At 66.2% G+C, this 53818-nt stretch carries 65 protein-coding genes and 1 pseudogene (1 of these 66 cut by a window edge); 48 read left to right on the top strand and 18 right to left on the bottom strand.

What is annotated here, in order from left to right; all coding sequences use genetic code 11:
• From V9L21_RS23775 to V9L21_RS23845, 15 genes and pseudogenes are all read left to right on the top strand, one after another.
• Positions 1–120 (top strand): annotated as a pseudogene (locus tag V9L21_RS23775) (elongation factor Tu); the annotation flags it as partial.
• Positions 121–141: 21 nt separating this feature from the next.
• Positions 142–456: a 30S ribosomal protein S10 gene (gene rpsJ / locus V9L21_RS23780; RefSeq protein WP_007838118.1), complete on the top strand. Its 315-nt coding sequence runs from the start codon at positions 142–144 to the stop codon at positions 454–456.
• 258 nt (positions 457–714) lie between these two features.
• Positions 715–2190 (top strand): carboxypeptidase-like regulatory domain-containing protein, encoded by a 1476-nt coding sequence (locus V9L21_RS23785; RefSeq protein WP_337315291.1) that lies wholly within the window; start codon positions 715–717, stop codon positions 2188–2190.
• 14 nt (positions 2191–2204) lie between these two features.
• Positions 2205–2747, top strand: a complete 543-nt coding sequence (locus V9L21_RS23790) for a hypothetical protein (RefSeq protein WP_337315292.1) — start codon at positions 2205–2207, stop codon at positions 2745–2747.
• A 243-nt stretch (positions 2748–2990) separates the two neighbouring features.
• Positions 2991–3671: a 50S ribosomal protein L3 gene (rplC, locus tag V9L21_RS23795; RefSeq protein WP_157616207.1), complete on the top strand. Its 681-nt coding sequence runs from the start codon at positions 2991–2993 to the stop codon at positions 3669–3671.
• On the top strand, positions 3671–4291 hold the full coding sequence (gene rplD, locus V9L21_RS23800; RefSeq protein WP_028259871.1) for a 50S ribosomal protein L4: 621 nt from the start codon (positions 3671–3673) through the stop codon (positions 4289–4291). Before rplC ends, rplD begins: the two co-directional genes overlap by 1 nt.
• The gene (gene rplW / locus V9L21_RS23805; RefSeq protein WP_007838129.1) at positions 4288–4623 is read left to right on the top strand and encodes a 50S ribosomal protein L23; all 336 of its coding nucleotides are present in this window, start codon (positions 4288–4290) and stop codon (positions 4621–4623) included. Before rplD ends, rplW begins: the two co-directional genes overlap by 4 nt.
• Positions 4624–4625: 2 nt before the next feature.
• Complete coding sequence (rplB, locus tag V9L21_RS23810) at positions 4626–5450, top strand: 50S ribosomal protein L2 (protein WP_015867666.1); 825 nt, start codon at positions 4626–4628, stop codon at positions 5448–5450.
• Positions 5451–5460: 10 nt separating this feature from the next.
• Positions 5461–5739: a 30S ribosomal protein S19 gene (gene rpsS, locus V9L21_RS23815; protein ID WP_007838132.1), complete on the top strand. Its 279-nt coding sequence runs from the start codon at positions 5461–5463 to the stop codon at positions 5737–5739.
• A 9-nt stretch (positions 5740–5748) separates the two neighbouring features.
• Entirely contained in the window at positions 5749–6081 is a 333-nt protein-coding gene (rplV, locus tag V9L21_RS23820) for a 50S ribosomal protein L22 (protein ID WP_007838134.1), read from the top strand.
• A 17-nt stretch (positions 6082–6098) separates the two neighbouring features.
• Positions 6099–7025 carry a 30S ribosomal protein S3 gene (gene rpsC / locus V9L21_RS23825; protein WP_093017295.1) on the top strand — a complete coding sequence of 309 codons (927 nt, stop codon included), beginning with the start codon at positions 6099–6101 and terminating at the stop codon, positions 7023–7025.
• A 28-nt stretch (positions 7026–7053) separates the two neighbouring features.
• Positions 7054–7470 (top strand): 50S ribosomal protein L16, encoded by a 417-nt coding sequence (rplP, locus tag V9L21_RS23830; RefSeq protein ID WP_007838137.1) that lies wholly within the window; start codon positions 7054–7056, stop codon positions 7468–7470.
• 55 nt (positions 7471–7525) lie between these two features.
• Positions 7526–7735 (top strand): 50S ribosomal protein L29, encoded by a 210-nt coding sequence (gene rpmC / locus V9L21_RS23835; RefSeq protein WP_026284221.1) that lies wholly within the window; start codon positions 7526–7528, stop codon positions 7733–7735.
• Positions 7736–7744: 9 nt separating this feature from the next.
• On the top strand, positions 7745–8014 hold the full coding sequence (gene rpsQ / locus V9L21_RS23840; RefSeq protein ID WP_015867662.1) for a 30S ribosomal protein S17: 270 nt from the start codon (positions 7745–7747) through the stop codon (positions 8012–8014).
• 95 nt (positions 8015–8109) lie between these two features.
• Positions 8110–8616, top strand: a complete 507-nt coding sequence (locus V9L21_RS23845; protein WP_337315293.1) for a peroxiredoxin — start codon at positions 8110–8112, stop codon at positions 8614–8616.
• 9 nt (positions 8617–8625) lie between these two features.
• On the opposite strand, the gene V9L21_RS23850 is transcribed toward V9L21_RS23845, so the two are convergent.
• Together V9L21_RS23850 and V9L21_RS23855 are read right to left on the bottom strand one after the other, a co-directional pair.
• Positions 8626–9213: a GNAT family N-acetyltransferase gene (locus tag V9L21_RS23850; RefSeq protein WP_337315294.1), complete on the bottom strand. Its 588-nt coding sequence runs from the start codon at positions 9211–9213 to the stop codon at positions 8626–8628.
• Positions 9210–9923 (bottom strand): cytochrome b/b6 domain-containing protein, encoded by a 714-nt coding sequence (locus V9L21_RS23855; protein WP_337315295.1) that lies wholly within the window; start codon positions 9921–9923, stop codon positions 9210–9212. Before V9L21_RS23855 ends, V9L21_RS23850 begins: the two co-directional genes overlap by 4 nt.
• Positions 9924–10078: 155 nt before the next feature.
• On the opposite strand from V9L21_RS23855, the gene V9L21_RS23860 reads away from it, so the two are divergent.
• The gene (locus tag V9L21_RS23860; RefSeq protein ID WP_337315296.1) at positions 10079–10525 is read left to right on the top strand and encodes a c-type cytochrome; all 447 of its coding nucleotides are present in this window, start codon (positions 10079–10081) and stop codon (positions 10523–10525) included.
• A 3-nt stretch (positions 10526–10528) separates the two neighbouring features.
• Here the strand turns inward: V9L21_RS23860 and V9L21_RS23865 are convergent, their stop codons facing one another.
• Positions 10529–11026 carry a TlpA disulfide reductase family protein gene (locus V9L21_RS23865; RefSeq protein WP_157616203.1) on the bottom strand — a complete coding sequence of 166 codons (498 nt, stop codon included), beginning with the start codon at positions 11024–11026 and terminating at the stop codon, positions 10529–10531.
• An 89-nt stretch (positions 11027–11115) separates the two neighbouring features.
• On the opposite strand from V9L21_RS23865, the gene V9L21_RS23870 reads away from it, so the two are divergent.
• The 11 genes from V9L21_RS23870 (at position 11116) to V9L21_RS23920 (ending at position 20483) form a co-directional block, all read left to right on the top strand.
• Positions 11116–11661, top strand: coding sequence for a hypothetical protein (locus tag V9L21_RS23870; protein ID WP_337315297.1), 546 nt, complete (start codon positions 11116–11118; stop codon positions 11659–11661).
• 14 nt (positions 11662–11675) lie between these two features.
• Entirely contained in the window at positions 11676–12944 is a 1269-nt protein-coding gene (locus V9L21_RS23875; protein WP_337315298.1) for an MFS transporter, read from the top strand.
• Positions 12941–13396, top strand: coding sequence for a PTS sugar transporter subunit IIA (locus V9L21_RS23880; RefSeq protein WP_055807946.1), 456 nt, complete (start codon positions 12941–12943; stop codon positions 13394–13396). Before V9L21_RS23875 ends, V9L21_RS23880 begins: the two co-directional genes overlap by 4 nt.
• Entirely contained in the window at positions 13365–13634 is a 270-nt protein-coding gene (locus tag V9L21_RS23885) for an HPr family phosphocarrier protein (protein ID WP_258502687.1), read from the top strand. The genes V9L21_RS23880 and V9L21_RS23885 overlap by 32 nt, the downstream gene beginning before the upstream one ends.
• Before the next feature lie 103 nt (positions 13635–13737).
• Positions 13738–15531 carry a phosphoenolpyruvate--protein phosphotransferase gene (ptsP, locus tag V9L21_RS23890; protein WP_337315299.1) on the top strand — a complete coding sequence of 598 codons (1794 nt, stop codon included), beginning with the start codon at positions 13738–13740 and terminating at the stop codon, positions 15529–15531.
• 225 nt (positions 15532–15756) lie between these two features.
• The gene (locus V9L21_RS23895; protein ID WP_337315300.1) at positions 15757–16128 is read left to right on the top strand and encodes a DUF4148 domain-containing protein; all 372 of its coding nucleotides are present in this window, start codon (positions 15757–15759) and stop codon (positions 16126–16128) included.
• A 42-nt stretch (positions 16129–16170) separates the two neighbouring features.
• Entirely contained in the window at positions 16171–16638 is a 468-nt protein-coding gene (locus V9L21_RS23900) for a Spy/CpxP family protein refolding chaperone (protein ID WP_337315301.1), read from the top strand.
• Positions 16631–17125 (top strand): DUF4260 domain-containing protein, encoded by a 495-nt coding sequence (locus V9L21_RS23905; protein ID WP_337315302.1) that lies wholly within the window; start codon positions 16631–16633, stop codon positions 17123–17125. Before V9L21_RS23900 ends, V9L21_RS23905 begins: the two co-directional genes overlap by 8 nt.
• A 118-nt stretch (positions 17126–17243) precedes the next feature.
• A complete protein-coding gene (locus V9L21_RS23910; RefSeq protein WP_337315303.1) occupies positions 17244–17945 on the top strand; it encodes a response regulator transcription factor in 702 nt (233 codons plus the stop codon).
• A 38-nt stretch (positions 17946–17983) separates the two neighbouring features.
• On the top strand, positions 17984–19336 hold the full coding sequence (locus V9L21_RS23915; protein WP_337315304.1) for a HAMP domain-containing sensor histidine kinase: 1353 nt from the start codon (positions 17984–17986) through the stop codon (positions 19334–19336).
• A 103-nt stretch (positions 19337–19439) separates the two neighbouring features.
• Entirely contained in the window at positions 19440–20483 is a 1044-nt protein-coding gene (locus V9L21_RS23920) for an NADP-dependent oxidoreductase (protein ID WP_337315305.1), read from the top strand.
• 7 nt (positions 20484–20490) lie between these two features.
• On the opposite strand, the gene V9L21_RS23925 is transcribed toward V9L21_RS23920, so the two are convergent.
• The 9 genes from V9L21_RS23925 to V9L21_RS23965 all read right to left on the bottom strand — a co-directional run bounded on the left by V9L21_RS23925 (position 20491) and on the right by V9L21_RS23965 (position 28255).
• A complete protein-coding gene (locus tag V9L21_RS23925; protein WP_157616194.1) occupies positions 20491–20814 on the bottom strand; it encodes a hypothetical protein in 324 nt (107 codons plus the stop codon).
• A gap of 74 nt (positions 20815–20888) precedes the next feature.
• A complete protein-coding gene (locus V9L21_RS23930; RefSeq protein ID WP_337315306.1) occupies positions 20889–21740 on the bottom strand; it encodes a DMT family transporter in 852 nt (283 codons plus the stop codon).
• Between the two features lie 74 nt (positions 21741–21814).
• Positions 21815–22531, bottom strand: a complete 717-nt coding sequence (locus tag V9L21_RS23935) for a helix-turn-helix transcriptional regulator (RefSeq protein ID WP_337315307.1) — start codon at positions 22529–22531, stop codon at positions 21815–21817.
• Between the two features lie 35 nt (positions 22532–22566).
• On the bottom strand, positions 22567–23697 hold the full coding sequence (locus V9L21_RS23940) for an SLC13 family permease (protein WP_337315308.1): 1131 nt from the start codon (positions 23695–23697) through the stop codon (positions 22567–22569).
• A complete protein-coding gene (locus V9L21_RS23945; protein WP_337315309.1) occupies positions 23678–25210 on the bottom strand; it encodes a class I adenylate-forming enzyme family protein in 1533 nt (510 codons plus the stop codon). The genes V9L21_RS23940 and V9L21_RS23945 overlap by 20 nt, the downstream gene beginning before the upstream one ends.
• Before the next feature lie 131 nt (positions 25211–25341).
• Complete coding sequence (gene lipA, locus V9L21_RS23950; protein WP_157616189.1) at positions 25342–26325, bottom strand: lipoyl synthase; 984 nt, start codon at positions 26323–26325, stop codon at positions 25342–25344.
• A 7-nt stretch (positions 26326–26332) separates the two neighbouring features.
• Positions 26333–27031: a lipoyl(octanoyl) transferase LipB gene (lipB, locus tag V9L21_RS23955; RefSeq protein ID WP_337315330.1), complete on the bottom strand. Its 699-nt coding sequence runs from the start codon at positions 27029–27031 to the stop codon at positions 26333–26335.
• A 16-nt stretch (positions 27032–27047) separates the two neighbouring features.
• Positions 27048–27353 carry a YbeD family protein gene (locus V9L21_RS23960; protein ID WP_258502666.1) on the bottom strand — a complete coding sequence of 102 codons (306 nt, stop codon included), beginning with the start codon at positions 27351–27353 and terminating at the stop codon, positions 27048–27050.
• On the bottom strand, positions 27350–28255 hold the full coding sequence (locus V9L21_RS23965) for a D-amino acid aminotransferase (RefSeq protein WP_337315310.1): 906 nt from the start codon (positions 28253–28255) through the stop codon (positions 27350–27352). The genes V9L21_RS23960 and V9L21_RS23965 overlap by 4 nt, the downstream gene beginning before the upstream one ends.
• A 160-nt stretch (positions 28256–28415) precedes the next feature.
• Here V9L21_RS23965 and V9L21_RS23970 point away from each other — a divergent pair, with 160 nt between their 5' ends.
• From V9L21_RS23970 to V9L21_RS24060, 19 genes are all read left to right on the top strand, one after another.
• The gene (locus tag V9L21_RS23970; protein ID WP_337315311.1) at positions 28416–28889 is read left to right on the top strand and encodes an ATP synthase subunit I; all 474 of its coding nucleotides are present in this window, start codon (positions 28416–28418) and stop codon (positions 28887–28889) included.
• A 24-nt stretch (positions 28890–28913) separates the two neighbouring features.
• Positions 28914–29792 carry a F0F1 ATP synthase subunit A gene (gene atpB / locus V9L21_RS23975; protein ID WP_337315312.1) on the top strand — a complete coding sequence of 293 codons (879 nt, stop codon included), beginning with the start codon at positions 28914–28916 and terminating at the stop codon, positions 29790–29792.
• A 49-nt stretch (positions 29793–29841) separates the two neighbouring features.
• The gene (gene atpE, locus V9L21_RS23980) at positions 29842–30099 is read left to right on the top strand and encodes a F0F1 ATP synthase subunit C (protein ID WP_124958928.1); all 258 of its coding nucleotides are present in this window, start codon (positions 29842–29844) and stop codon (positions 30097–30099) included.
• Between the two features lie 34 nt (positions 30100–30133).
• The gene (locus V9L21_RS23985) at positions 30134–30604 is read left to right on the top strand and encodes a F0F1 ATP synthase subunit B (RefSeq protein ID WP_157616184.1); all 471 of its coding nucleotides are present in this window, start codon (positions 30134–30136) and stop codon (positions 30602–30604) included.
• 7 nt (positions 30605–30611) lie between these two features.
• Positions 30612–31142 (top strand): F0F1 ATP synthase subunit delta, encoded by a 531-nt coding sequence (locus tag V9L21_RS23990; RefSeq protein WP_337315313.1) that lies wholly within the window; start codon positions 30612–30614, stop codon positions 31140–31142.
• A 49-nt stretch (positions 31143–31191) separates the two neighbouring features.
• Positions 31192–32745, top strand: coding sequence for a F0F1 ATP synthase subunit alpha (gene atpA, locus V9L21_RS23995; protein ID WP_126749117.1), 1554 nt, complete (start codon positions 31192–31194; stop codon positions 32743–32745).
• 21 nt (positions 32746–32766) lie between these two features.
• The gene (atpG, locus tag V9L21_RS24000; protein WP_281146723.1) at positions 32767–33642 is read left to right on the top strand and encodes a F0F1 ATP synthase subunit gamma; all 876 of its coding nucleotides are present in this window, start codon (positions 32767–32769) and stop codon (positions 33640–33642) included.
• 48 nt (positions 33643–33690) lie between these two features.
• Positions 33691–35106: a F0F1 ATP synthase subunit beta gene (atpD, locus tag V9L21_RS24005; protein WP_126749115.1), complete on the top strand. Its 1416-nt coding sequence runs from the start codon at positions 33691–33693 to the stop codon at positions 35104–35106.
• 18 nt (positions 35107–35124) lie between these two features.
• Positions 35125–35544 (top strand): F0F1 ATP synthase subunit epsilon, encoded by a 420-nt coding sequence (locus V9L21_RS24010; RefSeq protein ID WP_126749114.1) that lies wholly within the window; start codon positions 35125–35127, stop codon positions 35542–35544.
• Between the two features lie 241 nt (positions 35545–35785).
• Positions 35786–36955 carry an ROK family protein gene (locus V9L21_RS24015; protein ID WP_337315331.1) on the top strand — a complete coding sequence of 390 codons (1170 nt, stop codon included), beginning with the start codon at positions 35786–35788 and terminating at the stop codon, positions 36953–36955.
• On the top strand, positions 36952–38487 hold the full coding sequence (locus V9L21_RS24020) for a sugar ABC transporter ATP-binding protein (RefSeq protein ID WP_337315314.1): 1536 nt from the start codon (positions 36952–36954) through the stop codon (positions 38485–38487). Before V9L21_RS24015 ends, V9L21_RS24020 begins: the two co-directional genes overlap by 4 nt.
• Positions 38474–39475, top strand: a complete 1002-nt coding sequence (locus V9L21_RS24025; protein WP_258502651.1) for an ABC transporter permease — start codon at positions 38474–38476, stop codon at positions 39473–39475. Before V9L21_RS24020 ends, V9L21_RS24025 begins: the two co-directional genes overlap by 14 nt.
• A 46-nt stretch (positions 39476–39521) precedes the next feature.
• Positions 39522–40484, top strand: coding sequence for a substrate-binding domain-containing protein (locus V9L21_RS24030; RefSeq protein WP_258502650.1), 963 nt, complete (start codon positions 39522–39524; stop codon positions 40482–40484).
• 149 nt (positions 40485–40633) lie between these two features.
• On the top strand, positions 40634–41797 hold the full coding sequence (locus V9L21_RS24035; RefSeq protein WP_337315315.1) for a Gfo/Idh/MocA family protein: 1164 nt from the start codon (positions 40634–40636) through the stop codon (positions 41795–41797).
• 52 nt (positions 41798–41849) lie between these two features.
• Complete coding sequence (locus tag V9L21_RS24040) at positions 41850–42554, top strand: phosphatase PAP2 family protein (protein ID WP_337315316.1); 705 nt, start codon at positions 41850–41852, stop codon at positions 42552–42554.
• 79 nt (positions 42555–42633) lie between these two features.
• A complete protein-coding gene (locus V9L21_RS24045; RefSeq protein WP_337298432.1) occupies positions 42634–43146 on the top strand; it encodes a DUF3617 domain-containing protein in 513 nt (170 codons plus the stop codon).
• A gap of 70 nt (positions 43147–43216) precedes the next feature.
• On the top strand, positions 43217–44338 hold the full coding sequence (locus V9L21_RS24050; RefSeq protein WP_337315317.1) for a ligase-associated DNA damage response exonuclease: 1122 nt from the start codon (positions 43217–43219) through the stop codon (positions 44336–44338).
• Entirely contained in the window at positions 44335–45990 is a 1656-nt protein-coding gene (locus V9L21_RS24055) for an ATP-dependent DNA ligase (RefSeq protein ID WP_337315318.1), read from the top strand. The genes V9L21_RS24050 and V9L21_RS24055 overlap by 4 nt, the downstream gene beginning before the upstream one ends.
• Positions 45987–48737, top strand: coding sequence for a ligase-associated DNA damage response DEXH box helicase (locus tag V9L21_RS24060; protein WP_337315319.1), 2751 nt, complete (start codon positions 45987–45989; stop codon positions 48735–48737). The genes V9L21_RS24055 and V9L21_RS24060 overlap by 4 nt, the downstream gene beginning before the upstream one ends.
• 22 nt (positions 48738–48759) lie before the next feature.
• Here the strand turns inward: V9L21_RS24060 and trxC are convergent, their stop codons facing one another.
• Complete coding sequence (trxC, locus tag V9L21_RS24065; protein WP_281146733.1) at positions 48760–49209, bottom strand: thioredoxin TrxC; 450 nt, start codon at positions 49207–49209, stop codon at positions 48760–48762.
• Between the two features lie 80 nt (positions 49210–49289).
• On the opposite strand from trxC, the gene pdeM reads away from it, so the two are divergent.
• Positions 49290–49973, top strand: a complete 684-nt coding sequence (gene pdeM, locus V9L21_RS24070) for a ligase-associated DNA damage response endonuclease PdeM (RefSeq protein ID WP_337315320.1) — start codon at positions 49290–49292, stop codon at positions 49971–49973.
• Between the two features lie 121 nt (positions 49974–50094).
• Here the strand turns inward: pdeM and V9L21_RS24075 are convergent, their stop codons facing one another.
• The 3 genes from V9L21_RS24075 to V9L21_RS24085 are packed head-to-tail and all read right to left on the bottom strand — an operon-like array spanning position 50095 to position 52154.
• On the bottom strand, positions 50095–50613 hold the full coding sequence (locus V9L21_RS24075) for a TPM domain-containing protein (protein WP_337315321.1): 519 nt from the start codon (positions 50611–50613) through the stop codon (positions 50095–50097).
• A 2-nt stretch (positions 50614–50615) separates the two neighbouring features.
• Positions 50616–51542, bottom strand: a complete 927-nt coding sequence (locus tag V9L21_RS24080; RefSeq protein WP_337315322.1) for a TPM domain-containing protein — start codon at positions 51540–51542, stop codon at positions 50616–50618.
• Between the two features lie 12 nt (positions 51543–51554).
• Positions 51555–52154 (bottom strand): LemA family protein, encoded by a 600-nt coding sequence (locus tag V9L21_RS24085; RefSeq protein ID WP_431769289.1) that lies wholly within the window; start codon positions 52152–52154, stop codon positions 51555–51557.
• A gap of 46 nt (positions 52155–52200) precedes the next feature.
• Between V9L21_RS24085 and V9L21_RS24090 the strand changes: the two genes are divergently transcribed.
• Positions 52201–52968 carry a hypothetical protein gene (locus V9L21_RS24090; RefSeq protein WP_337315323.1) on the top strand — a complete coding sequence of 256 codons (768 nt, stop codon included), beginning with the start codon at positions 52201–52203 and terminating at the stop codon, positions 52966–52968.
• On the opposite strand, the gene V9L21_RS24095 is transcribed toward V9L21_RS24090, so the two are convergent.
• Positions 52965–53651, bottom strand: a complete 687-nt coding sequence (locus V9L21_RS24095; protein ID WP_337315324.1) for a cysteine hydrolase family protein — start codon at positions 53649–53651, stop codon at positions 52965–52967. The genes V9L21_RS24090 and V9L21_RS24095 overlap by 4 nt on opposite strands.
• A protein-coding gene (locus V9L21_RS24100; protein ID WP_337315325.1) for an ABC transporter permease crosses the window boundary here: on the bottom strand, positions 53648–53818 show its 3' portion. The gene runs 762 nt beyond the window's last position; 171 of the gene's 933 nt are visible here — the last part of the coding sequence; its start codon lies off the right edge, out of view; it ends in the stop codon at positions 53648–53650. The genes V9L21_RS24095 and V9L21_RS24100 overlap by 4 nt, the downstream gene beginning before the upstream one ends.

Genomic DNA, 53818 nt, shown 5'->3' on the forward strand with positions numbered 1-53818 from the left:
GTCAGCATCACCGTGAAGCTGATCAACCCGATCGCGATGGAAGAAGGCCTGCGCTTCGCCATCCGTGAAGGCGGCCGTACCGTGGGTTCGGGCGTCGTGGCAAAGATCCTCGACATCTAAGCCGGACGCAAAGGAATCACCATGGCTACGAAGCAAAAAATCCGCATCCGCCTGAAGGCTTTCGACTACAAGCTGATCGACCAGTCGGCAGCCGAAATCGTCGACACCGCCAAGCGCACCGGCGCGATCGTCAAGGGTCCCGTGCCCCTGCCGACCCGCATGAAGCGTTTCGACATCCTGCGTTCGCCGCACGTCAACAAGACGTCGCGCGACCAGCTCGAGATCCGCACGCACCAGCGCCTGATGGACATCGTCGACCCCACCGACAAGACCGTGGACGCGCTGATGAAGCTCGATCTGCCGGCCGGCGTGGACGTCGAAATCAAGCTGCAATAAACGTTGCGGCCTCGCGCCGCATCTTGTGACAAAGCCCGACTGCAGAAATGCAGGCGGGCTTTGTTTTTTGTCGCGCAGATGTGGCATCCTCGCCGGGCGGCGGCCTCATCAGTTGAGGCGTGGTCGGCTGAAATGAGGCAGCACAGCATGAGACATGGCAACTCTTTGGCTTCGGGCGTGATGGCATGTATCGCAGCGGCAGCGCTGCTCGTCGGCTGTGGCGGCGGAGGCGGTGGAGGGGGCGGCGGGATTCCGTTCTTGCCTATCACTCCCCCGTCGGCGGGCTCGGTCACGCTGAGCGGCAAGGCCACCTATGAATCCGTGCCGAATCCGAACGGCACCCTGGTCTATGCCAGCTCCACGCCAAGGCCCGTGCGCGGCGCCGCGGTGGAAGTGCTCAATGGGGAGACTTCCGCGCAACTGGCCACGGCAACCACCGACGACAACGGCGCCTACTCCGTGTCCGTTCCCGCAAACACCGCGGTTACGGTGCGCGTCAAGGCTCAACTGTCGCGCAGCGGCCCGGGCGCGAGCTGGGACGTGACGGTACGAGACAACACCCGGTCCGGTGCGCTGTATGCGATGCAGAGCCCGACATTCTCATCGGGCAGCGCGGCGCTGGTGCGCGACCTTCATGCGCCTTCGGGCTGGGGCGGTTCGAGCTACACCGAAGACCGGGTGGCGGCGCCTTTCGCCATCCTGGACGCGGTCTACACCTCGATGCAGAAGGTGGCGTCGGTGGCTCCCGCGGCGGCCTTTCCGGCATTGCGGGTGTTCTGGAGCGTCAACAATGCGCCGTCTCCCGGCAGCGTTGCGGCGGGGCAGATAGGCACCACATTTTTTGTCAGCCGAAACAGCGGGCGCGAAATCTACGTGCTCGGCAAGGAAGACGTGGACACCGACGAATACGACAACTCGGTGATCGCGCATGAATGGGGCCACTACTACCAATCGGCCTTCAGCCGTGACGATTCGATGGGCGGTCCCCATTCGCAGATCCAGCGCCTCGACCGCAGGCTGGCCTTTTCCGAAGGCTGGGGCAATGCCTGGTCGGGCATCGCGCTCGAGCGCCGGAACTATGTCGACTCGGGCGGTGCCCAGCAGTCGGCAGCGCAGTTCAGCATCAATATCGACCTTGCCGCGGGCGCCGCAACGACGCCGGGCTGGTTCCGCGAACCGTCGATCCAGTCGATCTTCTGGAACCTCAACCAGCAGGTCGGCTTCAAGCCCATACATGACACGCTGACCAGCGCTCAGTTCAGGGGTGGCGCCGCGGTCACGTCGATTCATCCGTTCTCCGCCGCATTCAATGCAGTGGCGCCGGCGAGCGCCCCGTCGCTGGCCACGCTGCTCGCGGGACAAGGCATCAATGCGGCGGGCGACCCCTACGGAGGTGCAGAGACGAACGACGGCGGAATTCCGCTCACGCTGCCGATGTACAGGCCCCTCGTGGTCGGCAGCCCGACCCAGGCTTGCGTTTCCAACACCGCCGGAAGTGACAACAAGCACGGCAGCTTTTCCTACCTTCGCTTCACCGCGCCCGCCAGCCGCAGCTACCAGATCGTCGTCGACGGAGGGCCGCCTGGCGCGAGCCCCGATTTCGACATCTTCAGGGGCGGATTGATTGCCCGGGAAAGCAGCACCGTCAGCCTGCCGTCCGGCGAGTACGTTCTTGCCGTATCGGACCTCAACAATTCCGGAGCGCAGACATGCTTCAACGTCTCGGTCCAGTAGCAAGAAAGGCTGCCATGAACATCCGCTCGAATTCGGTGACGGCCGTCGCATGCCTCGCGCTGGCCACGTTGTCGGCACCGGCCATGGCAGATGGCGAGCCAAGGACGCGCAACGCCAAGCCCAAGCATCCGGCCGTGCAGCAGCGGAGCGCTCCCATGACCACGGCGCCGCAAAAACCCGGTAGCTCCGGGGTCAAGCTCCAATACCGCCTGGAATCGACTCCTCAGCTCGGCCGGGCCACGGCTGTCGCTCTGCAGTTCGACGACGTGACCGCGGCCGACGGTGCGACGGTCCGCCTGGTGGCCGACAGCGGCCTCACCCTCCAGGGAAGCAGCACGCTCGTGCTGCCCGCGGGCAAGCGGTCCACGGCCACGGTTGCCGTCGTGAGCGAGGTCGAAGGCCTGGCCTACCTCAATGTGTTCATCACCCAAGATGGCGCCTCGAGCGCGGTTTCGATTCCGATCCAGACCGGTTCGGTGGCGCCAACTCTCAAGTCCACCGGCGAAATGAAGCCCGGCCCGGGGGGCGACAGCATCATCACGATGCCTGTCAAATAGGCAAAAAGCGCCCAAAACCAGGGCAAAAAGCCCCATTGGGCCGCCCAGCAACGCCACTTGCACAGCGCCCGCATGGCGGGCTATAATCGCTGGCTCTGCCCTTGTTGCGTCCATATGGATGCCGTGAGTGCGGAGATTTATCAACCTTCTTCCGCAAGCCGGGAAGCCTTCGGGCGATCGGCTAAACGCTGTTGCCAATTGAAGTGACAGCGGCGAAAGAGGATCCATTTTTGGAGAAAACAAATGAGTCTGAGCAACTCCCTCGGGTTGCTGGGCCGCAAGGTGGGGATGATGCGTCTCTTCACCGATGACGGGGACGCAGTTCCTGTCACGGTGGTGGATGTGTCCAACAACCGTGTGACCCAGATCAAGTCGCAAGAGACCGACGGCTACGTCGCGCTGCAAGTGACGTTCGGTTCGCGCAAGGCATCGCGCGTGACCAAGCCCCAAGCCGGCCACCTCGCCAAGGCGGGTGTCGAAGCTGGTGAAATCATCCGCGAATTCCGCGTGACCGCCGATACCGCAGGCCAGCACAAGGCTGGTGGCGTCATTGCCGCGAGCAGCGTGTTCTCCGTGGGCCAGAAGGTCGACGTGCAAGGCACCTCGATCGGTAAGGGCTACGCCGGTACCATCAAGCGCCACAACATGAGCTCGCAACGCGCGTCGCACGGTAACAGCCGTTCGCACAACGTTCCCGGCTCGATCGGCATGGCACAAGACCCTGGTCGTGTGTTCCCCGGCAAGCGCATGACGGGCCACCTCGGCGACGTCACCAAGACGACGCAGAACCTCGATGTGTTCCGCATCGACGAAGCGCGTCAACTGCTGCTCATCAAGGGCGCGATCCCGGGCGCAAAGGGTGGCTTCGTCACCGTGCGTCCCGCCATCAAGGCCAAGCCGCAAGCGGCTGAAGGAGCGAAGTAATGCAACTCGAACTCCTGAACGAACAAGGCCAGGCCGCGTCGAAGTACGACGCCCCCGAGACCGTGTTCGGCCGTGACTACAACGAAGACCTGGTTCACCAGATCGTCGTTGCATTCCAGGCCAACGCCCGCCAAGGCACGCGCGCCCAGAAGGACCGCGAGCAGGTCAAGCACTCGACCAAGAAGCCTTTCAAGCAAAAGGGAACGGGCCGCGCCCGCGCCGGTATGACGTCCTCGCCGCTGTGGCGCGGGGGTGGCCGGATTTTCCCGAACATGCCTGACGAAAACTTCTCGCAGAAGATCAACAAGAAGATGTACCGCGCCGGCATGGCCGCCATCTTCTCGCAGCTCGCTCGCGAAGGCCGTCTGGCCGTGGTGGATTCGCTGACCGTGGATTCGCCCAAGACGAAGCCGCTGGCAGCCCGTTTCAAGGCAATGAATCTCGAGTCCGTGCTCGTGATCGCCGAAGAAGTCGACGAAAACCTGTACCTTGCCTCGCGCAATCTGGTGAACGTTCTCGTGGTCGAACCCCGTTACGCCGATCCGGTGTCGCTGGTTCACTACAAGAAGGTGCTGGTCACCAAGGGTGCCGTCGACAAGCTCAAGGAGATGTTCGCATGAGCCGCGTGAACCCTACCGCCGCTGAACGTACGTTCGAAGAAGGCCGCCTGATGGCGGTGCTGGTCGCCCCGATCGTGTCCGAAAAGGCCACGATGGTCGGCGAGAAGTCGAACGCTGTCACTTTCAAGGTGCTGCAAGACGCCACCAAGCCCGAGATCAAGGCCGCTGTCGAACTGATGTTCAAGGTCGAAGTCCAGGGCGTGTCGGTGCTCAACACCAAGGGCAAGACCAAGCGCTTTGGCAAGTCCATTGGCCGCCGCGACAACGTTCGCAAGGCCTATGTGACCCTGAAGCCCGGTCAAGAGCTCAACCTCGTCGGGGAAGGCGCTTAATCATGGCCGTCATCAAGATGAAACCCACTTCGCCGGGCCAACGCGGCGCGGTGAAGATTTCGCGGGACCACCTGTTCAAGGGTGCTCCTCACGCGCCTCTGCTGGAGCCCCAGTTCCAGAAGGCCGGCCGCAACAACAACGGCCACATCACGATCCGTCATCGTGGCGGCGGTGCCAAGCACCACTACCGCGTTGTCGACTTCGTGCGCAACAAGGACGGCATCCCGGCCAAGGTCGAACGCATCGAGTACGACCCGAACCGCACCGCCCACATTGCCCTGGTCTGCTACGCCGACGGCGAGCGCCGCTACATCATCGCCCCGCGCGGTCTTGAAGCCGGTGCAACGCTGCTGAGCGGTTCGGAAGCCCCGATCCGCGCCGGCAACACGCTGCCGATCCGCAACATTCCGGTCGGCTCGACGATCCACTGCATCGAACTGCAACCTGGCAAGGGTGCGCAGATCGCGCGTTCGGCCGGTACGTCGGCCACGCTGCTGGCTCGCGAAGGCGTCTACGCCCAGGTCCGTATGCGTTCGGGTGAGGTGCGCCGCATCCACATCGAATGCCGCGCCACCATCGGTGAAGTCGCAAACGAAGAGCACAGCCTGCGCCAACTCGGCAAGGCCGGCGTGAAGCGTCACATGGGTATTCGCCCGACCGTTCGCGGCGTGGTGATGAACCCGGTCGACCACCCGCACGGTGGTGGCGAAGGCAAGACCGGCGAAGGCCGCCATCCTGTCGACCCATGGGGCAACCTGACCAAGGGCTACCGTACCCGTAACAACAAGCGCACGCAGGTCTTCATCGTGTCGCGCCGCAAGAAGTAAGGGATAGCAAATGACTCGCTCTCTCAAAAAGGGTCCGTTTGTTGACCATCACCTCGTGGCCAAGGCCGACAAGGCAGTGACGACGAAGGACAAGAAGCCGATCAAGACCTGGTCGCGCCGCTCGATGGTTCTGCCCGAGTTCATCGGCCTGACCATTGCCGTGCACAACGGCAAGCAGCACGTGCCCGTGTACATCACCGACCAGATGGTCGGCCACAAGCTCGGCGAATTTGCGCTCACGCGCACGTTCAAGGGGCACCCCGCGGACAAGAAAGTCCAGAAGAAGTAAGGAACGACCATGTCTGAAACACGTGCAGTCCTCCGCGGTGTCCGCCTCTCGGTCGACAAGGGCCGTCTGGTCGCTGACCTGATCCGCGGCAAGAAGGTTGATCAAGCGCTCAACGTTCTGCAATTCACGCAGAAAAAAGCCGCTGTGATCATCAAGAAGGTGCTCGAGTCGGCAATTGCCAACGCCGAGCACAACGATGGCGCCGATATCGACGAACTGAAGGTCAAGACCATCTACGTCGAACAGGGCGCAACGCTCAAGCGCTTCACCGCGCGAGCCAAGGGTCGCGGTAACCGCATCAGCAAGCCCACGTGCCATGTGTACGTGACGGTTGGCAACTAAGAACGCCTGGAAGAAATATGGGACAGAAAATCCATCCGACCGGCTTCCGCCTTGCGGTTACCCGTAACTGGTCCAGCCGCTGGTACGCAAGCGACCGCGATTTCGCGGGCATGCTGGCCGAAGACATCAAGGTTCGCGAATACCTGAAGAAGAAGCTGAAGAACGCTTCGGTGTCGCGCGTCATGATCGAGCGTCCCGCCAAGAACGCACGCATCACGATCTACTCGGCTCGTCCGGGCGTCGTGATCGGCAAGAAGGGCGAAGACATCGAGAACCTCAAGCGCGAACTGGGCAAGCAGCTCGGCGTGCCGGTGGCAGTGAACATCGAAGAAGTGCGCAAGCCCGAAATCGATGCCCAGCTGATCGCCGACAGCATCACGCAGCAGCTCGAAAAGCGGATCATGTTCCGCCGCGCCATGAAGCGCGCCATGCAAAACGCCATGCGTCTGGGTGCCCAAGGCATCAAGATCATGTCGGCTGGCCGCCTGAACGGTATCGAAATCGCTCGTACCGAGTGGTATCGCGAAGGTCGCGTGCCCCTCCACACGCTGCGCGCCGACATCGACTACGGCACCTCGGAAGCCAAGACCACCTACGGCGTCATCGGCGTCAAGGTCTGGGTCTACAAGGGCGACACGCTGGGTCGTAACGACCTGCCGGCCGTCGAAACGCCGCGTCCCGACGAAGAGCGTCGTCCGCGTGGTCCCCGCCGTGATGGCCGTCCTGGTGGCGACCGTCCGGGTGGCGACCGTCGTGGTCCCGGCCCTCGCGCCGGTGCCCGTGGCCCGATCGGTGGCAACACCGCACCGGCCGACGGCAGCGACAAGCCCGCAGAAGCTACTGGTGCAGCCCCCGCTGCTCCGGGTGCAGACTCGAAACCCGCCGTTAAGCGCGTCCGCAAAGCCGCGCCAGCTGCAGCAGCTGACGGTGCCAAGACCGAGTGATCGGTCTTAGAACTACGGAGTATTAAAAATGCTGCAACCTGCACGCAGAAAGTTCCGCAAGGAACAAAAGGGCCGCAACACCGGCATCGCAACCACGGGTAACTCCGTTGCGTTCGGTGACTTCGGTCTCAAATGCACCGACCGCGGCCGCCTCACGGCGCGCCAGATCGAAGCCGCTCGTCGCGCGATTTCGCGTCACGTGAAGCGCGGTGGCCGTATCTGGATCCGCGTGTTCCCGGACAAGCCGATCTCTACCAAGCCCGCCGAAGTGCGGATGGGTAACGGTAAGGGCAACCCCGAGTACTACGTCGCTGAAATCCAGCCTGGCAAGATCGTGTTCGAGATCGTCGGCGTGCCCGAAGAACTCGCCCGCGAAGCGTTCCGCCTGGCCGCCGCCAAGCTTCCGCTGCGTACGACGTTCGTCGCTCGCCAGCTCGGCGCCTGAGAGGAGAACATCCATGGCAACACGTAAGAAAAAAGAAACCGTGGCTCCGGCCAAGGTGACCAAGGCTGCAACCCTGCGCACGAAGGACGTCGCAGGCTTGCAAGCTGAAATCAAGGACCTGCAGAAGGCCCATTTCGGTCTGCGCATGCAGAAAGCCACGCAACAGCTGTCGAACACCTCGACGCTGCGCGTGACGCGCCGCGACATCGCGCGCGCCAAGACCATTCTTGCTCAGAAGCAGCAAGAAACCCAAGCCGCCAAGTAAGGAGTGAACATGACGGAAGCTAAAAAATCCCTCAAGCGCACCTTGATCGGCAAGGTGGTCAGCGACAAGCGTGCCAAGACCGTGACCGTGCTGGTCGAGCGCCGTGTGAAGCACGAGCTCTACGGCAAGATCGTGGCCAAGACGAGCAAGTACCACGCCCATGACGAAAAGGGCGAGTACAAGCTGGGCGACACCATCGAGATCACGGAAAGCCGTCCGATCTCGAAGACCAAGAACTGGGTCGTGACCCGTCTGGTCGAGAAGGCCGTGCTGGTCTGATCGCTGGTTGATCTGCATCGGGAAGCCTTCTTGAAGGCAACCCAAACCGAAACGGCCCACAATGTGGGCCGTTTTTCTTTTTCAGGAGCATCTAGATGATCAAAGTCGGCGACACCCTTCCTTCGGCAACCCTGCAGGAATATTCCGAGGTCGAGGGCGAAGGCTGCAGCATCGGCCCGAACCCGGTGGACGTGAGCAAGGCCACGGCCGGCAAGACCATTGCGCTGTTCGCGCTGCCGGGCGCCTTCACGCCCACCTGCTCGGCCAAGCACGTGCCGGGCTATGTGCAGCACTTCGACGACTTCAAGGGCGCCGGCGTGGACGAGATCTGGTGCGTGAGCGTGAACGACGCGTTCGTGATGGGCGCCTGGGCGCGCGACCAGAAGACCGGCACCAAGGTGCGCATGCTGGCCGACGGCAGCGCCGATTTCGCCAAGGCGACCGGCCTCACCCTCGACCTGACCGCCCGCGGCATGGGCCTGCGCAGCAACCGCTATTCGATGCTCGTGAAAGATGGCAAGGTCGCGGCGCTCAACGTCGAAGCACCGGGCAAGTTCGAGGTCAGTAACGCCGAGACGCTGCTGGCGCAAGCCCGCGGCTGAGCAACTAGATTAGAGATCGACCTTGAGGTAGTGCGCGCCCGCAATCGGGTTGTGATAGTAGGGTGGCACTTCCTCGAAGCCCAGGTCCTCATAGAGCGCCCGGGCCGATTCCATGTCGTCCAGCGTGTCGAGCAGCACGCAGGCGTAACCCGCGCCGCGCGCCGCATCCAGGATGGCTTCGGCCAACTGGCGACCGACACCCAGGCCGCGAAAACCGGGCCGCACGAACAGGCGCTTCATTTCGGCGGCATTCGCGTAGTCGGTGTTGTCGAGCGGGCGCAGGGCGCAGCAGCCGGCCACGCGTGCCAGCGTTCCGTTGGGACGCATCAGGGCGGGCGCCTGTTGTCCAGCCGCTTCCTTGATATGGGCCGAATCGACCAGGGCGAGCAGCAGGGCGCCGCGCGGCTCCTCGTAGTCGCCAGGAAGCGTGGCGACTTCCTCTTCGAAATTCTGGAAGCACAGGTCGATGCCCAGCGAAGCCGCGTAGTCGCGAAAAATCGCGCGTGCCGCATCGATCTCATGGGCTTCGTCGGGCGTCAGGAGCACGACGGCCGGCGTGTCGGCCAGCGGCAAGGGGCGTGAAACCGAAAAGCTCATATGCGCAGCGATGCAACCCAGTACGCCACGCCCGCGCACACCGCGAAAAGGGCCAGTGCAAGTCCGCGGGAGGCGGCATCGTCCCGGCTGGGCGCCACCTGGCTGCCGGCTGGCCTGATCAGCTTGTCGCCCGAAACCATGGGCCGCACCAGCCGATGCCGCTTGACCAGCACATAGAACAGCACCGCCAGTACATGCAGGCTGACCAGCGCGATCACGATCGTTTTGCCTTGTGCCTTGTGCCAGCCGGTTGCAAGGCTCACCAGCTCGCCTGACACAAAGCGCGTCAGCGGGCCCGCCGCGGAAATTTCATCGTCCGCCACCAGCCCGGTGGCAACCTGGAGTGCCAGCACCGCCAGAACGGCAAAGACCGACAGGGCGCCGAGCGGGGTGTGGCCGATCACGTGGTCCGGATGGGCCCGCCCGCGCAGATAGGCGAGCACGGAGCCCGGGCCGTAGAAGAACGAAGCAAAGCGCGACCAGCGTCCGCCCACGAAGCCCCACAGCAGGCGAAACAACAGCAGCGCAAGCACCACGTACCCCAGGCGGAAGTGCCATTCCATGACGCCGCTAAGTCCGGTGGCGATCAGGCCGATGACAGCAACGCTCAATGCCCAATGGAAAACACGCGTCGGCAGATCCCAGATGCGCGCCCGCACCGGGGTGTCAGGCGCTGCGGCACGCATGGCGGCCACGGAGGAGTCGGTCATCGAAGAGGAAAAGTGCGCAAAACTGCGGAAGGCGCAGATTAGCAAAGTCTGGGGCGCCGCATGCATCGGGTTGTTGCTATGCAGGCCGCAAGGCCGCCCCTACACTCGGCGCGGCGCCGCTTTCGGCGGTGCCGAACCAACTACAAGGACCCCCGATGATTCGACTTGCTTCGTTTGCGCTGGCCGCTCTCTGCGCCGCGATTTCCCTTCCGGCCGCGGCGCAGTTCGCCAAGCCCGAGGACGCCATCAAGTACCGCCAGAGCGCGCTGTTCGTGATGGGCCAGCATTTCAGCCGTATCGGCGCGATGGCCAATGGGCGTGTTCCGTTCGATGCGGCGGCCGCAGCGGCCAATGCCGACATCGTGGCCGAAATGGCCAAGCTGCCTTGGGCAGCTTTCGGCGCCGGCACCGAGGGCGGCAAGAGCAAGCCCGAGGTCTGGAAGGAAACCGCCAAGTTCAAGGAGCACCAGGACAAGATGGTTGCCGAGACCGGCAAACTGGCTGTCGCCGCCAAGGCCGGCAATATCGACGCGCTCAAGGCCCAGTTCGGCGCCACCGCCGGCAGCTGCAAGGCCTGCCACGACAGCTTCCGCAACCAGTGAGCTTCAAGCCTCCGCGAGCAGTTTCTCGATCAGCTTGTGGAGCTCGGCGAAATCGGGCTCGCCCACGTAGCGCTTCACGATTTCGCCCTTCTTGTTGACCAGGTAGGTGGTGGGCGTGAGCTTCACGTCGCCCCAGGCCTGCGCCACGCTGCCGGTGTTGTCGATGGCCACCTTGAACGGCAGCTTGCGCGTTTCGGCAAAGTTGACGACGTAGCTCGGCGGGTCGTAGCTCATGGCCACGGCCAGCGTGTCGTAACCCTTTGACTTGTACTTGTCGTAGGTCGCGATGACCTTCGGCATCTCGGCCACGCAGGTCACGCAGCTCGTGGCCCAGAAGTTGACCAGGGTGACCTTGCCTTTCAGGTCGTCGGTGCTTTTCTTGCTGCCGTCGAGCAGCACGAAGGTCGATGCCGGCGCCGCCGTGGCGCCGGAGCCGAAGTACACGCCCACGCCGGCGGCCAGTGCAAGGACGACTGCGGCGGCGGCGATGTATTTTTTCATGGCAACTGAAAGAGAAGGGCGGCGCGATTTTAGTTCCGCCGGGCCGATCGCGCTGAGCCTGCCTCGGGCGGCTCGATAATCGCTCTCCGATGCCGTCGCCCGTTCCCCGCCCCTGGCCTGCGCTGTTCGCAGCCACCGCCGCCGTTGCGCTTGCCGCCTGCAGCCCGACCTTCAACTGGCGCGAGACGCCGATAGCCGACGCCGGCCTCATCGCAATGCTGCCCTGCAGGCCCGACCGTGCCCATCGTGCCCTGCCCTTGGGCGCCGAATCGGTGCAGGTCGACATGGCGGGCTGTGAAGCGGGCGGCGCAACCTTTGCCATTGCCCATGCATCCGCCGGCAGTCCCGAGCAGGCCGAGACCTGGCTCACGGCATGGCGCGCGGCCGCCCGGAGCCAGTTGGGCAATGCGCAGGTGACGGAAGCGCCGGCAACGCTGAAACGCGCCACCGCGTCGCCCGCACCGGTAAGGCTCGACGCCCAGCCGCCGCAGCAGGGCGCCGCACCTGTCCAGGTTCTCTGGTTTGCCCAATCGCAAAAAGACGGGCGTGTTTCGCTCTACCAGGCCACGGTGCTCGGGCGGCCCACCGCGCCCGACGCGGCGGCAACCTTCTTCGACGGCCTGCGTCTTCCGTGAACGCCGCGAGTTCCTTGGACGGCAGCCTGCTCGCCGGACGGCGGCGGATTGCCACCGTTTTCCTGGCCTTTGCTGTCGCCTATTTCTTTTCGACGCTGGTGCGTGCCATTACTGCCACGCTCTCGCCGACGCTCACCGCCGAGTTCGAACTCGAGTCGCGCGATCTCGGCCTGTTGGCCGGCGGCTACTTCCTGGGTTTTGCTTTTACGCAGCTTCCCATGGGCACCTGGCTCGACCGCCACGGCCCGAAGCGGGTGATCGTCTGCTTCCTGGCCGTCGCGGTCATTGGCTGCCTGCTGTTTTCTGCGGCGACCAATTTTCCGCTGCTGCTCGCCGCGCGCGTGCTGACCGGTGTCGGCGTGAGCGCCTGCCTGATGGCGCCGCTCACCGGCTACCGCCGCTGGCTGACGCCGCCGATGCAGCTGCGCAGCAACTCGTGGATGCTGATGGTCGGCTCTTTCGGCCTCGTCGGCGCGACGCTGCCGGTGCAATGGCTGATGCCGCTGCTGGGTTGGCGGCCGCTGTTCTGGCTGCTGGCGGCGGGCATTGTGGTGTCGATGGCGGTGATTGCCTGGGCTGCGCCCGCCTGGCATGGCGAGAGCGCAGCCGGTTCAAGCAAGACGGCGGACAACGGCAGTGAACCGGCGCAAGGCGGCTACACCGCCGTGTGGCGCGACCCGTTTTTCCGCAAGCTCGCGCCGGTCGGCTTCTTCAACTATGGCGGGTTCGTTGCCATGCAGACGCTCTGGGTGGTGCCCTGGCTCACCCGCGTGGCCGGCTACACGCCGCAAGAGGCGGCCGGCGCCCTGTTCTGGATCAGCATCGCGCTGCTTGCCACTTACTGGCTCTGGGGCGTGACCAATCCAAGGCTCGCGCATCGCGGTGTCCCGGCGACCCGGCTCTTGAGCTGGGGCATGCCGCTCGCGATGCTCGCGCTCGCTCTCATTTTGGTAGCGGGTTCCGCTGCAGGCACCGTCGCCTGGATCTGCTTTCTGTGCATCTCCACGGTCGTCACGCTGGCCCAGCCCGCCGTGGCCCTTGCCTTGCCTCCCGCCCTCGCGGGGCGTGCGCTGTCGGCCTACAACCTGGTGGTTTTTGCAGGTGTATTCGTCGTGCAGTGGGGCATCGGCTTGCTGATCGACCTGTTTGCCCGCGCCGGGCTCGACACCGTCGGCTCCTTCCGCGCGGCCTTGGCCGTTTTCCTGGCCTGCTGCGTTATGTCGTATACCTACTTCCTTTGGGCGCCCCCGCATAATCGGCGCGTAGTTCCCGGACCCGCATGAACAGCATTCTCATCATTGCCCACTCACCGTTCGCGCAGGCGCTGCGGCGGTGCGCGCTGCATGTGTTCCCCGATTGCGAGCAAGCCGTGGTCGCACTCGACGTGCTGCCCAACGTGTCGCCCGAAGAAACGCTGGCCGCGGCCCGCATCACGCTCGAGCAGCAGCTCAATGCCCCGCGCTCGCAGGTGCTGGTGCTGGCCGACGTGTTCGGCGCAACGCCCTGCAACGTGGCCCAGAAGCTGGTGGACGGCGTCCGCTCGCGGCTGGTGGCGGGCGTCAACCTGCCGATGCTGCTGCGGGCGGTAACCTATCGCCACGAGCCGCTCGAAACGCTGGTGCAGCGCGCCATCGCAGGTGGCACGGCCGGCGTCATGCAGGTGGCCGTGGCCGCACCCCAGAACCAGGCGAAGAGAAAGCACAGTGATCAAGAAATCCGTGACCATCAGCAATAAGCTGGGCTTGCATGCACGCGCATCCGCCAAGCTCACCAAGCTCGCAGGCAGCTTTCCTTGCGAGGTGTGGCTCTCGCGCGGCGACCGCCGCATCAACGCCAAGAGCATCATGGGCGTCATGATGCTTGCCGCCGGGCTCGGCTCCACGGTCGAGCTCGAGACCAACGGCCAGCAGGAAGAAGAAGCCATGGACGCCATCGTTCAATTGATGAACGACAAGTTCGGCGAAGGCGAATGAATGTGGCCCCCACGCTCCGCACTGCGTGTCGTCGCTGCCCCCCGAGGGGGCTCGGCCGCCTTGGGGCGGCCCGGCGGCGGCCGGTAACCTTCGGCCAGCTCCCATGACCTTCGCAGTCCACGGCCTTCCCGTTGCCCGTGGCATTGCCATCGGCCGCGCGGTGCTGGTGGTGTCGAGCCGCATCGACGTGGCCCACTACTTCATCAAGCCCGAAGAGATCGAGACCGAAATCGATCGCGTCCGCACCGCACGCAACGCGGTGGCCGACGAGCTCGCCAAGCTGCAGACCAGCGTCGCGCAGATGGGCCCCAACGACGCGCCGCACGAGCTTGCGGCGTTGCTCGAAGTGCACCAGATGCTGCTGCAGGACGAGGCGCTCACCGGCGGCGTGAAGCACTGGATTACCGACCGCCTCTACAACGCCGAGTGGGCGCTGACCACGCAGCTCGAGATCATCGCGCGCCAGTTCGACGAGATGGAGGACGAGTACCTGCGCGAGCGCAAGGCCGACCTCGAACAGGTGGTCGAGCGGCTGCTGCACCGCATGAAGGGCACGGCCGCGGTGCTCGCGCCCAGCCCGCCGCGCCGCAAGCGCCCCGCCGCCGAGGACGACGACGACCCGACCGCGGGCGACGGCATCGACGCGCCGCTGGTGCTGATTGCGCACGATCTTTCCCCGGCCGACATGCTCCAGTTCAAGAAGAGCGTGTTCGCCGGCTTTGTGACCGACGTGGGCGGGCGCACCTCGCACACCGCCATCGTCGCGCGCAGCATGGACATTCCGGCCGTGGTGGGCGCGCGCACCGCAAGCCAGTTGGTGCGCCAGGACGACTGGGTGATCATCGACGGCGATGCCGGCGTGGTGATCGTCGACCCTTCGCCCATCATCCTGGCGGAGTACGGCTTCAAGCAGCGCCAGGGCGACCTTGAGCGCGGCCGGCTCGCGCGCCTGCGCCACAAGCCGGCGGTCACCCTCGACGGCCAGCGCGTCGAACTGCTCGCCAACATCGAGATGCCCGAGGACACGGCCGGCGCCATGAAGGCCGGTGCGGTCGGTGTCGGGCTGTTTCGTAGCGAGTTCCTGTTCATGGGCCGCGAGTCGCAACGCCAGACCCGGCTGCCCGACGAAGAAGAGCAATACCAGGCCTACAAGCGCGCAGTCGAGGGCATGCAGGGCATGCCGGTCACCATTCGCACCATCGACGTGGGCGCCGACAAGCCGCTCGACGGCAAGGCGGGCATCAAGCAGGAGCACCTGAACCCTGCACTCGGCCTGCGTGCCATCCGGTGGAGCCTGGCCGACCCGGCCATGTTTCTCACGCAGTTGCGCGCCATTCTTCGTGCGGCGGCGCACGGCGAAATCCACCTGCTGATCCCGATGCTTGCGCACGCCAGCGAGATCCGCCAGACGCTGTCGCTGATCGAGTTCGCGCGCACCGAGCTCGACAGCCGCGGCGCCGTGTACGGCAAGGTGAAGCTCGGCGCCATGATCGAGATTCCTGCCGCCGCGCTCACACTCAAGACCTTTCTCAAGTACTTCGATTTCCTGTCGATCGGCACCAACGACCTGATCCAGTACACGCTGGCCATCGACCGCGCCGACGAGGCCGTGGCCCATCTCTACGATCCCGCGCACCCCGCGGTGCTGAAGCTCGTGGCCGACACCATTGCCGAATGCCGCCGCCAGGGCAAGGGCGTGGCCGTGTGCGGCGAAATGGCCGGTGACGTGGCCTTCACCCGCCTGCTGCTCGGCCTCGGATTGCGCAGCTTCTCGATGCATCCCTCGCGCATCCTCGCCGTCAAGCAGGAAGTGCTGCGCGCCGACACCGGCAAGCTCGAAGTCTGGGCGAAGAGCGTGCTCGAGTCGGACGACCCTGCCGCGGCCTTGGCCGGCTGAGCCGCGCGCGGTTTTCTTCCAGAAACACCGAGGAACCGGCTTTGCCGGGCCTCCGGTGTTGCCCCCGGTAGGGGGAGGGAGGAGCGACACGAAGTGCGCGAAGCCTGGGGGCGAGCCAATCCTTTGGCGAAATAAAACGAAACATGCCGAAACGGCGGTGAAAGGACTTGTCGCGCCGCGGCAAGCACCATCAGGTCTCCTCTTCCACAACAGAAAGGCCTGATCATGAAAGCTCTCTCCCTCACCCAGATCGTCACCGTCGGCTCGTTCGCTTTGCTCGCCGCGGCTGGCGCCAAGGCAGAAACCTACGAAGGCGTCCAGCCGCTCGCCTCGGCCAAGAGCCGCGCCGAAGTCAACGCCGAAGCCATGCGCGCGGCTTCGGCACCCGACCAGAACGTTGTGCGCGGCTCGCGCGGCGCCGAGGGCATGGCCACGTCAAGGGACCGCGCCGGCGTCGTCTTCGAAGCCATGCGCACCGCCGCCGCGCCCGACCAGAACGTGACCTCGGGCTCGCGCGTGAACAGCAAGGTCATCTCCACGCTGCAGAACCCGCTCGACGCGCGTGCCGCAGCTGCCGGCAACAGCAACAAGCTTTAAGACCCCGCCCGCAGGGTATCCCTGGGGCCCGCAAGGAACATCATGAAACACTGGATCAAACGCACTCTCTTCGGTTTCGCCGGCCTTGCGGTCGTGGCTGGCAGCATTGCCGGCTGCGCCGGCCATCGGCACGGCTGGGGCAGCGGCGACAGCACCGAGTTCCGCACCAAGATGGTCGAGCGTGTCGGCAGCAAGCTGGAGCTCGACGCTTCGCAAAAGCAGAAGCTCACCGTGCTGGCGGAGAAGCTGCAGGCGCAGCGCCAAGCCATGCGGGGCGCAGGCGGTGCGGGCGATCCGCGTTCGCAGTTCAAGGCTCTGTTTGCTGGCAACAAGCTAGACCAGGCCGGCGCCGCGCGGCTCGTCGACGAGAAGACCATGGCCGTGCGCAACGGAAGCCCGGAAATCATTGCCGCCGCCGCTGATTTCTTCGACAGCCTGAACGCCGCGCAGCAGCAGAAGGTGCGCGACTTCATGGATCGCGGCGGCCGGCGCTGGGGCCATCGTGGCTGAACTCGATTCACCCTCGCTCTTCGCGCACTTCGTGTCGCCTCGCCAAGCTCCGTCCAAGCTGCGACATCTGTGGGCCGGCGAAGCCGCTACCACGGTGTCTCGCGAGCAGGCGGTTTCGGGCGGTGTGCGCACGCTGCTGCGGCTCGAAGGGTTGGTCGTGCTGGGCGCGGCGGCGGCCGCCTATGCGCAGTTCGGCGCGGGCTGGGGCATGTTCGCACTGTTGCTGCTCGCGCCCGACCTCGCGGTGCTCGGCTACCTTGCGGGCCCGCGCGTGGGCGCGGCGCTCTACAACGCGGCCCATTCGTACGCCGGCGCGGTGGCATTGCTGGTGCTCGGCGTGCTGGCCGCAATGCCCTGGGCCGTGGCCGGCGGCTTGATCTGGTGCGCGCACATCGGCCTCGATCGGGCGCTCGGCTACGGGCTCAAGTACGGCTCCGACTTTGGCGCCACGCACCTGGGCCGCATCGGGCGGGCCGATCCGTGGTAAGGCACGCACGATGGCGCGCACTACCGCTGGCAGTGAAAACAGAAACGACCATGGCGGCGGTGCGATGCCCGCAGGCCTGATCGTCAGCCAATTGTTCGCCAGGAGGCACAATCCCGCCATGCCGCGCATCCTGCTGATCGACGACGACGAACACCTCGCCGCGCCGCTGACCACCTACTTCGCACGCTTCGGCTGCACGCTCGAAAGTGCCGCCCGCCCGAGCGAGGGGCTGGCCATGCTGCGCGCGGGCCACTACGACGCGGCGATTCTCGACGTGATGCTCCCCGAGATGGACGGGTTTGCGCTGTGCCGCGAGATCCGCAAGGAAAACGACATCCCCATCGTGATGCTCACCGCGCGCGGCGAGGTGATGGATCGGGTGGTCGGCCTGGAGCTCGGCGCCGACGACTATGTGCCCAAGCCCTTCGAGCCGCGCGAACTGGTGGCGCGCGTGCAGACCATTTTGCGGCGCCAGCGCAGCACGACGCCTGCTGCGCCTACCGGCAACGGCGCGCAGCACCGCGTGTTCGACGGCCTGTCGATCGACCTCGACCGGCGCCAGGTGCTTCGCCATGGCGAGCGCGTGGAGCTGACCGGCACCGAGTTCGAACTGCTTGCGCTGCTCGCGGCCGAGCCCGGCAAGGTGTTCAGCCGCGACGACATCCTGAACCGGCTTCGCGGCCACGAAGCCGAGCTCTACACGCGCGCGGTCGACATCGTGGTGAGCCGCTTGCGCAAGAAGCTCGAGCCGCTGGACTGCATCAAGACGCTTCGCAACGCCGGCTATGCGCTGGCCGTGGCGCGCAGCGAGCCCGCATGAGGTCTCGCCGGGGAGGCTTGCGCAACGCCTGGCGCGAAATGACTTGCCGCCGCGCGGAGCTGCGCAGGCAATGGCACGAGCAGTGGCACGAGAAGGTGCAGGGCAAGCGCCGCTGGCGCCGCTCGCTGCGCATCCGGCTCGTGATGATGTTCGTGCTGCTGGCGCTGGTCATGGCGGTGGTGTTCATGGGGGGCATGAAGAGGTCCTTCTCCACCGGATGGGCCGAGGCCGCCAAGCCGATGCTGGTGGACTATGCCGACCGGCTCGTCGCCGAGATCGGCACGCCGCCCGACATTGCGCGGGCGCAGGCGCTGGTGGCCCGGCTGCCCATCACCATCCGCATCGTGGGGCCCACGGTCAACTGGGATTCCAACCCCGGCGGCAGCAACGGCCGCGGCGGCTGGATGCACGACCGCGACGAGGAGCCGTGGAACGACAAATGGTTCATCCGCCCCACGGCCGACGGCCACCGCGTGATCTTCGGCTGGGCGCCCAAGCTCTGGAAGCTTGCGCCGCGTGCCGTGGCTTGGGCCACGCTCGGCGCGCTGCTGCTGCTTGTGGTGCTGGGCTATGCGTACGTGAGCCGCCTGTTGCGGCCGCTGATCGATATCCGCGAGGGTGCGCAGCGCTTTGGCCGCGGCGAGTTCACGCAACCCATTCCCGTGCGCCGCAACGACGACCTTGGCGACCTTGCGGAGCGCATCAACACCATGGCCGACGACATCCAGGCCATGTTGGACGCCAAGCGCGGCCTGCTGCTCGCGCTGAGTCATGAACTGCGATCGCCACTCACGCGTGCCCGGCTCAATGCCGAGCTGCTGCCGGCCACGCCTGAGGGAGCCGCCGAGCGCGAAGCGCTGCTGCGCGACCTGAACGAGATGCGCGACCTGATCAGCGATCTGCTCGAAAGCGAGCGCCTTGCAAGTCCGCACGTGGCATTGCAGCGCGAGCCGGTCGACCTGGCTGTGCTGGTGCGCGAAATCGTGGCCGAGATGGCCGGTGCGCAGAACGTGCATCTCGACTTGGCGGACGGCCTGCCGCCGCACGCCATCGACCGCATGCGCATGCGCCTGCTGGTGCGCAACCTGCTGGACAACGCCTTGCGCTACAGCACCGGCGCGCCCCGGCCGCCATGCGTGTCGCTGCGGGCGGTGGTCGACGGCAAGGTGCAGGGTGTCGAACTCGACGTGCGGGACTACGGCCCCGGCGTCGACGAAGCTCAGGTGGAGCGGCTCACCGAGCCTTTCTACCGCACCGACGGCGCGCGGGCGCGGGCCACGGGCGGCGTGGGGCTGGGCATGTACCTGTGCCGGCTGATTGCCGAGGCGCACGGCGGCACCTTGACTGTGCGCAACGCGCATCCGGGCCTGCAGATCGTCGTCCGGCTCTAGTTTGCCAACGGCACTTCTTGGTGTCGCCTGCGCTACCAAGTGGCGCGAGGTGCGGAGCTACGATGCGCCTCCGTGCCAGCGCCCCGTCAATCCAGGAGACATCATGAGCAGCTCACTTACCAACCACCAGGTTCGCCTTGCCAAGCGCCCGGAAGGCGCGGCCACGCGCGAGAACTGGAAGTTCACCACCGAACCCGTCGGTGAGCCGGCCGAAGGCGGCGTGCTGGTCAAGACGCTGTCGCTGTCGCTCGACCCGGCCATGCGCGGCTGGCTCAACGATGCCAAGAGCTACATCGCGCCCGTGGCCATCGACGAAGTGATGCGCGCCGGCGGCGTCGGCCGCGTTGTCGCCTCGAAGAACCCGGAGTTCGCGATGGGCGCTACGGTCTACGGCACGCTCGGCGTGCAGGAATACATCCTCATTCCGCAGGACCAGATCAAGCGCAACGGCTTGGTGAAGATCGACCTGAATGTCGGCACCATCGGCCAGTGGCTCAACGTGCTCGGCATGCCGGGCATGACCGGCTACTTCGGCCTCATGGACGTGGGCCAGCCCAAGCCGGGCGAAACCGTGGTGGTCTCCGGCGCGGCCGGCGCCGTGGGGCAAACGGTCGGCCAACTGGCCAAGATCAAGGGTTGCCGCGTGGTCGGCATTGCCGGCGGTGCTGCCAAGTGCGACTGGGTGGTGAACGAGCTGGGCTTCGACGCCTGCATCGACTACAAGGCCGGCGCCGGTGCGGTGCGCGAAGGCCTCAAGACGCATTGCCCGAAGGGCGTCGACATTTATTTCGACAACGTGGGCGGAGAAATCCTCGACGCGGTGCTGGCGCGGCTCGCGCGCAAGGCCCGCGTGATCATCTGCGGCGCCATCAGCCAGTACAACAACGCCAACAGCATGCCGGGGGCCGGTCCCAGGAACTACCTGAGCCTGCTGGTGAACCGCGCGCGCATGGAAGGCATTGTGGTGTTCGACTATGCCGACCGGTTCCACATTGCCGTGGCGGAACTCGCCGGCTACCTGAAGGACGGCCGCATGAAGAGCAAGGAAGACATCGTGAAGGGGCTCGACACCTTCCCCGAGTCGCTCAACAAGCTGTTTGCCGGGGAGAACTTCGGCAAGCTGGTGCTGCAGGTGGCGGAAGACTGAGCAGGACTCAGGGCTCGCTGGGCCGCATCGGAATATCGCCCATGGCCTCGTCCTCGCGCAGGCCCCGGGCCGCCTTCAGGGTTTCGATCGACAGGCCGTCGCCATGGCCGGCGAAGCCCTTGGCAATGCCTTCGAGCACGGTCGACAGGCCGGTCTCGCCGTCTGCGCGCGCGTCCATGCTGATGTTGAGCACGCGGGCCGCCATCTGCCGGTAGGTGATGGCGCCCGCGCCTTGGAGCGCGGCCACCAGGTCGAGGTACAGCGCCAGGTTCAGGTCGAACACCAGCTTGGGGGTGATCTCGAAATCTTCGTTGTTGTTCTTGTTGTCCATGGGTGAGCTCCTTTTTTTCCGGAGCTTCCACTCTAGCCATAAAACGGGCGCCAATCCGTCGGACGCGGGCGTATTCAACGCGCGCGCGTGCCCATCACGGCGGCCGAGATGATCAGCCCCGCGGCAAGCGCAATGCTCCAGGTAAGCGGGCGACCCGTCACCACCAGCAGCAGCGCGGTGGAGCCCAGCGGCGTGATGTAGCTCAGGATGCCGATCTGCCGCGCATCCCCGCGCTTGAGCGCCATGTCCCAGACGAAGAAGGCCGCGCCGAGCGGGCCCAGCCCGCACAGCGCCACCAGCAGCCAGTCCTTTGCAGTGAGCACGACAGAGGCTTCGAGCAGCGCATGGCAGGCCAGTGACAGCACGCCCGAGACCAGGCCGAACAGGCCGATGGCCGAGGTCGGAAACGCGGCCACGCGCTTCGTCCACAGCGAATAGCTGGCCCAAATGAAAGCCGAGCCCAGCGCCGGCAGAAAGCCCCAGTACTGCCCCGCGGCGCCCGAGGTGGAAGCGGCGCCTTCGCGGGCGCCCAAAATCGCGATGGCGGCGCCCGCGAAGCCCAGCAAGGCGGCAACCACATGCAGCGGCCGCAGCGACATGCCTGGCAGCAGCACCGGCGCCAGCACCACCATGAAGAGCGGCCACAGGTAGTTCACCAGGTTGGCTTCGACCGGCGGGGCGTGCCGCAACGCGATGAACAGCAGGAAGTGAAAGCCGAACAGGCCATAGATGCCCAGTGCCAGCGTGCGCGGCGGCACGCGCCAGGCGGCGCGGTCGCGCAACACCAGCGGCCAGCTCGGGATGCTGCCGATGATCAGCGCAAGGCCTGTCAGCAGGAAGGGCGGCAGGTGCGAAAGCGCCGTGCCCAGCGAGGCGAGCGTGGCCCATAGCGCGATGGCGGCCAGGGCGAGGAGCGTGGGAGACATCGCTCCGAGCTTAAGCGGCGCCGTCGTCGCGCAGCGCCGGTGCATCGTCGCGTGGCGACGATCTTCGGTGCGGCTCAGTGGCCGCCGAGCCTGCGCAATGCCGCGGTGAGCGCGGAGGGCGACCGGTAGCCCGTGCGGCGAGCCACTTCCGCCACGGCCACGCCGGCCAACCGCAGTTCGCGTGCATGCGCGAGCCGCAGCGTGCGCAGCCAGTGCATCGCGCTCATGCCCTGCTCGTCGCGGCAGCGCTGCGCGAACTGGCTCGGGCTCAGGCACGCCACGCGTGCGAGATCGGCCACGCCCAGCGGCTCATGCCAGCGAGCCCGGGCCCAGGCGGCGAGCGCGATCCAGTCGATGGCGCGACTGCGTCCATGGGCTGGCGTTTCCGCTCCCCAGGCCTCGAGCAGCAGCGAGGGGCCGTGCTGCAGCGCCAAGGCGGACGCCTGCGGATGCTGCGCGCATTGCGCGAGGTACTTTGCCAAGGCATGCAGCCGCGATGCATCCACCGGTGGGCGCCCTGCGCAGCGCGCCCACTGGGACTGGCGGGTATCCAGAACGAGGCACTGGCTGCCGCCGCGTGATTCGAAGTCGTGCCTGTCGCCAGGCACCACCACGTGCGACCCGCCGGCGCCGACGCGCGCTCCGCGGCCTTCCACTTCGAGGTCGAGCACGCCCGAGAGGCCGACCAGCACCTGGAAATGGTCATGCGCGTGGCTGCCGCGCGAGGCCCCGTAGTCGCGCAGCGAAAGGCTGCTCGGTTCTGCGTGGGAGCGTGTTGCGGGCGTTCGCATGGGCTGTCGAATTGTCGTTCCGCGCCTCGCAGCTGTCATCCCAGCCGCAGCAGCAGCGCAGAAGCCGCACACACCAGCAGGAACGGAATGCTGATGCGGTGAAATTCGCGCAGGCCGTGCGGTACCCGAGCGAGCCGCAGCGCAATCAGGTTGGCCAGCGAACCCAGCACGCAGCCGAAGCCGCCCACGCTCACCCCGGCGGCGAGTGCCGGCAGATCGCGCACATGGCCGTCGAGCAGAATTGCGGCCGGCACGTTGCTGATGAACTGGGACGCGACGATGGCGGCAAAGTAGGCACGCCATCCCTCGGTAATCGGCCAATGGTTCAGCAGGGCCACCACGGCGGGCAGTTCGGCCAGCTGGCGCAGGTCCACGAACATCAGCGCAATGATCGCAAGCAGGGCCCAGTCGATGCCGCGCAGCACGCGCGGATACGTCACCAAAAACACGCCGAACACCACGCCCAGGCCCGCCAGCAGCCAGTGCCGGTCGAGCGCGACGACGAAGCCGACGAACAGCACGCCCGCCAATGCCAGAAGCCGCGGCTGCACCGGTGTCGCTTCCGCCTCGGGCTTGAGCGCGATGGGCGTGCGCGGCACCAGCAGCCACACGGCCACGAAGAGCCAGAACAGCATCACCGCTACCGTCGGCCCCATCATGGCCATGAAGGCGAAGAAGCTCTCTCCGGAGCGGTGCCAGAGATAGAGGTTCTGCGGGTTGCCGATGGGCGTGAGCGCCGAGCCCGCATTCACCGCCAGCGCCTCGAGCACCACGAGCCGCGCGAGCGGCAGGTGCGCCTGGTTGGCGAGCACCCGCGTGAGCGGCACCAGCAGGAACAGGCTCACGTCGTTGGTCACCAGCGCCGAGAGAAAGGCCGCGCTTGCGGTCAGCAGCAGCGCAAGGCTGCGCTGGTTGTGCGTGCGCGCGAGCAGGCGCTGCGCGGTGGCTTGCAGCATGCCGCTTTTTTCCACCCCCTGCGTAATGGCCAGCAGCCCCGCCAGTGCGCCCACGGTCTCCCAATCGACCAGCCGCAGCCAGTCCATCGGCGTGCGCGGGCGCAAGAATGCGAACGCCACCGCTACGGCGACCAGCACCCATAGCAGGCCGTTGCCGCCGCCCTGTTCGCCCGGCGGCGCCGCCTTGGCTTCAGCGGCCGACGAGGTCACGCAACTCGCGCTTGAGCACCTTGCCGATCGCGCTGCGCGGGAGCTCGTCGATGAAATGCAGGCGCGCCAGGCGCTGCGTCTTGCCGAGCTGGTCGTTGGTCCATTGCAGCAGTGCGGCCTCGGTGGTGTCGTTACCCTCGCGGCGCACCACGAAGGCCACCGGCGTCTCGCCCCACTGCTCGGAAGGCACGCCCACCACGGCCACGTCGGCCACCGCCGCATGGGCGCGCACCACGGCTTCGAGATCGCTCGGGTAGATGTTGAAGCCGCCGCTGATGATCATGTCCTTCTTGCGGTCGAACAGCGTCAGGAAGCCGTCGGCATCGAAGCGGCCCACGTCGCCGGTGCGGATGAAGCGCTTGCCGCCGACGTCGAACCATTCGGCCTCGCGCGTCTTGGCGGGCTGGCGGTGATAGCCGGTCATCATGCCGGCCGAATGCCCCACCACCTCGCCGGCCAGTTCGGTGTTGCCGCGCGGGATTTCATGGCCGTCTTCGTCGATCAGCCGGATGTCGCTGCCCTCGGCCGGGCGGCCCACCGTGTGAAGCTTGTCGGGGTTGAGGTGCGCTTCCAGGATGCAGGTGCCGCCGCCCTCGGTCATGCCGTAGAACTCGATCAGCCCGCCCGGCCAGCGCTTGAGCACGTCGGCCTTGAGCGCGGCATTGAATGGCGCGCTGGTGCTGAACTTGAAGCGGAACGACGAGAGATCGTGCGCATCGAAGCGCGGATGCGCCATCAGCCGCTGGTACTGCACCGGCACCAGCATGGTGTGCGTCACGCGGCGCTGTTCGGCCAGTTGCAGATAGCCGAGCGCGTCGAACTTCGGCATCAGCACCACGCAGCCGCCGAAGGCGATGGTGGGGAAGAACACCACCAGCGTGGTGTTCGAATAAAGCGGTGTCGACAGCAGCGTGACGGTGTCGGCGCCGTACTCGTACTTGGCACCGCGCTGCACATGGGCCCAGCGCATGCCGTGGCCCTGCACGATGCCCTTGGGCTCGCCCGTGGTGCCAGAGGAATAGATGATGTTGAAGGGCCAGGAAGGCTGCGTTTCGACCGCCGTGGGCCGTGCGCCCACGGGTGCCAGCCAGCTCTCCAGGCTTTGGCCGGCGGCGGAGCCGTCGAGCGCCACGCGCGGAATGCTGCCTTCCTTTGCCGGGCCGACAACCTCGGCCGCCGCGGCGTCAGTGAAGAGAATGCGCGCGTCCGCGTCTTCGATCATGCGGGCCAGGCTGGCCGGCGTGGAGCCGGGCGCGAGCGGCGCGACCGCCACACCCGCGCGCAACGCACCGAGGAAGACCGCCGCGTAGTTCACCGACGAAGCCGCGCAAACCGCGATGGCGTCGCCGGGCTCGAGGCCGCCCTGCTGCAGGCTGGCCGCGATGCGGTCCATCAGCGCGTCGAGCGCGCCGTAGTTCAGCGTGTGATGCGCATCCGCGAGCGCGGCGTGGTCGGGCGTGTGTTGCGCATGGAGGCGAACCAGGTCGGCAATGGCGCCGAAATCGCGTTCCATCGCAGCTTGGATGGCAGGGTGCGTTTGCAAAATCGATCCTTCGTCTTGGCCAGACGGCAGGATAGCGAAGAAGCGCCGGACCGGGTGAGCTGCACGCGACGGACTGGTTGCCGCCGCGGCAGCGTCAGTTGTTAAACCCCGGCGGCGTGGGCCTGCTGGTCCGCGTGATAGCTCGACCGCACCATCGCGCCCACGGCCGCATGGCTGAAGCCCATCTTGTAGGCCTCTTCCTCGAACATCTTGAAGGTGTCGGGATGCACATAGCGGCGCACTGGCAGGTGCGAGCCCGACGGCGACAGGTACTGGCCGATGGTCAGCATGTCGATGTCGTGGGCGCGCATGTCGCGCATCACCTGCAGGATCTCTTCGTCGGTTTCGCCCAGGCCCACCATGATGCCGCTCTTGGTCGGCACATCGGGGTGCAGCGCCTTGAACTTCTTGAGCAGATTCAGGCTGAACTGGTAGTCGCTGCCGGGGCGCGCTTCTTTATAAAGGCGGGGCGCGGTCTCGAGGTTGTGGTTCATCACGTCCGGCGGCGCGGCCTTCAGGATCTCGAGCGCGCGGTCGTCGCGGCCGCGGAAGTCGGGCACGAGAATCTCGATTTGCGTCATCGGCGAGAGCTCGCGAATGTTCTTGATGCAATCGACAAAATGCTGGCTGCCGCCGTCGCGCAGGTCGTCGCGGTCGACGCTGGTGATCACCACGTACTTCAGGCGCAGCTTGGCGATGGTCTTGGCAAGGTTGAGCGGTTCGTCCTTGTCGAGCGGGTCGGGGCGGCCGTGGCCCACGTCGCAGAACGGGCATCGGCGCGTGCACTTGTCGCCCATGATCATGAAGGTGGCCGTGCCGTTGCCGAAGCACTCGCCGATGTTCGGGCACGAAGCCTCTTCGCAGACCGTGTGCAGGTTGCTCTCGCGCAGGATCTGCTTGATTTCGTAGAAGCGGGTGGTCGGGCTGCCCGCCTTCACGCGAATCCACTCGGGCTTCTTGAGCACCTCGCCCTGCTGCACCACCTTGACGGGAATGCGCGAGAGCTTGGCCGCGGCCTTCTGCTTGGCCAGCGGGTTGTAGTTTTCGGCGCTTTGCGCGTCGCGGACGACTTCGGTGGTGCTCATTGGATTGCTAGGGCGCCAGGTAGGTGGTGAGCTTCTGGCTCAGGACCCGGGCAGCGTCTTCCCATGTGGTTTGGACCCCGATTGTAGAAAGATCGACCGTTTGCAGCCCCGCGTAGCCGCAAGGGTTGATTCGCGAGAAGGGTTCGAGGTCCATCCGGGCGTTGAGCGCCACGCCGTGGTAGGTGGCGTGGCGGCTCACCTTGATGCCCAGCGCTGCGATCTTGCCCAGGCCCCGAAACGGGTCGCCGGCGGGCAGCGGACCGGTCAGCGCGGCATGGGAGAACGGGTCGTCCAGCCGCACGTAAATGCCCGGCGCGCCCGCCACGCGGTGCCCCGTCACGCCGAAATGCGCCAGCGTGCGCAGCACCGATTCCTCGATGCGGTAGACGTATTCCTTCACGTAGTAGCCGGCGCGGCGCAGGTCGATCAGCGGATAGCCCACCACCTGGCCCGGGCCGTGGAAGGTGACCTGCCCGCCCCGGTCGGTCTGCACGACCGGAATGTCGCCGGGGTTCAGGATGTGGTCCTGCTTGCCCGCAATGCCTTGCGTGAACACCGGCGCGTGCTCGCACATCCATAGCGCATCGGGCGTTTCAGCCTTGCGCTCGAGCGTAAACCGCTTCATTGCCTCGAAGGTCTCGGCATAGCCGACGCGACCCAGCCATTGCGCGGCAATGGCGGCGGCGGGTGCGTGTTCTGCGACCATCATCGGGGCCTTGGTGTCAGAGTACGACCTTGACCGACGGATGCGTCGACAGCGCGCGATACAGGTCGTCGAGCTGCTCGCGGCTGGTGGCGGTCACGGTGATCGTCACGCCCAGGTAGTTGCCCGCCTTGCTGTCGCGCAGCTCGACCGTGGTGGCATCGAAGGTCGGATCGAAGCGTTCGGCGATCTGCGTGATGGCATGCACGAAGCCGTCGGCCTTGACGCCCATGACCTTGATCGGGAACTGCGAGGGGTACTCGATCAGCGACTCCTTGCGCGGATCGGGAATCGGAGTGCTCGTGTCGGTGGTGCTGTCGGTCATGCGGGGGTCGCTCCTTGTTTCTGTGGCTTCTCTGCGTTGCGCTGCTTGGCCTCTTGGTAAGCCGCGTACAAGGCTTGGTAGATGGGGCCGGGTCGGCCGTTCCCAATGGCCTGGCCGTCGAGCGTTACCACGGGCAGCACTTCCTTGCTGGCCGACGAGAGCAGCAACTCATCGGCGCCGAACACTTCGTCGCGTGAAATGCGGCGCAGTGCAAACGGAATGCCGCACTCGGCGCACAGGCGCTCCAGCAGGCCGTAGCGGATGCCGGTCAGCACCAGGTTGTCCTTGGGCGGGCCGATGAGTTGACCGTCCTTGGCGATCCACACGTTGCTCGACGAGGCTTCGCTCAGCCATTCGCCCCTGAACATGACGGTTTCGGCCGCACCGGCTTCCACGCTGATCTGCCGCGCCAGCACCGCGCCCAGCAGGCTGGTGCTCTTGATGTGCGCCTTCTCCCAGCGAAAGTCGGCCGCGGTCACGCAGGCCACGCCCTTGGCGCGTACGGCATCGGACACCGGCGGCAGCGGATTCACCATCACGAACACTGTCGGGCGCACGCCCTTGGTCATGGCATGATCGCGCGGCGCAACGCCACGGGTAATCTGAAAGTACACGGCCTGGGGTGCATCGCCGCCCGGTTCAGTCAGCCGCATCACGATGTCGCGCCATTGGGCGAGCGTGAGCGGGTTGGCAATCTGCAGCTCAGCCAGCGAGCGATCGAGCCGTGCCATGTGTTCTTCGAAGCAGAAAGGCTGGCCGCCGTAGACGGGGACGACTTCATAGATGCCGTCGCCGAAAATGAAGCCGCGGTCGAGAACGCTGATCTTCGCGTCCCGAAGGGCGGTGTACTCGCCGTCGAGGTAGCAGAGCGTGGTGGGGAGAGCGGCAGTAAGAGGGTGCATGCGGGAATTATGGTTGTGCGCGCCTGGTCGGGTTCCGGTCAGCCAATGAGGCCTCGTTTTGCAAACGTGACAGTTCAGGTGGCCGGGCAGGCTGGGTTTCTACTTATAATCAATGGCTTTGTTAAATTCACGGCTGACAGACAACGCGAGCGGCATTCCAATGACAACCAGCGCTCCTGTCTCCGAGATCGATGCTGAAGTCTCCGACTTCAAGCCGCTGACCGCCGAAGAGGCCCAGCGGCTTCGCGAGAAAAATCCCGAAATGTCGCCCTGGTGGGTGATTGGGGCCCAGGTGGCCATGGGATTGCTTGTGGCCGGAGTGGCATGGATGTGGACTCAGCGGCCGGGTGCCGCGGTGTCGGCGTTTTACGGAGCCATGGCGGTAGCGATCCCGGCGGCGTTGTTCGTGCGGGGTGTGCGGCGGGCACGGGGTGCCGTGTCGCAATCTGCTGTCATGCTGCGGTTTTTTGTGTGGGAGTTGATCAAGATCGCGTTGACCGTTGCCTTGCTGGCGGCGGCACCGTGGCTGATCGAGGGCATCAGTTGGCTGGCCTTGTTGGCCGGCGTGGTGGTCGCCATGAAAATGTACTGGGTGGCCCTGTTGGTGCGGCCCGGATTGTTGAACCGGATTTGACTGTTTAAAAAGAGACGCTGAAAGATGGCCGCCGAAGGACACGCCCCGACCGCGAGTGAATACATCGTTCACCACCTCCAGCACTGGCAAGTTGACTGGAGCCTCAATCCCGTGGTCCAGAAGGCCATCGTCGACTTCAACGTCATCAACCTCGACTCGGTGCTCTATGCGCTGATCGTGGGTGCGTTGGGCTGCTTCGTGCTGTGGCTGGCAGCTCGCAAGGCCACGCCGGGCGTGCCGGGCCGGTTCCAGGCTGCGGTCGAAATGCTCGTCGAAATGGTCGACAACCAGGCCAAGTCGAACATCCACAACGCAAAGAGCCGCAAGTTCATTGCGCCGCTGGCGCTCACCGTGTTCGTCTGGATCTTCCTGCTGAACGCCATGGACATGCTGCCGGTCGACATGCTGCCCTCGCTCTGGGCCAAGGTCTTCGAGGCGGCCGGACACGATCCGCACCACGCCTATATGCGTGTCGTTCCCACGGCCGACCTGTCCACCACGCTCGGCCTGTCGACCTCGGTGCTGCTGCTGTGCCTGTTCTACAGCATCAAGATCAAGGGCCTGGGCGGCTGGGGCCATGAGCTCATCACTGCACCTTTCGGCGCGCACCCGGTGCTCTGGCCGATCAACCTGCTGATGCAAGTCATCGAATACCTGGCCAAGACCGTCTCGCACGGCATGCGGTTGTTCGGCAACATGTATGCGGGTGAACTCGTTTTCATGCTGATCGCGCTCATGGGTGGTGCGATGGCGGCTTCGTTCTCGGGAGTGATGCTGCCCATCGGGCACGTCATTGCCGGTACCGTCTGGGCGATCTTCCACATCCTGGTGATCACGCTTCAGGCATTCATTTTCATGATGCTGACCTTGATCTATCTCGGCCAGGCTCATGAAGCGCATTGAGTTTTCTTTTTTCTTTTCGTTTGCTTTCAATCTGTATTAAGGAGTCATCATGGAAAACGTTCTCGGTCTCGTCGCTCTGGCTTGTGGTTTGATCGTCGGTCTCGGCGCGATCGGTGCTTCCATCGGTATTGCACTGATGGGTGGCAAGTTCCTCGAGTCGTCGGCTCGCCAGCCTGAACTCATGAACGAACTGCAAACCAAGATGTTCATCTTGGCCGGTCTGATCGACGCTGCGTTCCTGATCGGCGTGGCAATTGCCCTGCTGTTCGCTTTCGCCAACCCGTTCATCGCCGCTCTGCCGAAGTAATTTCCGTTCAACGCCACTCCAGAAAGGTGTTGCCGTGAGTATCAACGCGACCCTGTTCGTTCAGGCCATCGTCTTCCTGCTGCTTGTGCTGTTCACGATGAAGTTCGTGTGGCCGCCGATCGCGAAGGCCTTGGACGAACGAGCACAAAAGATCGCTGCGGGCCTGGCGGCCGCCGAGAAGGCCAAGGCCGAACTGGCCTCCGCCAACCAGCGTGTCGAGCAGGAACTGGTGGCGTCTCGTAACGAGACCACCAATCGCCTGGCCGATGCCGAGCGCCGTGCCCAGCAGATCATCGAAGAGGCCAAGAGCCGCGCAACCGAGGAGGCCAACAAGATCGTGGCCGCCGCGCGCGAAGAGGCCAACCAGCAGTCCGTGCGTGCGCGTGAGGCGCTGCGCGAGCAGGTGGCCGCACTGGCCGTCAAGGGTGCCGAGCAGATTCTCCGCAAGGAAGTCAACGCCGGCGTTCATGCCGACTTGCTCAGCCGCCTGAAGACCGAGCTCTGAGGACGACATGGCCGAACTCGCGACCATTGCCCGTCCCTACGCCGAGGCGCTGTTCAAGGCGTGCTCCGGCGACCTCGAAGGCACGGCAGGCTGGCTCGACCAGTTGGCGTCCGTCGCCGGCAGCCCGCAGCTCCTGGAGTTCGCGGCCAACCCGAAGGTGCCGCCCGAGCAGGTGTTCGAGCTGATCGCCGGGCTTTCGAAGCAGCCCTTGCCCGATGCGGGCAAGAACTTTCTGCGCGCCGTCATCGACAACGGCCGGTTGGCTGCATTGCCCGAAGTGTCAATCCAGTTCCGGGCCTTGTGCAATGCGCGCAGCGGGGCTGCCGATGCCGTGATCTACAGCGCTTTCCCGATTGACGACGCGGCGCTGCAAGAGGTTGGCGCGGCGCTGGAGCGGCGCTTTGCGCGCAAGCTCACGACGCGGGTCGAGCTCGACCCCTCGCTCATCGGCGGCATCCGTGCCGTGGTCGGCGACGAAGTGCTCGACACCTCGGTCAGGGCGCGCCTCGAACAAATGAAAGCGGCGCTGACCGCCTGACGGCGGCCGGCAGCCAGTTGGCCCCATTTACAGAAAGAAGGAAAGAGTCATGCAACTCAATCCCGCAGAAATTTCCGAACTGATCAAGAGCCGCATCGAGGGTCTCGGCGTCAGTGCCAACATCCGCAACGAAGGCACCGTGGTTTCGGTGACCGACGGCATCGTGCGCGTGCACGGCCTGTCCGACGCGATGCAAGGCGAAATGCTCGAATTCCCGCCGAGCGCTGACGGCACGCCGTCGTTCGGCCTGGCGCTGAATCTCGAGCGCGACTCGGTCGGCGCCGTGATCTTGGGCGAATACGAGCACATCTCCGAAGGCGACACGGTCAAGTGCACCGGCCGCATCCTGGAAGTGCCGGTCGGCCCCGAGCTCATCGGCCGCGTGGTCAATGCGCTGGGCCAGCCGATCGACGGCAAGGGTCCGATCAACGCCAAGATGACCGACGTGATCGAAAAGGTCGCCCCGGGCGTGATCGCCCGCAAGTCGGTCGACCAGCCCCTGCAAACCGGCCTGAAGTCCATCGACTCGATGGTGCCGATCGGCCGCGGCCAGCGCGAGCTGATCATCGGCGACCGCCAGACCGGCAAGACCGCCGTGGCCATCGACGCCATCATTGCCCAGAAGGGCCAGGGCGTGACCTGCATCTACGTTGCGATCGGCCAGAAGGCTTCGTCGATCAAGAACGTGGTGCGTGCGCTCGAGCAAGTGGGCGCCATGGACTACACGATCGTGGTGGCCGCATCGGCCTCCGAATCGGCGGCCATGCAGTACGTGTCGGCCTACTCGGGCTGCACGATGGGCGAGTACTTCCGCGACCGCGGCCAGGACGCGCTGATCGTCTATGACGACCTGTCCAAGCAAGCCGTTGCATACCGCCAGGTGTCGCTGCTGCTGCGCCGCCCGCCAGGCCGCGAAGCCTACCCCGGCGACGTGTTCTATCTCCACAGCCGTCTGCTCGAGCGCGCCGCGCGCGTCAACGCCGACTACGTGGAAGCCTTCACCAAGGGTGAAGTCAAGGGCAAGACCGGCTCGCTCACCGCGCTGCCGATCATCGAAACGCAAGCCGGCGACGTGTCCGCTTTCGTGCCGACCAACGTGATCTCGATCACCGACGGCCAGATCTTCCTGGAAACCAACCTGTTCAACGCAGGTATCCGCCCCGCCATCAACGCCGGTATCTCGGTGTCGCGCGTGGGTTCGGCGGCCCAGACCAAGATCATCAAGGGCCTGTCGGGCGGTATCCGTACCGACCTCGCGCAGTACCGCGAGCTGGCTGCGTTCGCGCAGTTCGCTTCCGACCTGGACGAAGCCACCCGCAAGCAGCTCGACCGCGGTGCCCGCGTGACCGAACTGCTGAAGCAGGCCCAGTACAGCCCGCTGCCGATCTCGCTGATGGGTGCCACGCTGTTTGCCGTGAACAAGGGTTTCATGGACGACCTGGACATCAAGAAGGTTCTGTCCTTCGAGCACGGCCTGCACCAGTTCCTGAAGACCAGCCACGGCCCCCTGCTCGACAAGATCGAGCAAGCCAAGGCGCTCGACAAGGACGCCGAGGCCGAACTGACGAGCGCGATCACCGCGTTCAAGAAGTCGTTCGCCTGATCGACCTGACAAGGAGCCCCCATGGCAGCTGGTAAGGAAATCCGCGGCAAGATCAAATCGGTGGAAAACACCAAGAAGATCACCAAGGCCATGGAAATGGTCTCGGTCTCCAAGATGCGCAAGGCGCAGGAGCGCATGCGCGCCGCGCGCCCCTACAGCGAGAAGATTCGCAACATCGCGGCCAACCTGGGCCGTGCAAACCCCGAATACGTTCACGCGTTCATGAAGACGAACGAGGCCAAGGCCATCGGCTTCATCATCGTGACGAGCGACAAGGGTCTGTGCGGCGGCTTGAACACCAACCTGCTGCGCGCCGTGACCACCAAGCTGCGCGAAGCGCAGGCGGCCGGCACGGCCATCGAGTCGGTGGCCATCGGCAGCAAGGGCCTGGGCTTTCTGAACCGCATCGGCGCCCGCGTGGTCGCGCACGTCACCCATCTGGGCGACACGCCTCACCTGGACAAGCTCATCGGCCCGGTCAAGACGCTGCTCGACGCCTATGCCGAAGGCAAGCTATCCGCGGTGTACCTGTGCTACACCAAGTTCATCAACACCATCAAGCAAGAGCCGATCGTGGAGCCCCTGCTTCCGCTGGCGGCCGAGTCGCTGAAGATGGAAGAAGGCCAGCACTCGTGGGACTACATCTACGAGCCCGATCCTGAAAGCGTGATCGATGAGCTGCTGGTGCGCTATGTGGAGTCGCTGGTCTACCAGGCCGTGGCCGAGAACATGGCTTCCGAGCACTCGGCCCGCATGGTTGCGATGAAGGCTGCAACCGACAACGCCGGCAATGTGATCAGCGAGCTCAAGCTGGTCTACAACAAGACCCGTCAGGCCGGCATCACCAAGGAACTCTCCGAGATCGTCTCGGGCGCGGCGGCAGCCGCGGGCGTGTAAGCCAGTTTCACGGTCGTCCCCCTACAAACAATTTTTATCGGAGCACACATGGCTCAAGCAAACGCAGTGCAAGGCAAGATCGTTCAATGTATCGGCGCTGTGGTCGACGTGGAGTTCCCGCGCGACCAGATGCCGAAGGTCTATGACGCTTTGAAGTTCGAAGGCAGCGCGCTGACCCTCGAAGTCCAGCAGCAGCTCGGCGACGGCGTGGTGCGCACCATTGCGCTCGGCTCGTCCGACGGCCTGCGCCGCGGCCTGATCGTGACCAACACGGGCGCGCCCATCACCGTGCCGGTCGGCAAGGCCACGCTGGGCCGCATCATGGACGTGCTCGGCGCGCCCATCGACGAGCGCGGCCCGGTCGGCCAGGAGCTCACTGCTTCGATCCACCGCAAGGCACCCGCATACGACGAACTGTCGCCCTCGCAAGACCTGCTGGAAACCGGCATCAAGGTGATCGACCTGGTGTGCCCGTTCGCCAAGGGCGGCAAGGTGGGCCTGTTCGGCGGCGCCGGCGTGGGCAAGACCGTGAACATGATGGAACTCATCAACAACATCGCCAAGGCTCACTCGGGTCTGTCGGTGTTTGCCGGCGTGGGCGAACGTACCCGCGAAGGCAACGACTTCTATCACGAGATGGCCGACTCCGGCGTCGTGAACCTCGAGAAGCTCGAAGACTCGAAGGTGGCCATGGTCTACGGCCAGATGAACGAACCCCCGGGCAACCGCCTGCGCGTGGCCCTGACCGGCCTGACCATTGCCGAGTCGTTCCGCGACGAAGGCCGTGACGTGCTGTTCTTCGTGGACAACATCTACCGCTATACGCTGGCCGGTACCGAAGTGTCGGCACTGCTCGGCCGCATGCCTTCCGCCGTGGGCTACCAGCCGACGCTGGCCGAAGAAATGGGCCGCCTGCAAGAGCGGATCACCTCGACCAAGGTCGGCTCGATCACCTCGATCCAGGCCGTGTACGTGCCGGCCGACGACTTGACCGACCCGTCGCCCGCCACCACCTTCGCCCACCTGGACTCCACCGTGGTGCTGTCGCGCGACATCGCTTCGCTCGGTATCTACCCCGCCGTGGACCCGCTCGACTCGACCTCGCGCCAGCTCGACCCGAACGTGGTCGGCGAAGAGCACTACAACGTGGCCCGCGCCGTGCAAGGCACGCTGCAGCGCTACAAGGAACTGCGCGACATCATCGCGATTCTGGGCATGGACGAACTGGCACCGGAAGACAAGCTTGCCGTGGCCCGCGCCCGCAAGATCCAGCGTTTCCTGTCGCAGCCGTTCCACGTGGCCGAAGTGTTCACGGGCTCGCCTGGCAAGTACGTGCCGCTGGCCGAAACCATCCGCGGCTTCAAGATGATCGTGAACGGCGAAGCCGACCACCTGCCGGAACAAGCGTTCTACATGGTCGGCACCATCGACGAGGCTTTCGAGAAGGCCAAGAAGGTCGCGTAAAGCGGCGCAGGAACGCACATGGCAAACACCATTCACGTCGACGTGGTCTCCGCAGAAGAGTCGATCTTCTCGGGCGAGGCCAAGTTCGTCGCGCTGCCCGGTGAAGCCGGCGAGCTCGGCATCTATCCGCGCCACACGCCGCTGATCACGCGCATTCGCCCGGGGGCAGTGCGCATCGAAACGGCCGACGGCGGCGAAGAGTTCGTCTTCGTGGCTGGCGGCATTCTCGAAGTGCAACCCGACACCGTCACCGTGCTGTCCGACACCGCCATTCGCGGCAAGGACCTCGACGACGAAAAGGCCAACCAGGCCAAGGCCGCCGCCGAGGAAGCGCTCAAGAACGCCAAGAGCGACATCGACATTGCCATGGCGCAATCCGAACTCGCTGTCATGGCTGCGCAGATCGCGGCGCTTCGCAAGTACCGCCAGAAGAAGTAAATACCGCGGTAGCCCCACCGGGTCCGCCAGAAAAAAGCCGCCTCCGGGCGGCTTTTTTTCGTCCTCAGAACTTGACTTGCACACAGCTTTGGTCTGAATTTGGTCGAAGTTCAGCCTTGTCCGGCTGAAGACCTGCCTCTAGTATTCGCGTTCATTCACCTGCGGCGAGCCTTGGGGCAGTGGGCAACAAAGACGGAGACAACAACGCGTGACACGCTGGAGCGGCATCACTGCGGACGAAATGCGGTTGCTGGAGACCACCTTCTGGTCGGCCGGCGGCTCGCGCCATGCCATGGCCGAACAGCTCGGCTTCTCGAAGAGCAAAGCGAATGCGCTGATTGCGGGCCTGGTCGAGCAGGGTCTCCTGGCCGAGGCCGGGCTCCAGCGCTCATCCGGCGGGCGGCGGGCCGAAAACCTGCAGCTGCATGCTGGCCTCGGCGTGCTGGTCGGCATCGACATTGGCGCCACCAGCCTCGACGTTGCGGTGCTGCGGCCGGACCTCACCGTGCTTGCTCAGCATGACGAACCCGCCGATGTGCGCGAAGGCCCCGCGGTCGTGCTGGCTCGGGTGCGCGTTCTGATGCGCGAGTTGCTCGCACGTTGCAACAGCAGCGCCAGGAACGTGCTCGGCATCGGTATCGGCGTCCCGGGCCCCGTCAACTTCGAGATCGGGCAACTCGTGAACCCGCCGCTGATGCCGGCATGGGACAGCTTTTCGATCCGCGACTACCTGCGCGAGGACTACGCGGCGCCCGTCTTCGTCGACAACGACGTGAACCTGATGGCGCTCGGCGAGCTCTGGCGTCTCAAGCGCTCGCTCAACAACTTTCTCGTGATCAAGATCGGCACCGGCATCGGCTGCGGCATCGTCTGCCATGGTGAGGTCTATCGCGGCGCCGCCGGTTCGGCCGGCGACGTGGGGCACATCTGCGTCGACCAGGAAGGCCCGCGCTGCCATTGCGGCAATGTGGGCTGCGTGGAAGCCATGGCGGCGGGGCCGGCCATCACGCGCATGGCCGTGCAGGCGGCCGAAGCCGGTGAAAGCGCCATGCTCGCCGAATGCCTGCGGGTGCATGGCCGCATCGAAGCCGTCGACGTCGGGCAGGCAAGCCGCGCCGGCGACACGGCGGCCAACGGCATCATTCAGAACGCCGGCAACCTCATCGGCCAGATGCTGGCGTCGGTGGTGAATTTCTTCAATCCGTCGCACGTGTTCATCGGCGGCGGCATCACGCGCATCGGGCCGCTGTTTCTGGCGGCCGTGCGGCAGAGCGTCTACCAGCGTTCGCTCGCGCTCTCGACCCGGCACCTGGAAATCCAGTACACGCCGCTGGGCGTGCAGGGCGGGCTGATCGGCGCCGGCGTGCTCGCAATGCACGAAACGTTGAAAGTCCGCGGAGTGGCGCCATGACCCCAGAAGAAACCAAGGGAAGCGTCGCCGTCGAATTTGCCGATGTGGTGAAGGCCTTCGGCCCGGTGCAGGTGCTGCATGGCGTGAGCTTTTCGCTGGCGCCGGGCCGCGTCTACGGGCTGCTCGGCGAAAACGGCGCGGGCAAGTCGACGCTGATGAAGATTCTTGCGGGCTACGAGTCGCTCACTGGCGGCGTGCTGCGCATCAACGGCCAGTCGCAGCAGTTCACGAGTTCTCGCGATGCCGAGGCCCTGGGCATCGTGCTGATCCACCAGGAATTCAATCTTGCCGAAGACCTGAGCGTGGCGCAGAACATCTTTCTCGGCCACGAGAAGAAAAAAGGCTGGCTGCTCGACGATGCTTCGATGGAACGCGATGCCGCCGCAGCGCTTGCAGCCGTCGGCCTGCAGGTCGATCCGCGGACCAAGGTGCGCCGGCTGATCGTTGCGGAAAAGCAGCTCGTCGAAATCGCCAAGGCCATTGCCCGGCGCGCGCGCCTGCTCATCATGGACGAGCCCACCGCCACGCTCACGCCCGGCGAAACCGAGCGGCTCTTCAAGCTCATCGCGCAGCTGCGCGCGGACGGCGTGACCATCGTCTACATCTCGCACAAGCTCGACGAAGTGGAGCAGGTGACCGACGAGGTGATCGTGATGCGCGATGGCCGCTTTGTGGCGCGTGCACCCACCCCCGAGGTTTCGCGCCAGCAGATGGCCAACCTCATGGTGGGCCGCGAATTGGCCGACCTGTACCCGCCGCGCGACGTGGTGGTGGCCGCCGACGCACCCGCCATGCGCGTGCGCAACTTCAGCGTGCCCGGCTGGGCGAACGATGTCGGCTTTGAAGTGCGCCCCGGAGAGATCCTCGGCTTCGCGGGCCTGGTCGGCGCGGGCCGCACCGAGCTGTTCGAAGGCCTGCTGGGTCTTCGGCCGGCCAGCGGCCAAGTCGAGATGCTCGGCAAGGCGGTGCCCGACCGGAAGGGCTGGCGCAATCCGCGCGACGCCGCCAAGCACGGCCTCACCTACCTGAGCGAAGACCGCAAGGGCAAGGGCCTGCACGTGAACTTCGGGCTGCGCCAGAACCTCACGCTGATGGCGCTCGATCGCTACACCCGCCCATGGCTCCAGCCCGATGCCGAACGCGGCGCGCTGGCCGAGGCCGTGAAGGACTACGGCATTCGCACCGGCTCGCTCGACGTGCGCGCATCGTCGCTTTCGGGCGGCAACCAGCAGAAGCTCGCACTTGCCAAGGTGCTGCAGCCCAAACCCAAGGTGGTGGTGCTCGACGAGCCCACGCGCGGCGTCGACATCGGTGCCAAGCGCGACATCTATTTCCTGATCCAGCGACTCGCCCGCGAAGGGCTCGCGGTGATCGTCGTTTCGTCGGAACTGATGGAACTCATCGGCCTGTGCCACCGCGTGGCGGTGATGCGCGCGGGGCGCCTCGTCGCCACGCTCAATGCCGACAACCTGACTGAAGAGGAGCTCATCGCTCATGCCACCGGAACAGCAGACACCCATGCCGCAGCCTGAAGCCGCGCAGCACCGCAGCGAAAGCAAGCCGCGCTGGACCGAGCGCCTGCACGGCCTCGGCCCGGTCATCGGCCTTGTGCTGCTGTGCATCGGCGGCACGCTGCTCAACAGCGACTTTGCCACCGTCGACAACGCCATGAACGTGCTCACGCGCACGGCCTTCATCGGCATCATTGCGGTAGGCATGTGCTTCGTGATCATCTCGGGCGGCATCGACCTGTCGGTGGGCTCGATGGCGGCGCTCATCGCGGGCAGCGTGATCATGTTCATCAACTGGGCCGGACCGGCCTCGGGTTCGCCGCTCATGGCGGTGGTGATGGGCGCGGTGCTCGCAGTGGTGCTAGGCGCGCTGTTCGGCCTGGCGCACGGCCTGCTCATCACCAAGGGGCGCATCGAGCCATTCATCGTCACGCTGGGCACGCTCGGCATCTTTCGCGCCTACCTCACCTACTTTGCCGACGGCGGCGCGCTCACGCTCGACAACGACCTGTCGGACCTCTATGCGCCGGTGTACTACGCAAGCCTGGCGGGAATCCCGGTGCCGGTGTGGGTGTTCGTGATCGTCGCGATCATCGGCGGTGTCATATTGAACCGCACGGCCTACGGCCGCTATGTGCAAGCCATCGGATCGAACGAGCAGGTGGCGCGTTATGCGGCAGTGGACGTCGACCGCGTGAAGATCCTGACCTACGTGCTGCTGGGCGTGTGCGTGGGCATTGCCACGCTGCTGTACGTGCCGCGCCTGGGCTCGGCGTCGCCGACCACGGGCCTCCTGTGGGAGCTCGAGGCGATTGCCGCGGTGATCGTCGGCGGCACCGCGCTCAAGGGCGGCGCGGGCAGCATCACCGGCACCGTCGTGGGCGCGATCCTGCTTTCGGTCATCAGCAACATCCTCAACCTCACCAGCATCATCAGCGTGTACCTCAACGCCGCGGTGCAGGGCTTCGTGATCATCATCGTTGCGTTCCTCCAAAGAGGGCGCCGCTAATTCGTTCCCGTTCCGCTTCACCATCAACCACAAGGAGACATCCAGCATGACAAGCTTCACCCGCCGCATCGCACTCACGGCCGTGGCCGCAGCAGCGCTCGCGAGCCTGCCCGCACTCGCCGCCGAGAAAGTGAACCTCGGCGTTTCGATTCCCGCGGCCACGCACAGCTTCATGGGCGGCATCAACTACTGGGCCAACCAGGCGAAGAAGGACCTGGAGAAGCAGCACAAGGACCTGAAGATCACGATCAAGACCGCGGCCAACGCGCCCGAGCAGGCCAACCAGCTGCAAGACCTTTCGACCGTCACCAAGATCAACGCGCTCGTGGTGTTTCCGTTCGAATCGGCCGCGCTGACCAAGCCGGTGGCGCAGGTCAAGGCCAAGGGTGCCTACGTGACCGTGGTCGACCGCGGCCTGACCGACACCAGCGCGCAGGACGCATACGTGGCCGGCGACAACACAGCCTTCGGCCGCATTCCGGCCGAATACATTGCCAAGCAGCTCGGCGGCAAGGGCAACGTGGTCGCCCTGCGCGGCATTGCCACCACGCTCGACAACGAGCGCATGGACGCCTTCAACGCGGTGCTCAAGAACCATCCGGACATCAAGCTGCTCGACGCCAAGTACGCCAACTGGAACCGCGACGACGCCTTCAAGGTCACGCAGGACTACCTCACGCGCTTCAAGCAGATCGACGCCATCTGGGCGGCCGACGACGACATGGCCGTGGGCGTGCTCAAGGCCATCGAGCAGGCCAAGCGCGACGACATCAAGATCGTCTTCGGCGGCGCGGGCGCCAAGGGCATGGTCAAGACCATCATGGACGGCAAGGACAAGCGCATTGGCGCGGACGTGAGCTACTCGCCCAAGTTCATCTACGACGCCATCAAGCTCACCGCCGAGGCGCGGCTGAAGGGCGAGAAGCTGCCCGCGACGACGATCATTCCTTCGGTGCTGATCACCAAGGAAAACGCGAAAGACTTCTACCACCCGAACTCGCCGTTCTGAGGTCGCATGCCTTCCTCCCTCTCCCCTCGGGGAGAGGGTTGGGGTGAGGGCAGCGGCAATGGCGGAGGCCGTGTGCTCGCGAACGCCGATGCCCTCACCCTAGCCCTCTCCCAGAGGGAGAGGGGACAGTTACCAGGAACTTCCTACAGATGACTGATCAACCTTCTCGCAAGCTCCGCTGCGCCATGGTCGGCGGCGGGCGCGACGCCTTCATCGGCGCCGTGCACCGCAAGGCCATGGCGCTGGACGGGCAGATCGAGCTCGTGGCCGGCGCGCTGTCGTCGAGCCCCGAGAAGGCGCGCGCGTCGGGCCGCGACCTCGGGCTGGCCGACGACCGCAACCACGGCGACTGGCAGTCGCTGCTGGCTGACGAGCTCAAGCGCCCGCCCGCGGAGCGCATCGACTTCGTCTCGATCGTCACGCCCAACCACGTGCACTTTCCGGTGGCGCAGGCCTTTGCCGAGGCGGGCTTTCATGTGGTGTGCGACAAGCCGCTGGTGCACACGCGCGAGCAGGCCGATGCGCTCGTGGCCACCGTGGCAAGGCACGGCACGGTCTTCGGCGTGACCTACAACTACACCGGCTACCCGATGGTGCGGCAAGCGCGCGAAATGGTCCGCTCGGGCCAACTCGGCGAGCTGCGCAAGGTGGTCGTCGAATACAACCAAGGCTGGCTCGCAAGCCAGCTCGAAGACGCCGGCAACAAGCAGGCCGACTGGCGCACCGACCCGGCGCGCAGCGGCGCAGCGGGCGCCATCGGCGACATCGGCTCGCATGCCGAGAACCTCGTTGCGAGCGTGACCGGACTGGAAATCGAAAGCCTCTGCGCCGACCTGAGCGCGCTGGTGCCGGGCCGCATGCTCGACGATGACGGCAGCCTGCTCTTGCGCTTCAAGGGCGGCGCGCGCGGCGTGCTGATCGCTTCGCAGATCAACACTGGGCTCGAGAACGACCTGCGCCTGCGCATCTCCGGCGCGCTGGGCACGCTCGAATGGCGCCAGGAGCGGCCGAGCGAGCTGCTGCATCTGCCGCACGACGGTCCCAAGCGCACTCTCACGCGCGGCTCGCCGTGGCTGTGCGAATCGGCGCAACGCGCGAGCCGCCTGCCGGCGGGGCATCCCGAAGGCTTCATCGAGGCCTTTGCCAACATCTATGGCGGCGTGGCCGCGGACATCCGCGCACGCATCGCCGGCCAGCAGGCCGATGCCATCGCCGCTGACTATCCGCGCGTGGAAGACGGCGCCCGCGGCGTCCGCTTCATCGAGCGCACGGTGGCATCGTCGAAAAGCGAATTAAAGTGGACGCCCTGGTAGCCGTGCCGCATGCCCGCACCCGCGGGCACGCAACGCACGGCGCCTGGCGCCCATGACACCTTCTTCCCTTCGAGACCTGCCGCCTTCCGGTCCACCACCGTGGCTTCGCGCCCTGGGCCGGCGCTGCCTCGCGCTCTGGCCGCTGAAGCTCGTCGGCAACACGGTGGCCACCATCGGCTTCTTTCCGCTGTACTTCTGGATCATGAAGAACGCCGGCCAGCCCTGGACGTTGCCGCTCACCGCGTTCGACCGGCTGATCGCCTTCTGGCCGGCGCTGCTGCCGGTCTATCTTTCCCTCTGGGTCTACATCGCGCTGCCCGTGTTCCTTGCCAAGGACAAACGGGAGTTCCTGGGCTTTGCACTGAGCTGTGCGGTCATGACCTTCATCTCGCTCGCGGTGTTCTGGTTTGTGCCGACAGCCATACCCAACTTCGCCATCGACGCGACTCCGGGCACCTCGCTTCATTTTCTGAAAACGGTCGATGCGGCCGGCAACGCGTTTCCATCGCTGCATGTGTCGTTCTCGGTGCTTGCCTGTGTAGTGCTGGCGCGGCAATTGCGCGAAGTGGCCGCGCCCATGTGGCTCCGCGCGTTCAACATTGCATGGGCCGCAGCCATCGTCTATTCGACGATGGCGGTGCGTCAGCACGTGCTCGTCGACGTGCTCGGCGGTCTTGCGCTGGGCATCGGGTTCGGGCTGGCTTCGCGGCCACGCCACGCCGTTTCGACAGCGGCTGTGCAGGCGGAGCCGGCGTAGGCCGATCGCGCTATTCCTCACGGCCGGCGCCTGCGGTAAAAACCGGGCATCGTTCCCCTGATTCGACACGGAGCCCGCCATGAAGATCACTGCCGCTGCTTTCTTCACGCTGGCCTGCGCGGCCGCCATGCCCGCCATGGCCATCGACTATCCCGCGCGCAAGCCCGGCCTCTGGGAAATCCAGACCGGCGACGGCACCGCCGCCAAGGGCGCGAGCCAGACCATCCAGCAGTGCATCGACGCGGCCAGCGACAAGGCCCTGCGCGACATGGGCCAGGGCATGGGCAAGGACACCTGCTCCAAGCAGGAGCTGCGCAACGAAGGCGGCAAGCTGGTCATCGATTCGGTCTGCAAGATCGGCTCCACCACCGCCACATCGCACGCCGTGATGAGCGGTGACTTCAGCTCGGCCTATCGCATGGAAAGCAAGTCGACCTACAGCCCGCCGCTGATGGGCCGCGCCGAAGGCTCCGCCGTCATCGAAGCCAAGTGGATCGGCCCCTGCAAGGCCGGCCAGAAGCCCGGCGACATGATCATGTCCAACGGCATGAAGATGAACGTGCTCGAAATGGCAGGCGGGCGCAAGAAGTAGGCGCCGGCCCACAGCGCTTCGCGGCCCGCGCTCGGCAACGCGCAACGCCGCCACCGCCTACGATGCGGCCATGGCCGCGAAGGAAGAAGATCTCGTCGTCGCACGCCCCGAGGGGCTGTATTGCCCACCGGGCGATTTCTACATCGACCCCTGGCGGCCGGTGGCTCGCGCCGTCATCACGCACGCCCACTCCGACCACGCGCGCGCGGGCCATGCGCACTACCTGGCGCATACCGACAGCGCCGGCACGCTGCGCACGCGCCTCGGCAGCGACATCGCGCTGCAGACGCTCGGCTACGGAGAAACCATCGAGCACCACGGCGTGCGCGTTTCGCTGCATCCGGCCGGGCATGTGCTGGGCTCGGCACAGGTTCGCCTCGAACACGGCGGGCGCGTGTGGGTGGCCTCGGGCGACTACAAGACCGAACCCGACGGAACCTGCACGCCCTTCGAGCCTGTACCGTGCGACACCTTCATCACCGAATCGACTTTCGGATTGCCGATCTATCGCTGGCCCACGCAGGCGGCGCTGTTCGCGGAGGTCAATGCATGGTGGCGCGCCAACGCGGAGGCCGGCCGCGCATCGGTGCTGTTCTGCTATGCCTTCGGCAAGGCGCAGCGCATCCTGCACGGCGTCGATGCCTCCATAGGGCCGATCGTGGTGCACGGCGCGGTCGAGCCGCTCAACGCCGTGTATCGCGCCGCGGGCGTGGCCTTGCCAGAGACATTGCGTGTGACCGACCGGGGCGTGGACGCCGCGCTCCTGAAGCGCGCACTGGTGCTGGCGCCGCCATCGGCGCAGGGCACGCCGTGGATGCGCCGCTTCGGCAACTACGCCGATGCTTTTGCGAGCGGCTGGATGCAGTTGCGCGGCACGCGCCGCCGGCGCGGCGTGGACCGGGGCTTCGTCATGTCCGACCACGCGGACTGGCCCGGACTGCAGCAGGCGATCGCGGGCACTGGGGCCGAGCGCGTGTTCGTCACGCATGGCAGCGTGCAGGTGATGGTGCGATGGCTCGCAGAGAGCGGGCTCGATGCGCAAGGCTTCAAGACCGAGTACGGCGATGAAGACGACCAGGAGGCTCCCTCCCCCGCTGGGGGAGGGCCGGGGAGGGGGCAAGCGGCGCCCGATGGGGACGCTGCCAGCCCCCATCCCAACCTTCCCCCAGAGGGGGAAGGAGCAAAGGCATGAAGGACTTCGCCGCGCTCTACCGCGAGCTCGACGCCAGCACCTCGAGCCTTGCCAAGCAGGCCGCGCTGCAGCGCTACCTGCGAGAGGCCGACCCCGCTGATGCGGCGTGGGCCGTGTACTTCCTGGCCGGCGGCAAGCCGCGCCAGCTGGTGCCCACCAAGCTGCTGCGCCTGCTCGCGCAAGAAGCGGCAGGCCTTCCCGAATGGCTGTTCGACGAGAGCTACGAGGCGGTCGGCGATCTTGCGGAAACCATCGCGCTGCTGCTGCCACCGCCCACCGAGGCGCACGACCTCGGCTTGGCGCGCTGGGTCGAGGAGCACCTGCTGCCGCTGCGCGAAGCCGGCAAGTCCGCGCCGGACGAGTTGCCCGCCAGGCTGCGTGCGCAATGGCGCCAGCTTGCGGCCGAAGAGCGGCTGGTGTACTTCAAGCTCATCACCGGCGCATTTCGCGTGGGCGTGTCGAAGCTCCAGGTCACGCAGGCGCTCGCGGCGGTGGGCGGCATCGACGCCAAGCGCGTGGCGCAGAGGCTCATGGGCTACACCCACATCGGCGGCCGTCCGCAAGCCGACGACTACCGCGCGCTCATCGCGCCGGAGTCGGGCGCGGAGCAGGTGCAAAAGACCAGCGGGCAGCCGTACCCCTTCTTTCTTGCGCATGCGTTCAACCTGCCGCTCGAAGAGTTCGATGCGGCGCTCGGTCCGCCGGCCGATTGGGTCGTCGAGTGGAAGTGGGACGGCATCCGCGCGCAACTGGTGAAGCGCGCGGGTGCGGTCTGGTTGTGGTCGCGCGGTGAAGAGCTGGTGACCGAGCGCTTTCCCGAGCTCGCCGTGCTGGGCGAGGCGCTGCACGACGGCACGGTGCTGGATGGAGAGATTGCCGTCTGGCGCGAAGACAAGGTGCAGCCCTTTGCGGAGCTGCAAAAGCGCATCGGCCGCAAGACATTGGGCGCAAAACTGTTGCGCGAAATACCGGTAGTGCTGCTGGCCTACGACATCCTCGAATGGGAAGGCCGCGACCTGCGCGTGCTGCCGCAAGGGGAGCGCCGCGCGTTGCTCGACGAGCTCGTCACGCGCATGCAGCACCCGTCGCTGCTGCCGAGCCCGATGCTTACCGGCATGGAGTGGAGCGACCTTGCGCGTCAGCGCGAAGCCGCGCGCAGCATGGGTGTGGAAGGCATGATGCTCAAGCGCCGCGATGCGCAGTACGGCGTGGGCCGCACCAAGGACGTCGGCGTGTGGTGGAAGTGGAAGATCGACCCGCTCAGCATCGACGCCGTGCTCATCTACGCGCAGCGCGGCCACGGCCGGCGTGCCAGTCTCTACAGCGACTACACCTTTGCTGTGTGGGACGGTCCGCCCGAACAGCAAGACCGCAAGCTCGTGCCCTTTGCGAAAGCCTATTCGGGCCTGACCGATGCCGAGATGGCGCGCGTGGACGCGATCATCCGCAAGACCACGGTGGAGAGCTTTGGCCCGGTGCGCAGCGTGGAGCCGACCCTGGTGTTCGAACTCGGCTTCGAAGGCATTGCGCGCAGCACGCGCCACAAGAGCGGCATTGCGGTGCGCTTTCCGCGCATGCTGCGCTGGCGCGAGGACAAGCCGGTGGCAGAGGCCGACACTCTGCAGACGCTGGCCGCACTGCTGCCGTCATGACCGACCCGGTGGACCCCGCATCTCTCCCTCCCCTCCCGGGGGAGGGCAGGGGTGGGGGCAAGCGGCGTATCAAGAATCAGCTGCCTGTTGAAGGCCGCGTGCCCCCATCCCAGCCTTCCCCCAGCGGGGGAAGGAGCAAGACAGCGGTCAAGGCGGCGCTCGATGCGTGGTTCGAGGCACGCGGCTGGAAGCCCTTCAAGTTCCAGCGCGATGTGTGGAAAGCCATCGCGCAAGGAAAGTCCGGCATGCTGCATGCCACCACCGGCGCGGGCAAGACCTACGCCGTGTGGCTCGGCGCGCTGCAGGTCTTCTCGCAAGCCAAAAAAGAAACCGCGCGCCCCGCCGCGCCGCCGCTCACGGTGCTGTGGCTCACACCCATGCGCGCGCTTGCGGCCGACACGCTGCGCGCGCTGAAGCAGCCGCTCGAAGCGCTCGGCGCAGACGTGCATCCGTGGAGCGCCGGTGCGCGCAGCGGCGACACCTCGTCGGCCGAGCGCGCCGCGCAGAATGAGCGCCTGCCCACCGTGCTCGTCACCACGCCGGAGAGCCTTTCACTGCTGCTTGCGCGCGCCGATGCCAGCGAAGTGCTCGGCCGCGTGAAGATGGTGGTGGTCGACGAATGGCACGAGCTGCTCGGCAACAAGCGCGGCGTGCAGGTGCAGCTGGCCCTCGCGCGGCTCAGGCGCTGGAACGCAGGGCTCGCGGTATGGGGCATGTCGGCCACGCTGGGCAACCTGCAAGAGGCCATGCGCGCATTGCTCGGCGATGAAGCGGGCGTGCTGGTGCAGGGCGCGGTGCCCAAGAAGCTGGTGGTCGATTCGCTGCTGCCCGGCCGCGCCGAGCGCTTTCCGTGGGGCGGCCACCTGGGCCTCACCATGCTGCCGCAGGTGCTCGATGAAATTGCCGCCAGCAGCACCACGCTGGTGTTCACCAACACGCGCTCGCAATCGGAGATCTGGTACCAGGCCATGCTCGAGGCGCGGCCCGAATGGGCGGGCACCATTGCGCTGCACCACGGCTCGCTCGACCGCGCGGTGCGCGAGTGGGTGGAGCTTGGCTTGAAGAGCGGTGAGCTCAAGGCGGTGGTCTGCACATCGAGCCTCGACCTGGGCGTCGATTTCCTGCCGGTCGAGCGCGTGCTGCAGATCGGCTCGCCCAAGGGCGTCGCGCGGCTGCTGCAGCGCGCGGGGCGCTCGGGCCATGCACCCGGCCGGCCGTCGCGAATCACGCTCGTGCCCACGCACAGCATCGAGATGGTCGAGGGCGCCGCGGCGCGCGCGGCCATTGCGGCAGGCCATATCGAGGCGCGTCACACGCCCGTGCAGCCGCTCGACGTGCTGGTGCAGCACCTCGTCACGGTGGCGCTCGGCGGCGGCTTCGTGCCCGACGACCTGTACGCGGAGGTGCGCGGCACCGCGGCCTATGCGGGGCTGTCGCGGGAGAGCTGGGAGTGGTGCCTGTCCTTCGTCTCGCAGGGCGGCCCTTCGCTGGCCGCCTACCCGGACTACCGCCGCGCGGTGCCCGATGCCGAAGGCGTCTGGCGCGTGCCCGATGCGCGGCTCGCGCGGCGGCACCGCATGAACATCGGCACCATCGTGAGCGATGCCAGCATGGCGGTGCAGTACATGGGCGGCGCGAAGATCGGCAGCGTCGAAGAAGGCTTTGTTGCGCGCATGAAGCCCGGCGACTGCTTTCTGTTCGGCGGCCGGTTGCTGGAACTCGTGCGCATTCACGACATGACGGCCTGGGTGCGGCGCGCCACCGGCAAGCGCGCCGCTGTGCCGCGCTGGAACGGCGGGCGCATGCCGCTGTCGACCACGCTGGCCGACGCCGTGGTGCAACAGCTCGCGCTGGCTGGCGCGGGGCGCTATGACTCCCCCGAGCTGCAGTGCGTGCGGCCGCTGCTCGAAATCCAGCAGCAATGGTCGGCCCTGCCCACGCCGCAGACCCTGCTGGCCGAAACGCTCACTACGCGCGAAGGCTCGCACCTGTTCCTCTATCCCTTCGCGGGGCGGCACGTGCACCTGGGGCTTGCAAGCCTGCTGGCCTGGCGCGTGGCGCAGCACGATGCGCGCACCTTCTCCATCGCGGTGAACGACTACGGCTTCGAACTGCTGAGTGCTGTGCCGGTCGATTGGCCCGCGCTGCTGCCGCAGGTGCTGCGCCTGCCGCAAGGCGACGATGCGCATGCCGAACTGCTGCACGAGGTGCTGGCTTCGCTCAACGCGGGCGAATTGGCGCAGCGCCGCTTTCGCGAAATTGCGCGTGTGTCGGGCCTCATCTTCCAGGGCTACCCCGGCGAGAAGCGCAGCAACCGGCAGCTGCAGGCCTCGTCGTCGCTGTTCTGGGAGGTGTTCCGCAAGTACGACCCCGCCAACAAGCTGCTGCTGCAGGCCGAGCAGGAGCTGCTCGCGCAGGAGCTCGAAATCGGCCGCCTGCGCGCCAGCCTTGCGCGCATGGCGACTCAACAGCTGGTGCTGAAGCCGCTCGAGCGGCCGACGCCTTTTTCGTTTCCGCTCATGGTCGAGCTGTTCCGCGAAAAGCTGTCGAACGAGAACGTGGCCGACCGCATCGCGCGCATGGTCGAGCAGCTCGAAAAAGCCGCGGGCGGCATCGTCACCGCTGGCGGAATCGAACGTGTGAAGAGCACGCTCCCGTTCGGCCAGGAAGGGCCGGGCAAGCCACCCGCGCCGCAGCGCCAGCGCAGGCCGCCCTCGCGCCGCTCGCGGCCATTGCCGCCGCTGTGAAGCGAGGAGCGAGCCGTCCGGCTCAGCCGGCGCCGTGCGCCTTGACCCAGCGCACGATGTCCGCCGCGCCCATGGCACCGGCCTGCCGTGCCACCTCGCGCCCGCCGCGAAACAGCGCCAGCGTCGGAATGCTGCGGATGTTGAAGCGCGCGCCCAGGTTGGGCACGGCCTCCGTATCGACCTTGGCCAACCGCACCCGCGGCTCCAGCTGGGCCGCGGCCTGTTCGTAGGCCGGCGCCATCTGCCGGCACGGGCCGCACCACGGTGCCCAGAAGTCCACCAGCACCGGAATTTCATTGCGTGCAATGTGGCGGTCGAAGGTCTTTTCGTCCGGCAGCGCAGTCGAATGGCCGGCGAACAGCGGGCGGTGGCAACTGCCGCAATCGGGCGCGCTGCCCAGCTGTGCCGCGCGCACGCGGTTGGTCGTGTGGCAGTGCGGACAGACGATGTGCAGCGATGGCGTTTCGGTCATACCGAAGAACTGGGGTCCGCAGGGGTGAATTGCAAGTGACGGCCGCCCATGCGCACCGGCTTTTGCGACACTTGGTGCCAGTGACTTCCCCGCAACTTTCCGCATCGGCCCTGCCGGTCCGATGGGCCGGCGAGTGGGTTCATCTGCTGCCCGAACGCGCCATCTGGTGGCCTGAGGGGCGGGTGCTGTTCATTGCCGACCTGCACATCGGCAAGGCCGCGACCTACCGCGCGCTGGGGCAGCCGGTGCCGGGCGGCACCACGCAGCAGAACCTGGCGCGGATTGACGCGCTGATCGCGGCCCATGCGCCGCAGCGCATCGTGTTTCTCGGTGACTTCATGCATGCGGCGCAGGCGCGCACGCCGCAGGTGCTGGCCGCGCTCGCCGACTGGCGGGCCACGCACGGGGCCGTCCGCATGACACTGGTGCGGGGCAACCACGATAGCCGCGCGGGCGATCCGCCTGCGGCCCTGGACATCGAGGTGGTCGACGAGCCCTATCTGCTCGGCCCCTTCGCCTGCTGCCATCATCCGCAGTCGCATGCCACGCACTTTGTGCTGGCCGGGCACCTGCATCCGGTCTGCCGGCTCTACGGGCCGGGGCGGGACAGCGTGCGGTTGCCGTGTTTCGTGAGCGACGAACAACAGGCGGTGCTGCCGGCTTTCGGCGAGTTCACGGGCGGGTGGCTGGTGGAGCGGGCGCCCGGCAGGCGCTTCTACGCGGTAGGTGGCGAAACCGTGTGGGCGCTGCCCGCACCGGATTGAGGGGGCGGCTCCTTCCCCCTCTGGGGGAAGGCTGGGATGGGGGCAGGCAGAGCGTGCCCATCGCCAGCGCCGCTTGCCCCCACCCCAACCCTCCCCCGGGAGGGGAGGGAGAAAAACAAATTCAAAGAACCACGGGCGCGTCCGGCAGCTCGTTGGTGTCCGGCTGGTCGTCCGCCAGCGGAAAGTGCTCGACCAGCAAGGCCGACATTTCTTCCAGCGCCTGCGTGAGCCCGTCCTCGAAACGCCCTTCGCGGAATGCCGCGCCCATGCGCTGCGTCATCGCAGACCATTCGGCGGCGCCGACCCGCGCGCTGATGCCGCGGTCGGCCACGATCTCTATCGCGTGCTCGGCCAACAAAAGGTAGATGAGCACGCCGTTGTTGTGCTCGGTGTCCCACACGCGCAGCTTGCCGAACATGGTGACGGCACGTTCGCGCGCCGAGGCATCCCGCCGCAGGTAAGACAAGGGCAGGCCCGCCTCGACGCAGATGCGGATCTCGCCGCTGTGGCGCCGCTCGCTGGCAGCCACGCGCGCGGCAAGGCGCTCCATGGCGGCATCGGGCAGCACACGGCGCACATCGGCCTCGTCCATCCACTGGTGGCGCCAGATGCGGCCAAGCCTGGAGAAAAGCGTTGCCATGCCTACCAATCCCCCGAGGCGCCGCCGCCTCCAAAATCGCCGCCACCGCCGGAACTGAAACCGCCGCCTCCGCCGCCGCCACTGCTCCAGCCGCCACCCCCACCGCCGCCGCTCCAGCCGCCAAAGCCGCCACCCCCACCGCCGCGGCGCCCCGGCGCGGTTGCCGCCACCGCCGAGAACAGCGACACCATCAACGCCACGAAGCCCGCGAGCACCGCAATGACGATGCTGGTCGTGATGAAGAACGCAATCACGCCGATGCCGCCGCCCATGACCACCGAGCCGAGCTTCTTGCCGACAACCGATCGCACGATGGGCGCCGCCACGAAGACGCCGACGAACAGGAAGATCGCAAGGTTCTCCCAGTCGATGCCGTCACCGGCGCTTTCGTCGCTGCCGCTGGAAGGCGCGGGCAGCGCCTCGCCGTCGACCAGCCCAATGAGCCGGGCGACCGCCGCGTTCAGCCCGCCTGCAAAGTCGTTGTTGCGAAAGCGCGGCTTCATCTCCTCATCGATGATGCGAATGGCCGCCAGGTCTGGCACCGCGCCCTCGAGCGTCTTGGCCACTTCGATGCGCATCTTGCGGTCGTTCTTGGCCACGATCACCAGGATGCCGTCGCCCACGTCCTTGCGCCCGATCTTCCAGGCGTTGCCCACGCGGTTGGCATAGCTTGCAATGTCTTCAGGCTGCGTGGTGGGCACCATCAGCACCACTATCTGCGAGCCCTTGCGCTGCTCGAAAGCGGCCAGCTTGGCCTCGAGGTCTGCGCGCTCGGGTTCGGCCAGCGTTTGCGTCTGGTCGATCACCCGCGCCGTGAGCGTGGGCACCGGCAGCAGGTCTTGCGCCCATGCACCTGCCGCAGGACCGGCCCACGCCGTGGCCGCCAGCAGAACGGCGGCCAGCACGCGGCGTATCAGGGCAACGGTCATCGATCGAGCGTCTTACTTCTTGGGTGTAGAAAAGTCGACGGTGGGGGGCGTCGAAATCTGCGCTTCGTTCTGCACCGAGAAGTTGGGCTTCGGCTCATAGCTGAAGATCTTGGCCGTGATGTTCGTCGGGAAGCTGCGCGCCAGCACGTTGTACTCCTGCACCGTCTGGATGTAGCGGTTGCGCGCCACGGTGATGCGGTTCTCGGTGCCCTCGAGCGTCACACGCAGGTCGCGGAAAGCCTGGTTGGCCTTCAGCTCCGGATAGCGCTCCGACACCACCATCAGCCGCGACAGCGCCGACGAGAGCTCGCCCTGCGCCTGCTGGAACTTGTTGAATGCCTCGGGGTTGTTCAGCGTCTCGGGCGTTACCTGGATCGACGTGGCCTTGGCGCGCGCCTCGATCACCTTGGTGAGCGTGTCCTGCTCGAAGCTGGCCTCGCCCTTCACGGTGGCCACGATGTTCGGCACGAGGTCGGCGCGCCGCTGGTACTGGTTGAGCACCTCGCTCCAGGCCGACTTGCTCGTCTCGTCGAGCGACTGGAACTGGTTGTAGCCGCATCCGCTCAGGGACAGGACCGCAGCAAGAATCAAGAGCCAGCGTTTCATCATCATTTGCATTACCTCCGCAGAAGAGCCGGAAGTTAGCATAGATGTCTCCATGGCCCTCGATCCCCTTCAAGCCCTGCAGGCTGCCAACCGTGCGGTGCCGCCTGCAACCGCCGGTGCCACCGCAACGGCCGGAACGCTGCTGATTGCCGGCGCCACCGGCGCCCTGGGCCAGGAGCTGCTGCGCCGGCTCGCGGGCGGCCACCGCTTTGCCCACGTGCGGGTGCTGTCGCGCGAACCCATGCGCGACGGCATGCGCGGGGTCGAGACCTGCCTCTGCCCCGGCCTGCCGATCGCGCAATGGGGGCTCACGTCCGCCGATACCGCGGTCATCGCCTTCGATCCGCCCCGGCTGTATCACGGCCGCGAGCGCGCCCTGTGGGTGCCGCAGCCTTCCGACCTGCCCGAACTCTCGCGCTGGCTGCGCGCCTGCGGCGTGCAGACGCTTGCCATCGTGCAGCCGCACGATCAGGGGCGTCTGCCCGAGGCGCTCAAGCGCGGCCTCGCGAGCCTCGACGAGCAGGCAGTGGTCGCCAGCGGTTTCGAGCGCGTGATCCTTCTGCGTTCGGCGCGCAAGCCGCTCAATGCCAAGCTTGCCAACCCCGCCGAAAAACTGGCCGCGTGGATGCTGTCGATCATGCGTTTCATGGTGCCGACGAGCGAGCAGCCGGTGCGCCCCTCCAAAGTGGCCGAGCTGGTCGACATGGCCCTGCGCATCGCACCCGCCGGCGTGCACGTGGCTGCGCCTGAACTGGTGTGGGAAGCATCGCAGGGCGAGATGCAGCCCGTGCTCCGGCGCTGGCTGGGCCTTGCCGACTAGCTTGCGGCGGTGCCGCGCCACTGGCGCAGCAACTCGGCCGAGTCGACCACCAGCCCCAGATGCAGCGACACCATGCTGAGCGCCGCGTTTTCCAGGTGCGCATCGGTGCCGCGCACCAGGTCGCGCAGCACGATCACACGGTAGTTGTGGTTGTTGGCGTCGAACGCGGTGTTGAGCACGCAGCAATCGGTAAACCCGCCGTTGAGCACCACCGTTTCGATGCGCTGGTTGCGCAGCAGAAAGTCGAGGTCGGTCGGGTAGAAGGCCGACAAGCGGCGCTTGCTCTCCACGCGCATGTCGCCCGGCTCCACGCGCGTGACCCACTCGGTCCAGCGCGAGCCTTCGATGGCGTGCGCATCGGCATTCGGTATGGCGCCCACGTGCAGCGGAAAGGTGCGGCGCCACGCAGCCGGAATGCCGTTGATGTCGTCGGCGCCATCGGGCCGCAGCACCGACTTGACGTGCACGATGCGCACGCCCAGCGCGCGGGCATCGTCGTGAAAACTGTCGATGGGCTCCACCACGTCGCGCGCACGCGGCGCGGGGCAGGGGCAGTCGGGGCTGTCGTCGAGATGGCCGCGGTGCATGTCGATGGAGACCACCGCGGTGGTGGCGGGATCGAGGTAGTCCGCAAACTGCGCTGCGCCGAGGTCGCGCTCTTCGCCGTACACCCAGGCCTTCATCGCCGCTCCTCCCGAACATAGGGTTGGCCGAGCGCGCCGGGCTCGTCGTCTCCGCCGCGCCGGGCCAATGCGACCCACACCATCACGCCCAGCGTCACCGCATAGGGCGTCATCATCACGAAGTACTGCGGCAGCTGCACCCCGGCCGCCGCAAGCTGGGGAATGAG

The organism is Variovorax sp. CCNWLW235 (genome assembly GCF_037204085.1).
Classification (GTDB): Bacteria; Pseudomonadota; Gammaproteobacteria; order Burkholderiales; family Burkholderiaceae_C; genus Variovorax.

Bases quoted from the DNA above. Each gene is read 5' to 3' on its own strand.
- rpsJ (WP_007838118.1), top strand. From the start codon at position 142: ATGGCTACGAAGCAAAAAATCCGCATCCGCCTGAAGGCTTTCGACTAC.
- V9L21_RS23790 (WP_337315292.1), top strand. From the start codon at position 2,205: ATGAACATCCGCTCGAATTCGGTGACGGCCGTCGCATGCCTCGCGCTG.
- rplC (WP_157616207.1), top strand. From the start codon at position 2,991: ATGAGTCTGAGCAACTCCCTCGGGTTGCTGGGCCGCAAGGTGGGGATG.
- rplD (WP_028259871.1), top strand. From the start codon at position 3,671: ATGCAACTCGAACTCCTGAACGAACAAGGCCAGGCCGCGTCGAAGTAC.
- rplW (WP_007838129.1), top strand. From the start codon at position 4,288: ATGAGCCGCGTGAACCCTACCGCCGCTGAACGTACGTTCGAAGAAGGC.
- rplB (WP_015867666.1), top strand. From the start codon at position 4,626: ATGGCCGTCATCAAGATGAAACCCACTTCGCCGGGCCAACGCGGCGCG.
- rpsS (WP_007838132.1), top strand. From the start codon at position 5,461: ATGACTCGCTCTCTCAAAAAGGGTCCGTTTGTTGACCATCACCTCGTG.
- rplV (WP_007838134.1), top strand. From the start codon at position 5,749: ATGTCTGAAACACGTGCAGTCCTCCGCGGTGTCCGCCTCTCGGTCGAC.
- rpsC (WP_093017295.1), top strand. From the start codon at position 6,099: ATGGGACAGAAAATCCATCCGACCGGCTTCCGCCTTGCGGTTACCCGT.
- rplP (WP_007838137.1), top strand. From the start codon at position 7,054: ATGCTGCAACCTGCACGCAGAAAGTTCCGCAAGGAACAAAAGGGCCGC.
- rpsQ (WP_015867662.1), top strand. From the start codon at position 7,745: ATGACGGAAGCTAAAAAATCCCTCAAGCGCACCTTGATCGGCAAGGTG.
- V9L21_RS23845 (WP_337315293.1), top strand. From the start codon at position 8,110: ATGATCAAAGTCGGCGACACCCTTCCTTCGGCAACCCTGCAGGAATAT.
- V9L21_RS23850 (WP_337315294.1), bottom strand. From the start codon at position 9,213: ATGAGCTTTTCGGTTTCACGCCCCTTGCCGCTGGCCGACACGCCGGCC.
- V9L21_RS23855 (WP_337315295.1), bottom strand. From the start codon at position 9,923: ATGACCGACTCCTCCGTGGCCGCCATGCGTGCCGCAGCGCCTGACACC.
- V9L21_RS23860 (WP_337315296.1), top strand. From the start codon at position 10,079: ATGATTCGACTTGCTTCGTTTGCGCTGGCCGCTCTCTGCGCCGCGATT.
- V9L21_RS23865 (WP_157616203.1), bottom strand. From the start codon at position 11,026: ATGAAAAAATACATCGCCGCCGCCGCAGTCGTCCTTGCACTGGCCGCC.
- V9L21_RS23870 (WP_337315297.1), top strand. From the start codon at position 11,116: ATGCCGTCGCCCGTTCCCCGCCCCTGGCCTGCGCTGTTCGCAGCCACC.
- V9L21_RS23880 (WP_055807946.1), top strand. From the start codon at position 12,941: ATGAACAGCATTCTCATCATTGCCCACTCACCGTTCGCGCAGGCGCTG.
- ptsP (WP_337315299.1), top strand. From the start codon at position 13,738: ATGACCTTCGCAGTCCACGGCCTTCCCGTTGCCCGTGGCATTGCCATC.
- V9L21_RS23895 (WP_337315300.1), top strand. From the start codon at position 15,757: ATGAAAGCTCTCTCCCTCACCCAGATCGTCACCGTCGGCTCGTTCGCT.
- V9L21_RS23900 (WP_337315301.1), top strand. From the start codon at position 16,171: ATGAAACACTGGATCAAACGCACTCTCTTCGGTTTCGCCGGCCTTGCG.
- V9L21_RS23910 (WP_337315303.1), top strand. From the start codon at position 17,244: ATGCCGCGCATCCTGCTGATCGACGACGACGAACACCTCGCCGCGCCG.
- V9L21_RS23915 (WP_337315304.1), top strand. From the start codon at position 17,984: ATGACTTGCCGCCGCGCGGAGCTGCGCAGGCAATGGCACGAGCAGTGG.
- V9L21_RS23920 (WP_337315305.1), top strand. From the start codon at position 19,440: ATGAGCAGCTCACTTACCAACCACCAGGTTCGCCTTGCCAAGCGCCCG.
- V9L21_RS23925 (WP_157616194.1), bottom strand. From the start codon at position 20,814: ATGGACAACAAGAACAACAACGAAGATTTCGAGATCACCCCCAAGCTG.
- V9L21_RS23930 (WP_337315306.1), bottom strand. From the start codon at position 21,740: ATGTCTCCCACGCTCCTCGCCCTGGCCGCCATCGCGCTATGGGCCACG.
- V9L21_RS23935 (WP_337315307.1), bottom strand. From the start codon at position 22,531: ATGCGAACGCCCGCAACACGCTCCCACGCAGAACCGAGCAGCCTTTCG.
- V9L21_RS23945 (WP_337315309.1), bottom strand. From the start codon at position 25,210: ATGGAACGCGATTTCGGCGCCATTGCCGACCTGGTTCGCCTCCATGCG.
- lipA (WP_157616189.1), bottom strand. From the start codon at position 26,325: ATGAGCACCACCGAAGTCGTCCGCGACGCGCAAAGCGCCGAAAACTAC.
- lipB (WP_337315330.1), bottom strand. From the start codon at position 27,031: ATGGTCGCAGAACACGCACCCGCCGCCGCCATTGCCGCGCAATGGCTG.
- V9L21_RS23960 (WP_258502666.1), bottom strand. From the start codon at position 27,353: ATGACCGACAGCACCACCGACACGAGCACTCCGATTCCCGATCCGCGC.
- V9L21_RS23965 (WP_337315310.1), bottom strand. From the start codon at position 28,255: ATGCACCCTCTTACTGCCGCTCTCCCCACCACGCTCTGCTACCTCGAC.
- V9L21_RS23970 (WP_337315311.1), top strand. From the start codon at position 28,416: ATGACAACCAGCGCTCCTGTCTCCGAGATCGATGCTGAAGTCTCCGAC.
- atpB (WP_337315312.1), top strand. From the start codon at position 28,914: ATGGCCGCCGAAGGACACGCCCCGACCGCGAGTGAATACATCGTTCAC.
- atpE (WP_124958928.1), top strand. From the start codon at position 29,842: ATGGAAAACGTTCTCGGTCTCGTCGCTCTGGCTTGTGGTTTGATCGTC.
- V9L21_RS23990 (WP_337315313.1), top strand. From the start codon at position 30,612: ATGGCCGAACTCGCGACCATTGCCCGTCCCTACGCCGAGGCGCTGTTC.
- atpA (WP_126749117.1), top strand. From the start codon at position 31,192: ATGCAACTCAATCCCGCAGAAATTTCCGAACTGATCAAGAGCCGCATC.
- atpG (WP_281146723.1), top strand. From the start codon at position 32,767: ATGGCAGCTGGTAAGGAAATCCGCGGCAAGATCAAATCGGTGGAAAAC.
- atpD (WP_126749115.1), top strand. From the start codon at position 33,691: ATGGCTCAAGCAAACGCAGTGCAAGGCAAGATCGTTCAATGTATCGGC.
- V9L21_RS24010 (WP_126749114.1), top strand. From the start codon at position 35,125: ATGGCAAACACCATTCACGTCGACGTGGTCTCCGCAGAAGAGTCGATC.
- V9L21_RS24015 (WP_337315331.1), top strand. From the start codon at position 35,786: ATGCGGTTGCTGGAGACCACCTTCTGGTCGGCCGGCGGCTCGCGCCAT.
- V9L21_RS24020 (WP_337315314.1), top strand. From the start codon at position 36,952: ATGACCCCAGAAGAAACCAAGGGAAGCGTCGCCGTCGAATTTGCCGAT.
- V9L21_RS24025 (WP_258502651.1), top strand. From the start codon at position 38,474: ATGCCGCAGCCTGAAGCCGCGCAGCACCGCAGCGAAAGCAAGCCGCGC.
- V9L21_RS24030 (WP_258502650.1), top strand. From the start codon at position 39,522: ATGACAAGCTTCACCCGCCGCATCGCACTCACGGCCGTGGCCGCAGCA.
- V9L21_RS24035 (WP_337315315.1), top strand. From the start codon at position 40,634: ATGACTGATCAACCTTCTCGCAAGCTCCGCTGCGCCATGGTCGGCGGC.
- V9L21_RS24040 (WP_337315316.1), top strand. From the start codon at position 41,850: ATGACACCTTCTTCCCTTCGAGACCTGCCGCCTTCCGGTCCACCACCG.
- V9L21_RS24045 (WP_337298432.1), top strand. From the start codon at position 42,634: ATGAAGATCACTGCCGCTGCTTTCTTCACGCTGGCCTGCGCGGCCGCC.
- V9L21_RS24050 (WP_337315317.1), top strand. From the start codon at position 43,217: ATGGCCGCGAAGGAAGAAGATCTCGTCGTCGCACGCCCCGAGGGGCTG.
- V9L21_RS24055 (WP_337315318.1), top strand. From the start codon at position 44,335: ATGAAGGACTTCGCCGCGCTCTACCGCGAGCTCGACGCCAGCACCTCG.
- V9L21_RS24060 (WP_337315319.1), top strand. From the start codon at position 45,987: ATGACCGACCCGGTGGACCCCGCATCTCTCCCTCCCCTCCCGGGGGAG.
- trxC (WP_281146733.1), bottom strand. From the start codon at position 49,209: ATGACCGAAACGCCATCGCTGCACATCGTCTGTCCGCACTGCCACACG.
- V9L21_RS24075 (WP_337315321.1), bottom strand. From the start codon at position 50,613: ATGGCAACGCTTTTCTCCAGGCTTGGCCGCATCTGGCGCCACCAGTGG.
- V9L21_RS24080 (WP_337315322.1), bottom strand. From the start codon at position 51,542: ATGACCGTTGCCCTGATACGCCGCGTGCTGGCCGCCGTTCTGCTGGCG.
- V9L21_RS24085 (WP_431769289.1), bottom strand. From the start codon at position 52,154: ATGATGATGAAACGCTGGCTCTTGATTCTTGCTGCGGTCCTGTCCCTG.
- V9L21_RS24090 (WP_337315323.1), top strand. From the start codon at position 52,201: ATGGCCCTCGATCCCCTTCAAGCCCTGCAGGCTGCCAACCGTGCGGTG.
- V9L21_RS24095 (WP_337315324.1), bottom strand. From the start codon at position 53,651: ATGAAGGCCTGGGTGTACGGCGAAGAGCGCGACCTCGGCGCAGCGCAG.